The sequence below is a fragment of the Thiorhodococcus drewsii AZ1 genome, assembly GCF_000224065.1.
GTDB lineage: Bacteria > Pseudomonadota > Gammaproteobacteria > Chromatiales > Chromatiaceae > Imhoffiella > Imhoffiella drewsii.
Genome location: NZ_AFWT01000032.1, coordinates 1 through 52,506, shown reverse-complemented (window position 1 = coordinate 52,506; position 52,506 = coordinate 1). Strand labels below are relative to the sequence as shown.

Genomic DNA, 52,506 nt, shown 5'->3' with positions numbered 1-52,506 from the left:
GAACCAATGCCGGAAGGCCAAGAGTTCATCGACATCGACATGCAGGACACTGGCAAATTGGGCCAGGTCATCGAGTTCGGCCGAACGCTCAACTTCGACGCCGACACAGATCCAATCAGCCCCGACCAGTACGATTGATATTCCGCGTCCAGATCGACGCGCCATTGATTGAAACCCCGCTGAGAGCGCTTGCGATTCCACCACTTGACGAAGATAGGCCATCGCCTGACGGACTTCGGCCGCCGAGCCGAAGGCATAGTTGTAGGTCTTGTCGACGCGGCAGATCTTCCAGGCCGGAAGACCTGGAAAGGCCAGATCACGCAGACGCTCACGAGCGAAGCGGATATGCGCGCGTGCCCTTTCAGACTGCCCCGAGAGATCGCCTTGAGGCGTCTGTCCTCAACGAAGCCGTGAACGCCAGCGCCGGGATCACAGGAACCCCAGCGCGCCCACTGGAGATCGAGCGGAGGCACAGGCGACCAGGATGCAGGCGACCAGAAATCGGACCACGGCAGTCGATCAGCCATTCTTGCCGTCCAAGCGGTCATACAAGGCACGGCGAAGACCGCGCATGAAATCCGTGTGGATCGGGAGTTAATGTCAAATCTGGTGTATGGCCTCCATCAGGCGGCGATCCGATCTGACTGATCGTTCACTTGCTCTCCATCGCGGAACGGGACGTTATTGACGACCAGTTCCAGTTTTCTAAATCCCTTGATGCGCCTCCAGTTCTTCTGCGCCGACTGGAGCAGCTTGAAGACCATCGCCAACGTGGTCTCGCGTGCCCCGCAGTTGCGGGTGCGGTTGGTGCGCAGGCGCACGGTGGCGAAGGTCGATTCGATCGGGTTGGTGGTGCGAATGTGCACCCAATGCTCGGCCGGATAGTCGTAGAAGGCGAGCAAGGTCTCGCGATCCTTGGCCAGGCAGCCCATGGCCTTCGGATATTTGGTCTCGAAGCGCTTGAGGGTGCGCTCGAAGGCCTGATGGCCGACTGGCGGGTCTCGGCCATCCAGATCTCCTGCAGGTCGGTCTTGACCTTCGGCTGCACGGACTTGGGTAGCTTGGCGAGTACATTGGCCGTTTTGTGCACCCAGCAGCGCTGGTGGACCGTATCCGGATAGGCCTTGGTGAGCGCCTTCCAGAATCCCAGCGCCCCGTCGCCCACGGCGAGCTTGGGGCCGGCCGTCAGCCCACGCTCGCGCAGGCTGGTGAGCACTTCGCCCCAACTGGCCTCGGACTCCCGATAGCCATCCTCGACGGCGACCAGTTCCTTGTGGCCATGCTCGGTGACGCCGACGATCACCAGCAGGCACACCCGATCATCCTGGCGCACATTGCTGTAGACGCCGTCGGCCCACCAATAGACGTAGCGTCGATCGCTGAGGTCGCGCTGACTCCAGCGCCGATGCTCCTCGCTCCACTGCTGCTTGAGACGCACGACCGTGTTGGCCGACAGCCCCTTGGCCCGATCACCGAGCAACGCCCCGAGCGCCTCCTGATAGTCACCGGTCGAGATCCCCTTGAGATAGAGCCAGGGGATCAATTCCTCGACACTGCGCGAGCGTTTCAGATACGGCGGCAGCAGGCTCGAGTGGAAGACCGCCCCACCACCACGGCGGTCACGGACCTTCGGCACCTTCACCGTGACGTCTCCCAGGCCCGTCTGCACCGTCCGTTCGGGCAGGTAGCCGTTGCGCACCACCACCCGGCGCCCATCCTCCAGGCGCTGATCGGCATACCCGGCCAGAAAACTCGCCAGCTCCGCCTCGACGGCCTGAGCGATCAGCTCGCGTGCCCCCCTTCCTGAGCAACGCATGCAGTGGGTCGTGCTCCTCGATTTCTGGTTGTGAAAGACCTTCAAGCGTAGACTCGGTCATGGCGTATCCACCTCTGTCGTCTGTGATCTTGGTCGTGACCAGTCGACAGGATACGCCATCCCTCCTCGGGCTCCTGTACACCAGAAATCACAATAACTCCCGAGTGATCGGTCGGCTTCTCCTCACCGCCCAACTTCGACGCGGCCTCGGCGTAATACGCCCGAGGCATATTGACGTCATCGGCACAACGACCGGCGACATAGCCAGCCTCAAAAAATCGATCAGATAGAGGCAGGCTCTCGTCACGAAACCGACTGCTAGCCGCCGACACAGGATCCACAGGCGCTGGAGCATCCTGTCCGCGATCGTACTTCTCAACGTAGAGCGGTCCAGAGGCACGCGACGACGCAAAGGCGTGCGCGGCTTCCTCGGTCGCGAAGGTACGCGGCCTGCCCTTGGCATCACGCGCCCAGGCGTTCCCGGTCGGATCATCCGTTGCAGAAATCGACCAAGGCCGCGCGGTGCGGTCAGCATTGAACGTGAGCGCAACGGTATAGAAGTCCTCGCCCGTCAGCGCAGAAACGGCGCCCTTACCCCCAACGTGGTAGCGTACCGCCCTCGCCAACACCATTTCAGACGGACACTGACGATGGATCCAATCACCGCGCTTCTCGCAAGCTACCTCACAACAGCAGCACAATCGATCAGCAACGAAGCCTTCAGCCACATGGATCTGAATGGAACAACGACCGAGACGGCAGAGATCCAAGACATCACGGTTTCCTTCGACCATGTCGCCTGGAAGATTCAAGACCGATCTGTTTGCAAAACATACCGCAACGATGTCATGAAGATGTCGAAATGCACGCACGCGGCGAAAGATCTGTTCATCCAGACCTGTGACAGACTGACAGCGAAACGGCTCTACCACCCCGACTACCCCAGCCTGAAGAGAATGTATTGCACGGCCGCTAGGCAGTATCGCCCAACACAAGCCAGCGTCGAATGGGCAAGCCCAACGCCCACAAACACCGACGCGCAAATCCTCCAAGAATGCCGCCTAGCGAAAGCTGCATTACTCACGGAAAACACTCCTGAGAACCGCTACATCAAGAAACAGGCGTGCGATCTACTCAAAAAGCCAGAGTAGACGCCGAGCGCAGCCGACAAAGTAGAAATTGGGCTCGATGGCCCAAGACCGTCAGGCCCCTATCCTTTCAGACTGCCCCGAAAGGTCGCCTTTAAGCGTCTGTCCTCAACGAAGTCGTGAAGGCTAGTGTTGGGTGTCATTTTTGTATTTCGTTAAGGGTGATGAAGGAGTGAAATATGTTCGGTTGTCCTTTTGTATTTGTTTAGTATTCTAATTGTTGAACTGGTATAAAATACTCTTGATACAGAGACCCCGAATATCGTCACACAATGGGCGGATCCAGGGCTGTGTCGTCCAGGCACTCTTGCTGAAATGCCTCCACTTCGTCTGCTACCTCCTCGTGATCGTCGCGGAAACGCGCAATATGGTAGACAGCTTCGCCTTCGTGCACCGAGGGAATCTGGATACGGCCGATGACCACACCGCGGGTTTGGGCTGCGACTGGATGCTGCGCGCCAGTGGATGGATCGCTGATGAAACCAAGAATATCGCCGCGCTGCACCCTGGCGCCGAGTGGAACCAGCGTGCGCAGCAATCCGCTCTCGGACGCGCGGATCCAGGCGCTGGATCGCGCGACGAAGGGGGCGGTCTCCCGCTCTTGTCGACGCTGCTTACTAAGCATTCCGAGCTCGCGCATCACATTCAGCACGCCCGCCAGTCCGGCACGAATGCAAAACTCATCGAAGCGCAGCCCCTCTCCCGCCTCATAGAGCAGCATGCGAATCCCGAGCGCCGTCGCTGCCTCGCGTAACGAGCCGTCTCGTAGGGTGGAGTTGAGTAGCACCGGCACGCCGAAGGCGCGCGCCAGCCGGTCGGTTTCCGGGTCGTCGAGATCGGCACGGATCTGCGGCAGATTCGTGCGGTGAATCGCCCCGGTATGCAGATCGATCCCATGCGTGCAGCGCCGCACGATCTCCTCCATGAAGACATGGGCGACCCGTGCGGCCAGCGATCCGGCGGCAGAACCTGGAAAGCTGCGATTGAGATCGCGACGATCCGGGAGATAACGCGATTGATGGATCAGTCCATAGACGTTGACGACAGGAACCGCGATCAGGGTGCCGGACAAACGACGCAATGCCTTGGCTTCGAGTAGACGGCGGATGATATCCACACCATTGAGTTCATCCCCATGGATCGCGGCCGAAACGAAGAGACACGGCCCCTCCTTCTTGCCATGGATCACGTGCACGGGCATGGAGAGAAAGGTGTGCGAATTGAGCTTCGGGAGTGCCAGATCGACCAAGGCGCGCTGGCCAGGCGCGATGAGCTGATCCTGTATCTGGAAAGGCGCCCGCATCTCCTAGCCTTTGCCACGGGTACGCGTGTTACCGGATGCGGCGTTTTTCTCGATGAATTCGATGATGTTTCCAGCGATGTCCTTGCCGGTCGAACGCTCGATTCCCTCAAGCCCCGGAGAAGAGTTCACCTCCATCACCACAGGGCCGTGATTGGAGCGCAGCAGATCGACACCGGCGACATTCAAGCCCATCGTCTGTGCCGCTCGCAGCGCGGTCGAGCGCTCTTCCGGGGTAATCCGCACAACGGTTGCGGTCCCTCCTCGGTGAAGGTTTGAACGAAACTCGCCCTCTTTTCCCTGGCGTTTCATGGTCGCGACAACTTTGTCCCCGATGATAAAGCAGCGCAGATCGGCGCCCCCGGCTTCCTTGATGAACTCCTGAACAAGGATGTTGGTATGGAGGCCCATGAATGCCTCGATCACGCTCTCGGCCGCCTTGTGCGTCTCTGCCAGCACCACGCCGATCCCTTGCGTCCCTTCCAAGAGTTTGATCACCAACGGTGCCCCGCCAACCATCTTGATCAGATCCTGGATGTCGTCTGGCTTGTGCGCGAATCCAGTCACCGGCAGGCCAATCCCCTTGCGAGAGAGCAACTGCAGTGAACGCAACTTATCGCGTGAACGTGAAATGGCCACCGATTCGTTGAGCGGAAACACACCCATCATCTCGAACTGGCGCAGAACGGCGGTGCCATAGAAGGTGACCGAGGCTCCGATACGCGGGATAACCGCGTCGAACCCCTCGAGCCGCTCGCCCTTGTAGTGGATCTGCGGGCGCATGGAGGTGATATTCATGTAACAGCGGAGCACGTCGAAAACCCGGACCTCATGCCCGCGCGCGGTAGCGGCCTCCACCAGGCGATTCGTCGAGTAGAGCTTTGGATTTCTGGACAGAACGGCGATCTTCATAGGTATCTCGCAAGCCATTGAATGGAATGGGAGTGAATCCCTTGTAACGGATGGGTCAGGGCACCCTCGCGCTGACTGACTCCTACCCAGGGAGAAGGCCGCTGTGAAGCACAACCGAAACGCGGCCAGCGTCTGACATTAGGTTAGTCGGGCCGAATTCAGAGAATCACACCATAGACGCGGGTGCCCTCCTCGTCCACAGCGTTCATCGACTAAACGCCATGATCGAAACTGTTGCCATCGATTTTCTCGAATACCCCCTCCTTTCTGTTTGTTGGCCTGCGTTGGACTGTTACTCGCGCCAGCGACGCTCACCGCCACAGAAGTTCCCAATATGACGATTGCCTGTCTCGGGTCTGGACAGCCCCGGACCTCCAGCGGGTTGTGGTATAAACTCCGCGCGACGATCCGGATTACTGGATCCCTTGGTTCGAGTCTCTGCGGAGAACAATAGATGGATATCCAGATATCGCACGAACAGCAGGCATCGGTCGTGGCTGTTTCGGGCAAGTTGGACACCTTGACGGCGCCAGCGTACGAGAAGGCGGTCACCGAATTGATCGATTCCGGCACCACGCAGATGGTGATCGATTTCGCCGAACTCTCCTACATCAGTAGCGCCGGACTGCGCTCGCTGTTGGTGACGGCGAAGATGCTCAAGACCAAGGCTGGAAAGCTGGCCTTGGCGAACGTCACCGGCGGTGTTCGAGATGTATTCGAGATGGCCGGATTCGGTTCCATCTTCGCCATGTACGACTCCGTTCCAGCCGCGCTCGAAGGTCTCTGAAGGGCGACGCAATGGATGACGTCCTCCTCCAGGTACCGGCCGAGCTGGAGCAGCTGGAGCGCATTCAGTCCTTTGCGGCTGAACGGGCGGCTTCGGCGGGACTCGCGCCCTCCGCGCTGGGCAAACTGGCATTGGCGCTGGAAGAGGTGTTCGTCAACATCTGTCATTACGCCTATCCAGATCGATCGGGATCGGTCGATCTGCGTACCTGGACCGAAAACGGAGAGTTCGTTATCGAGATCGCGGATACGGGCATGCCGTTCGATGGTCTCGCCCTGCCCGACCCGGACACCTCCGCCGAGCTCGATGATCGTGAGATCGGTGGACTCGGCTGGTTTCTCATCCGACAGTTGGTGACAGCGGCCGATTATCGCCGTGAAGGTGATCGGAATCTGCTGCGCTTGCGCCTATCCATCGATCCAGAAGAGACGCCGAATGCCGCGAAGGATGCCTGAATGAAGGGTCGAACGATTGCGTTTCGTCTCATACTCGCGGTTTCGGTGTGTACCACAGCCATCCTGTTCGCCGTCCTCGGTTTCGACTATCTGCATTCGCGCGCCTCTCTGGAGCGCGAGATCGACCGCAATGCCCACAATCTGACCCGCGCTTCCGTCTTTCATGTCGAAACGGTGTTGATGTCAGTGCAGGCGGCCACCGAAACGCTGGCACGCGCCCTGGAAAGCGCCCACTTCGACTCTGGCGAGGTCCGCCATCTGCTCCGCAGCTCGCTGGAAGCCAATCCCGCGATATTCGGTGAAGCCATCGCCTTCGCGCCCGCGCTTGACGATGACGGCCGCGAGCGGCTCGAAGCACCCTACTTCCATCGTCGCGATGGGCATATCGAGTTCGTTCCCGTCGAGCAAGCCTACGCCTATCCCGACAAGGACTGGTTTCGCCGCCCACGCGAACTGAGGCGCCCTGTCTGGAGCGAGCCCTATTTCGACGAGGGCGGCGGCAATGTCCTGATGGTGACGCTATCCGTGCCCTTTTTCGAGCAGGAAGACAGTGGCGAGCAACGGTTTCGCGGGGTCGTGACAGCCGATCTCGCCTTGGACTGGCTGACGAAACTGGTCTCAGAGATCAAGGTGTTGGATACCGGATATGCCGTACTGCTCTCGCCAAGCGGCACCTTCATCACCTACCCGGACGCCGATTTCATCCTCAACGAAAGCCTCTTCACACTGCGCGAGGATCTCGGTTCGGGCGAACAGTTGTCGCGTTTGGGTCAACGATTGATCAGTGGCGTGGAGGGCTCGGTCAATCACACCGACCTCTTCGGTGAACCGGCTCGACTGCATTTCGCCCCCATCGAACCGGCCGGCTGGACCTTGGTTCTGGTCCTCCCCGAGGAAGAAATCTACGACGATGTGCGCAACCTCGCCCTGACCACCCTGAGCATCGGTGTCGCCGGAACGCTCATGATGTTGTTGGTCGTGGTGCTGATCTCGCGCTCAATCACGCGCCCACTGGGCGCGCTGGTGTTGGCGACGCGCGAAATCGCAGCGGGTCATTTCGATGCCCCGCTCCCCACCTGTATCACAGACGACGAGGTTGGGGAGCTGACTCAGGCCTTCGGCACCATGATGCGCGAACTGAGCGATCATGTGCGCCAGCTCACCCTGACCACGGCGGTGAAAGAACGCATCGAAAGCGAACTCAAGATCGCGCACGACATTCAGATGTCGATCCTGCCCAAGATGTTTCCGCCGCTGCCCGATCGCGACGAGATCGATCTCTACGCGCTGGTGGAACCGGCCAAGGAGGTTGGCGGCGATTTCTACGATTTCTTCCAGATCGACGAAGAGCATTTCTGCCTGGTCATCGCTGACGTCTCCGGCAAGGGTGTTCCCGCTTCGCTCTTCATGGCCGTCACCAAAACCCTGATCAAGGCAACGGCCAAATCCGGGCGCTCTTCGGCCGAGGTGATGACACGCGTGAATGCGGAACTGGCGCAGGACAACGAGCAAAGCATGTTCGTCACCGTTTTCTGCGCCATCCTCGATCTGAGCAGTGGCGAGGTCATCTACACCAATGCAGGCCACAATCCGCCGTTCCTGATTCGGGCGGACGGCGCCATCGAACTCCTGGTGAGCGGCAGCAGTCAGCTCGTGCTCGGTGTCATGGAGGATGTGGTCTATCGCACCGAGTCTCTGACCCTGTCTAAGGGAGAGCGGCTCTTCTTATACACCGACGGGGTCACAGAAGCGATGAACCCCGCCAATCAAGCCTTCGGCGAGGCGCGCGTCGTACAGGAATTGGAGCGTCTGCGTGAATTGAACCTACGTGAGACGACGCAGGCCATGGTCGCAAGCGTCCAAGATTTCGCTGGCAGCGAGCCCCAATCCGACGATATCACCATCATGCTCATCGAATACCAGGGTCTATCGGACTGAACCCTTCCCTGCTCTCGTCCAACTCGTCCAATCGGACCGTACCCCATCGGCGACACACTTCAAGCCGCCAACCGCGTCACAGATCCAGTGCGCTCACTCGACTAGCATCGGTTCCGTTTCCGCGAAAAAACGCTCAAACCGCTCAAGGAACGGCGTTTCGGCCCAACAACGACAATAAAATGCTGGGGCAACAATGACAGACTCCTCCACACAGTCTGCCGGGAACCATGACGGATTGGCCAACAAATGGCTGCTGCTCGTCATGGGCCAGATCGGCATCTTCATGTGTACCTTCGATAGCGGCGTGGTCAATCTGGCCCTGCCGGTCATCCGCGAAGAGTTCGGCACCTCGCTCGATACCATCAAATGGGTAGCGGTCGCCTACACCGCGACGGCCGCATTGGCGCTACCGACGGCCGCCTATCTGGGGCGGCGGTTCGGTGTCGTCCGCGTCTACATCATCGGTCAGCTGCTGTTCACCATCGGCTCCGTCGCCTGCGGGCTGGCCGAGAACCTGACGCTACTCATCCTCCTGCGCGTCATGGCAGCGCTCGGTGCCTCCATCATTCTCGCGCTGGACAAGGTAATCATGCTAGCGGCCTTTCCCCGGCGCCTGCATGGACGCGCACTGGGTCTGAGCGGGTCGACCTTCGCCGTGGGTATCCTGGTGGGACTCGCGGCGGGCGGTATCCTCATCCATCTGTGGGGCTGGCGCTCCATCTTCCTCATCAACCTGCCCTTCGGCATCATCATGATCGCGCTCGGGCTGCGTCATCTGCGGGCGAAGGATCTGGGGCTTCAGAAACTGGAGCAGATTTCTTTCGACTGGAAGGGTCTCGTCTGGGCGGGCGCTGCCTTGGGACTTCTGGTCTTCACCGTTTCGAATCTGCTCGAACAGGGCGATTTCGAGCTTTGGACCAATCTGGCACTGGTCGTCGCGACCGTTTTCGCCATCCGTCACTGGCTCACGCACGAGCTTGGATCGACCGAATCCTTCCTCAACCTGCACCTGCTCAAAACGGCACCGCTCGCCTATAACTTCTCCAACGCCTTCACCATCCGCGTGGTGATGGGGTCGGTGAACTTCATCATCCCCTTCTATCTGCAATACACCCTGGCTCTCTCGCCGTTCCAGGCCGGACTGGCGCTGAGCACGGGCGCTATCGCCATGGGTCTGCTGGGCCCCTTCGCCGGGGGCTGGTCCGATCGTTACGGGATGCAGCAAATCTCGCGCATCGGCATCACCGCGATGGCCGTGGCCATATGCGCCTATGCCTTCCTGCCTCCGGTCGTCACCGCCGAGAGCTTCGGCTTCGTTCTAGGCGCGCTCATCGTCGGACAGTTCATCAGCGGATCCGGCAGCGTGTTCTTCAGCGCCGCCAACACCAACAGCTGTTTGCACAGCGTTCAGCCGAATCGCTGGGGCACGGTCTCCAGTCTGCAATCGGTGACCCTCATGGCAGGCACCGCGCTCGGCTCGACCCTGGCCGCCGACCTGGTCGGCGTCTGGGGGCTGCAGGGACAGGATGCGTCGCAAGGTGCGCTCGGCGAAGGCTTCCCGCCGGATGCGCTGATGCTGTTGTTCGGTGTGGGCGGGCTCAGCCTGGTTCTACTCTCCGCGATCGGCTGGATGCGCAAGAACCTTTCTCCAGCAGTGTCCTGAAAGGAGCAAGGCAATGGATAGACCACCCCTCCATCTCGTCGGCGACCGTCTCTCGCGGCGCAAGCGCCTCTACTATTACATCACCACCGCCTTTCCGCTCTATGCGGTCCTGTTGGCGCTGGTGGTACTGCTCTTCACCGACATCCCGAACGATACCGATTCCTGGGTCATGGATCTTTTCGAGGTGGCCGGCATCCTGGTGCTGGTAGCCGTTACGCTACGGCTCGGGCTCCTCACCTATGGATTGTGGAAAATCAACAATCCGCAGCAGGGTTTCGGCTCGGTGCGAGACACCAATACCATTCTCGACTGCCAACCGATGAGCCATTCCTGTCAGCCGAAGAAGCCGCACGTGGTGATTCTGCTGCACGGATTCACCTCCTCGCCGATGATCTTCGATCACATCGCCAAGGAGCTGAAGGACAACGAAATCGATTTCCATGCCCCGCTAATCGTCGGCTTCGGACTCATCCGTCACGACCTGCTCTTCAGCCTGCGCGAAGAGGATTGGGTCCGTCAGTTGACCGAACTCTACGACCTGCTGAGCAGCCAGTACGAGGAGATCAGTGTCATTGGCCATTCGCTCGGCGGTCTGCTGGCGGTCTATCTGTCGCAGATACGCCCGGTGAAGCACCTGATCGTCGCCGCGCCCGCGATCTTCCCGGATCCAGCCCAACGGCTCTACCGCTTCCTCGGGCACTCGCAGGTCTCGGCACGGCTGATCGCCTGGATGGTGCCCTTTCTGCCCAAGCTGCGCCGCAAGGGGCGCTCCACCGCGAACGACGTCCTGCTCGACGACGCGGCAACGCGCTACTTCCAGTATCCGGTCGCACCGGTGCGCGGGGTCTTCAACATCATGAAGCTCCAGTCGCGTGTCGACTTCGCCCAGGCGCAATTCCAGACCTTCGACCTGCTCTTCGGCACCCAGGATCTGACCGTCGACAGCAACAAGATCCGTCAGCACATCGAAAGCCTGAACATCCCCCATCGCAGTCACCGCTTCGACGACACCGCGCACAATCCCTTCGTCGATTACGAATCCGAACTTGCCAGCTGGATCGTCATCTACATCCTCAACGGAGATCTCGAATGGCCGCCCAAGTCCTACGTGAACAAGCATCCGCAGACCAACGTCCTGGAGAAGACAGCGGCCTAGAAGTCCCGATCGCGAAGACGACCGGCGAGGTCATTGCGCTGGCGAAGCACTATGTCGAGTCTCAGTATCTCGGCACACCGGGATTCCGAGGCGCACACCTGGTCGGATCCATCATCCACTCGGATCGCGACGCACTCTTTCCGACCTACTGCGACGTCGATATTGCCATCGTGCTGGACCGAGTCGAGTACCAGGAGATCGAGGAGATCGAGCAAGAGGGGTATGTCCTGGAATGCATCCTCTCCTCAAGCGCGCGCTACGCCAGCGCCGACGCCATCCTGGCCCTGCCCGGCATGGCCTGCAATCTGGAGAAAAACAGCATTCTGGTGGACCCCGATGGCTATCTGAACGACATCCATCGGCGGGTCGCAGCCGAGTTTTCCGGGCGGCGCTGGGTCAAGATCCGCACCGAGGACGGCGTTCGCTGCGCGCGTTCGGCGTTGGACGCCATGCGTCAGGCGGCCAACCCCGCCGAGGCGGTTCACACGCTGGGCGAATTCATCATGCACTGCAGCGAAAGCATCACGGTTGCCCATCTGAATCCGCCCACGCACCGGCGCACCCTAGCTAACTTGAGGGCGTTGCTCTCGACGCCGGAGGAATTGGCGCTCTATGAAGAGATTCTCACCGCCTTCGGCGTGGAGCGGATCTCCGAACACGAGGCGCGGCGCTTTCTCGATCAATGTCTCCAGGCCTTCGATCGGGCGATCGAGGTCAAGCGCAGCCCGGTTCCATTCGAATGGAAGCTCGATCCATGCATCCGCGACTATCTGAAACGCGGCACGCTGGAGATGATCGAGGAAGGGGCGCATCGCGAGTCGCTGTTCTGGATCGCGCTCTTCTTCATGATCTCGACCCTGGCGATTCAGCAGGACGGAACGCCCGAGGAACGCCCCGTCTATGGCGCACGCCTGATGCATTTCCTCCAGGCTTTAGGGCTCGAATCGCCGACGGCGATCGGACAACGCATCGAGTTCTGCTCCGAACTACTCGAGAAAGTCGAAAGCTATGTGGACCGTTTCGTCGCAACCTCTAGCGCATTGAAGGACTGACCGCAAAACCTATCCGGCAGAATCAGGGGTCGCCCGGCCCCTGGGATCCACGCTTACGCCACTCTACGGCCCGTCCGAATCGGCGATGCAAACCGCCAACCGCCCTGTTTCGATACTCCACATGGTTAATCGGGTATTGGAACCCGAAGATCCATCCAGGATTCTCAATCTTCAGATATCCAGCGCAGTGCCAGATGCCTGATGGTCGTGATGCGACCTGATCGCCGCATGGGCACTCGGCTCGGCCCCGATGGTTTTTTGCAACGCGGCATCTCCTGGACGAAGGAGAACACAGGAGTCATGCGTGCCCTTGAGGCATTCGCGGGTTATCCTAGTCCGTCGGGAAAACACAAATAGGATCAGGGTGCCGGCTATCCTGGGAATCAGAAACACATGAATGACAGAACGCAGACCCTCTCTCTCGCTCTGGGCGCACTCAAGATCACATTCGGGGCAGTGCTCCTCGTGAATCTCAGCGGATGCGACGGGCTCGCCAAGATGATGGCCAAACCAGAACCCAAGCCCGACACCGCACAGTCTGGGCAACCGGAACCCTTGCCACCGCTTCCTCCCACCAAGGAGAAGCCCGAGCCCAAGCTCAAAAAGACCGAGCTCTATGAGTGGAACGGCGAAGGGCGTCAGGTGACACGCATCGTCGTCAATACAAACGAACAGAAGGCGACATTCTATTCTGGAAATGACGAAGTCGGCTGGAGCACCGTGGCGACCGGCGTCTCCAAGCACCCCACCCCGACCGGTAACTTCGAGGTCATCGAGAAGGTGGAGAACAAGCGCTCCAACCTCTACGGCAAGGTCTATGGATCGGGCGGTAAGGTGATCCGCTCCAACGTCAAGGTTGGACGCGACCCGATTCCTAGCGGTGCCCGCTTCGAGGGCGCCAAGATGCCCTATTTCATGCGTCTAACGAATGATGGCGTCGGTCTGCACGCCGGCCCCATTCCGCGTCCGGGTCGCGCGGCCTCGCACGGCTGTATTCGCATGCCGAGCAAGCTGGCACCGGTCCTGTTCGCACACGTCCCCAACGGCACCCCGGTCACGATCGAGGGCAAGGGGCCGAGCTACGGCGATTACATGGAGAAGCAGAGGGCGATCGCCGCCAAACAGCGCGCGGCCGAACAACGCCGACTGGCCGCCAAACAGGCCGCGCAGGAGCGCGAGGCCGCTGCTGCAGCCAAGGCGGCAACCGCCGAGGTCAAGGACGCCTCGGCGAGCCCTGGCACGCCGGCCTCGGAGCCGCGCGAGACCAAGATACGGACCGAACCGGCACCTGCTCCGGCGACCGAAACCATGACCGCGGACTCGGCGGAGACTCCGCGTGCGCCAGAAACGCCGAAGGTTACCGATACGCCGGTCGTGACGCAGCCGGCCACCGCAACCCCGCCGGCCCAACCCGTGACACCGCAGCTTCCCAAGCCGGAACAGGCGACGACCACTCCGCCCCCCGAGCCCGTGACCACCACGCCGGAGGTCGTCTCGCCGCCGCAGCAACAGCCCACGCCGAGCACGCCGCCCGAAGCGCCCTCCGAGCCGGCGCCCGCGAACGCGGCTACGAGCCCGACCCCACCTGAGGCACCTCAGCCAGAGCAACCCAAGCCCGAGGTCAAATCGGATCAACCGGCAGCCGAGCCGTCTGCGCCCGCGCCGACAGCGGCTCCGGCTCCGACTGAGCCACCGGCCGCCGCGCCTGAGCAGCCCCCAGCAGCGGAGCAACAAGAAGGATGAGCGAGGATTTCACGCTCGATCCCGAGCTCTGCCACCTCAATCACGCCGCCGTCGGGCCATGGCCTCGGCGGACGGCCGAGGTGGTCGCCCGATTCGCAGAAGAGAATGCACACGCGGGATCCCTCGCCTATCCACAATGGCTGGAGGTGGAGCAGCGATTGCGCGAGCGTCTGGCGAGGCTCATCGGCGCTGTGTCTCCGGCGGACATCGCGCTGGCGAAGAACACCTCGGAGGCCCTTTCGGTCATCGCCCATGGCATCGTCTGGCGCGACGGCCAGAACATCGTCGGAATCCAGCAGGAATTTCCGTCGAATCGGATCGTGTGGGAATCGCTCGCTACGCAGGGTGTCGAGTGGCGCGGGCTGGATCTGGATGCCTCCAGTGATCCCGAAGCGGATCTCATGGCGCTGTGCGACGACGAGACCCGTCTGCTCGCCGTCAGCTGGGTCCAGTATGCATCCGGGCGTCGACTCGACCTCGAACGGCTAGGGACCTATTGTCGCGCCAAGGGGATTCTCTTCTGTGTCGATGCCATTCAGGGATTGGGCGTCCTTCCCTGCGATGTCCAACGCTTTCAGACGGATTTTCTGGTTGCCGACGGACATAAATGGCTACTGGGTCCTGAGGGACTGGCACTTCTCTACGTCCGCCCCGAGCTGCGCGAAACCTTGACGCTACGTCAATTCGGCTGGCACATGGTCGAGCAGGTCGGCGATTTCGACCAGGTCGATTGGGTGCCCGCCGAGAGCGCCCGCCGGTTCGAATGCGGAAGTCCCAACCTACTCGGAATCCATGCATTGGAGGCGAGCCTTTCGCTGATCGAGGAACTCGGCCCGGAGACCATCTGGACCCGAGTTCAGGAATGCACCAACCATCTGATCGAGGCGATCGATCGGCGCGGATTCGAACTCCTGACCCCGTCGGATCCTGCTCTTCGGGCCGGAATCATCAGCTTCCGGGTCCCGGACCGCTCCGCAGAACCGCTTTATCGCGCGCTCATGCAACGCAAGGTGCTGTGCGCCTGTCGCGGTGGCGGGATCCGCTTCTCGCCGCATTTCCACACCCCGCTTTCCGTCATCGATCGGGCCATGGAGATCTTGGACGAGATCCTCGCGGCTCCGCCCGCCTCCTGACCCACCCTGATCTCGCCGTCGCCCCTCTTCTGGGAGGGGCGCACATGGCGAGTCGTTCGGCTTTCATACCCCCTAGAGGCGGCGCGCCTTGCGCCTGAGTCTGCGCGCGGAATTGTTACGATCATGCGTAAATAAGATTACAAAACGAAGACATTTTTATGACAATCGGCTAGTCTCTGGCGTACCGGGGTTTTCCCCATGCCACCTAACTCGCCAACGTGAAATCATCCATTCGATCGCCTCTCGCTCGTCGGCTTCTGCCTTGGGCAGGTGCTCTGCTGTTTGTTGTTCTCTGGTATGTCGCGGCCCAGATCGCCATGGCTCAGATCTTCGATATCGAGCTGAGAAACAGTTGGGTCTACGCCCGGGATCTGGGCACGCACCTATTGATCGGTGCCCTGCTGTTCGGCATGTCGCGCTCGTTGCAGCGCTTCATGGTGACCGCCACCGCGATCTTCACCACGCTGACCTTCGGCAATGCCATGAAGCTTGCCATCCTGGGCGCGCCCGTCGCGCCGGACGACTTCGTCGCCGCGCGGAATATGTTCCTGCTGCTCGACGGTTGGCAGTTGGCCACTGCCATCGCGCTGGTCACCGTTCCTCTGGCCCTCCTCGTCTGGTCCATCGACTGGCGGCGCGGTTGGTCCTGGGCCAATGTCGGCCTGCTCGGCGCAGGCGTCGCGGCGGTCATGCTGGCGCCGGCGCCCATCACCAGGGCCTTGGATGCGAACTTAGGCAACTCGGTCTGGAATCAGCCCGGAAACTTCGCGGCCCGTGGCCTACCTCTCCATCTGTTGCAGGAGACCGCGCGCAACCTCTCGCGTCGCGTGGCTCCACCCACACAGGTCGAGGTCACCGAAGCATTCGCAGTGGTGGAGGACGGGACCAAGTCTGACTTCGTCAAGGTGTCGTCCCAGAGCGATACCCGGCGACGCAACGTTCACATGATCGTTCTCGAGTCCTTCTGGGATCCGACCCTGCTGACCGCATCCAAGCTGTCGGCCGACCCCTTCGACCCGGCCTTCCGCGCGCTGTGGAGGGCTGGCGGCGAATCGCATCTGCTGTCCCCCGTCTTCGGCGGCTACACCGCCAATACCGAATTCGAGGTGCTGTGCGGATTCCCGGTGACCGAGGACAACGTCTTCTTCGAGACGGGTCTCAAACGCTCGGCGCCCTGTCTGCCGACCCATCTGGTCGAGGCGGGTTATCACACGCTGGCCTCCCATCCGAACGCCGCATCCTTCTGGAACCGCGTCAACGCCTATCAGCGTATCGGTATCCAAACCTATTGGTCGGATCGGGATTTCCTGCGCGACGACATGAATCGCAACTTCCTCAGCGATGCATCGCTCTACCGTCAGGTGCTGGAGAAGATCGGGCCAGAACTCCGGGACAATCGGCCACTGTTCGACTATGTGCTGACCTATTTCGGGCATTTGGACTATCCCTTGAACGAGCGTCGTCCCAAGGCCATCCACGCCGCCCCCGGACATGAAACGGTCGAGGCCTATGCCAACACGGTCTACTACAAATCCCGCGAACTCATGGCCTTCCTCAAGGAGTTGCGTCAACAGGATCCGGATGGCGTGATCGTCCTCTTCGGCGACCATTTGCCCGCGCTAGGTCCGAATTTCGGTGGCTACACCGAATCCGGGGTCCTCAAGTCGCAGCGGGGAGACTTCGACGACAGCATGATGCGCACCCTGGTGCGTACCCCTCTGGTCGTGATCGACGGCCAGCGCGGTCCGGTCAAGCTGGGCGACGTGCCTGCCTTTCAGATTCCCGCACTGCTCCTCGAGCTGCTCGGCGATCGACGCCCCTCCATCATGGATCTAGCGAATCGCGATCCCGAAAAGGCGCCCATTCGGCCCCTGCCCGGCCTAAACGTCACGCTCGCGGACACGGAAACCAAGGTCTGTCGGGACGGAGAATCCAAGGATCCCGCATGCGAGCGTTCCGCGCATTGGGTCGAGGCGATCAAGACGCTCCGAACCGACATCTTCAGCGGCGAACAGCACACGCTGAAGGATCTCGATCCGCCTGGAGGCCGATTCCGCGAGGCGTCGGTCGGGACCGCCGCCCAGCACTCAGATCAGTTGTGATCGGGCGCTTCGCCGAGTACTTGAGTCACCGCCGAGCATAGCTCGGCGAGCTCTGCATCGCTGACCACGTAGGGCGGCATCAGATAGACCAGCCGTCCAAACGGACGTACCCAGACGCCGTGCTCGACGAAGCGGCGCTGGATCTCGCGCATCGCGACCGGTTGTTCCATCTCGACCGCGCCGATTCCACCGAGAACGCGCACCTCGGCGACGCCGGGCAAGGAACGGCAGGATGACAGCCCCTGCTCCAATCCCCGTTCGATCCGAGCGATGTTGGCGGCCCAATCCGTCGAGAGCAGCAGGTCGATACTGGCATTGGCCACCGCGCAGGCAAGCGGATTGCCCATGAAGGTCGGGCCGTGCATGAAGACGCCCGGCTCCGCAGCGGAGATGGTGTGGGCAACGCGCTCGGTCGCGAGCGTCGCCGCCAGAGTCATATAGCCGCCGGTGAGCGCCTTGCCAACCGTCATGATGTCGGGCGAGATACCGGCATGCTCGCAGGCGAAGAGCCTTCCGGTGCGCCCGAATCCGGTGGCGATCTCGTCGGCGATCAGCAACACCTCGAAACGATCGCAGAGCTCTCGGACCTGTCTGAGATAGTCGGCGCTGTAAAAACGCATCCCGCCCGCCCCCTGGACGATGGGTTCCAGGATGACGGCGGCCAGCTCATGATGATGTCGCTCGATCAAGTCGGCGAAGGGCTCGATCCGATCCGGCGGACAGGTCTCACCAAAACGGCAGTCTGGGGCGGGCGCGAAGACCTGCCGTGGCAAAACCCGACTGAAGAGATGGTGCATTCCGGTCACCGGATCGCACACCGACATGGCGTTGAAGGTGTCCCCGTGGTAGCCGGAGCGGATGGTCATGAGGCGATGACGCTCGGACCGCCCCGAGGCGATCCAGAACTGGAGCGCCATCTTGATCGCAACCTCGACCGAAACCGAACCGGAATCGCACAAAAAGACGTGCTGAAGCGGTTCGGGGGTCAGGTCGACCAGCGAACGAACCAGACGCATCGCCGGCTCGTGGGTCAGTCCGCCGAACATCAGGTGCGACATTCGTTCGAGTTGATCGCGCGCGGCCTGGTTGAGAACCGGGTGGTTGTAGCCGTGAATGGCACACCACCAGGACGACATGCCGTCGATCAGGGTACGGCCGTCCATGAGCTCCAACCGGCAGCCGTGCGCCGCGCGCACCGGATAGACGGGGTCTCGGTCGATGGTCGAGGTGTAGGGATGCCAGGCGTGGGCCTGATCGATGGTGAGCAATTCGTCGATGTTCACTGAAGGAGGCGGTCGCTGAAAAACTATCGGGTGAGTCGAATATCACCGCGCCCCTCGCGACCCGAGGGGCGCGAGACGAGCGGCGATGACGGAGGCGACTGTCGTCAGAGATCGCTGCGACTGTCGATTTCGTCCAGGGAGACGCCGCGCAGGATTCCCATGATGATCTCTCGGCACTCGGCCTCCTGATCGGAGTCCTTGCCACGTCGAGCAGCAGCAAAGAAGCGCCCCAAGACACGCTGTTGCTGCGCGCTCAGCGCCTCCGTGAATCCCTGTTTGCGGACATCCTTATCGGGCACCCGATTCGGCGCCGCCTCTTCCGCAGCCTGACGTCCATGGGCCCAGTTCATCGCGCGCGCGCTGTAGAGCACGATACGGTCCAGCAAGACAAAGGGAAAACGCGGATTCGAGACGGGCCCGATGGTGAATGTGTGCGTTCCAGGCGCGCGCTCGATGTTGAGCTTGGCCAGCGCCTTGCCGCCGACCATACCCAGAACGCCGCCAGCCGCCGCGCCAAACAGCGCTCCGCTTCCAAGCGAATGACCGGCCGTTGCCAGGTCGACCGTCACCCCGGATGCCGCCCCGGCCGCCATGCCGACCAGTGCCAGCTGGCGACGCGAAAGCCCCAGTGCCTGACCGACCTCTTCCGACAGCAGGTCCTGTTCGAGAATGGAGTCAGGCGGCAGATGCCAGACGTTGTGGCGGAAATTGGTGCGAATATGCTCCTGCGCCTCGACCTCCAAACGCCGCAGATCATCCTCGAACTCGGCGGTCAGTTCGGCCTTGATGCGGTCGCGACCGCTCTGGAAGATGATCTTGCTGTCTTTGACCGTGCGAGAAACCTTGTAAGTCAGTGCCTGCTTGAGCAGGTCTAGGATGGTCGTGACGGCCTGATCCGTGCGGCGCTCCCAATCGTTGGTGAAGGCATCGACCGCCTCCTGGACCAGCGGCTCCCAACGTTGATCGATACTCTTGAGTGCGTTGAGCAGCTTGATACGTTCGGCATAGGTCGCGCGATGCGCGTTGAAGATGCGCACCGAGTTGAATGCCTTGCTGAGTGCATCCTGCCACTGATCCATGTAGCGCGTCTGACTGGTCAGGTTGTTCAGAACCGCCATGCGTGGCCGAGCCGTCAAACGCAGCAGCTCGATCTCGACGCGGTCCTTCTCCTTGATTCGCTTGGATCCATCGACCACCAGGATGATTCCGGCCCCGTTGGCAACGGGCTCCAGCAACGCGCAATCATGCGAATAGAGCTCATCGGCGCCGAATGCCTTGATGAAGGCTCGGGCGAGATCCTGATTCTCCTGCTCGTTGTTCTGGAACCACTCCAGGATGGCGTTGGGATTCTGAAACCCAGGTGTATCGATAAACTCGATCACGTTCCGACCGTCGATCACCACCGGATAGACATCGGAGCTGGTCGTGGTCCCCGCGCGTTTGTCGATCGCGATGCGGTCGTTCTCCGTCAGGGTCGCCACCACAGAGGATTTGCCTGCGTTCGGGTGACCCATGATCGCCAGTTGCGGAATTCTCTCGGCCATCAGACTTCTTCTCCATCCTCGCTGGACGGTGCCAGCATTTCCAAGCGCAGATAGGGATCCGCCATTTGATCGATCTTGCGTTGCCAGTCGGTGAAATCGAACGCGCGCAAGGGCGGCAGGCGGTCGTCGTCCTCGGGGTCTCCGACCAGCGCCAGGAGCATCTGGGCCTCGGTTCCGGCCACCGCGCGTAGCTCACGCAGGAAGAGCAGGTTCTCTGTGATCGGAGGCTGAGAGCCGTCCTGGATCACAACGACCCTTGGCGGAGGCGCCTGCCAGTCGCCCTCTTCGAGCAGGGCCAGCGCCTGCAAGGTCATCGCGCTTCCCGCACCGAAGGTCGCATAGGCGCCGACACGCCAACCACTCAGCGCAAGCAGCAGTTGCTCCATCCGGGGGCGATCCTCAGTCTCCAAGACATCGTCGACGTCGACATGGACCAGCAACAAACAGGCATCCGGGGCGAACCGGGGAGCCGTATCCGTCGAACCAGCGCCTGATCCTGGTTGCGGAACAGGCTCATCGAGCACGGAAGGTTCGGGTTCGGGTTCGGGTTCGGGTTCTGGCTCTGGCTCTGGCTCTGGCTCTGGCTCTGGCTCTGGCTCTGGCTCTGGCTCTGGCTCTGGCTCTGGCTCTGGCTCGTGGCTCTGGCTCTGGCTCTGGCTCTGGCTCTGGCTCTGGCTCTGGCTCTGGCTCTGGCTCTGGCTGGCTCGACGTTAGACGCTTGCGTCTCGGATGTCTCTTGGAGCGCGTCTGGTTCTGGTGTAGCGCTGGGGTCGGTTGACTCGGGTTCTGGAGGCGACTCCGACGTCTTTGCCTCGGTCGGCTCACCGATTTCGGAAGCGCGTGCCTCAACGGCGTTCATCTGCGTCTGCTCCGGAACCTCTGTTGATTCCGGCTTCGGCTGAACGATCTCAGCTTGATCGGACGTCCTATCCTCGGAACCCTCCTCCGTGGTCGGCTGAGGATCTCTCCAAGGACGTCGGCTGACCGCCGGTTTGGCCGTCGAGAGCGGCCCGACCAATGCGGGCCGGACTGCACGCGGGGAGAGTTCGCCGGGAATGGGCATCTCTGGTCCCTGACCGGATGCGTTGGATACCGTATCCAATCGCGGGGTCAGCATCCGCGCGTAAAGCGCCTGGATTCTGCCGTGTGTGAACGACAAACGGATGAGCGCAAGTCGTTGGCCGAGCAGCGAGGCACCGAGCAGGAGCAGCCGCGGTAGCAATCCATAGGTGATGACCGCGAGGACCAGGAACCAGCGCCAGGAGCGCAAATGCTCCGGGTCCGGATGGATGTTCTGCATGAAGGTCCATTGCTCAAGATAGACTCGAGAACCCTCAATCTGCTCCAACGTCGGATATCCGACCCCCTCGCCGAACAGCCAGCTCCAGGGCGATGCCATCACCCGCACCAGATCATAAATGGTCTGCGGGTGCGCAGCGAGCGAGGTGCCCCAGCCAAACGCCAGATCGGTGAACCATTCCAGAATGATCGTGGTCAAGACGACGCCGACATTGAAGGCGACGCCGAAGATCTGCGCCGAGAGCAGCAGCGGCCACTGTGCGAGGGATCCATAGACGGCGTATTGGGATTTCAGCAATCCATGGGTCGCAAGCGCACGGTCGCGAATCTCTTGCGTGGAATTAAGGAGATGCTGTTGCTGCAGCCAGGAGGCAACACGATTCAAGAGCGGCTGGATGACGCGGTTGAGGAGCAGCGAGTCCTGCTCGCCGGAACGGCGGCCGCGAAGACTTCTGCGCACCCAGGTCCAAACGGCGGCCGAAACGATCAAAAACTGGACGATGACCAGGATGAAGACGAACCAGGGAACGCTGATCGGCCGATTGCCGTCGAAGTGCAACAGGGTCGAGGCGACACCGATGCCGCAGACCAAACCCAGAACGGCGAGGATGATGCTCCCCAGACGCTGGGCCTGGGCGAATGCGGTGCCCGGCAGCAAGGCACGCATGTCCGCGCTCTCATCCTCCCGACGCGTCTTGAGCCAACGCAGGAGTGCGGTGCGTCTGTGCTGGGGGGTATGAGGCTCTGCGACGGGGAGATGACTCTCGACCCGTTCCAGATAGATGCCACGGTCGCGTTCGGCCAAGCGTTTCCGCGCCGTGGGATGCTCGCGCAGCTCACTCTCGTCCGCGTCCAGGTAATACTCGAAATCGATGAGGTCGGCGATCGTCCAGTCATTGGACTCGGGACGCGCAACCTCGGAGGGATTCACCTCGGAGGGGCTTGATGCGTTCGATTCGTGTCGAGGATCCATATCCAGTGCTTCGTTGTCGATGCATGGTTCGAGCCGGTCGACGGGACCGCCTCAAAAGGACGAATAATCCCACAGACAGCGATTGGATTCACTCGATGGATGCCTTCGCGGACGAGAAACGAGGAATGTTTGGATGGAATGCGCGCCCGAAACGGCCCACCTGCCTTGAACGTAGCATGTGGGTGGAGCATTCACATAGGATGCCGCTCCTAGGCCACGTCCTTTGTGGCCCGAATGGAGCGCGGTTGGAAGCGCCCCTACGTCACACCTTGAATTGAGCGAGATCGGCGTTCAGCGATTCGGCGAGGGCAGCGAGGGCGACACGCGCCTCGGCGGTTTGCTGATTGGACGAGACGGTATGCTCGGCAAGATTCTGGATCCGTAGCGTATTACTACTGACCTCTTCGGTCACGGCGGATTGCTCCTCGGCCGCACTGGCGATCTGGGCATTCAGATCGTTGATCCGAGAGACGGCCAAGGTAATCTCCTCCAGCGATTGACCGGCTTGGGAGGCCTTCTCCAAGGTCGAGTCGACCATCCCCCGCCCCGAATCCATCACGGTGACCACATTACGCGCACTGGATTGCAAGGCGGCAATCATGCTTTCGATCTCGCCTGTGGACTGCTGAGTGCGCGATGCCAAACTGCGAACCTCGGCGGCAACCACGGCAAATCCTCGACCGCTTTCCCCAGCGCGGGCGGCCTCGATCGCTGCGTTCAGTGCCAGAAGGCTGGTTTGCTCGGCGACACCCTTGATGACCTCCAGCACGGCACCGATGCGGTTCGTCTCGGACTCGAGCGTCGCGATCGCACTCGATGCATTGGACACCACGTCAGCCAGTTGCTCGATCGCCGTTGACGCCTCTCCCACCACCTGAGCCCCCGAGCGTACCCCGCTGTCCGCAGTCCGGGCACTCTCCGCAGCATGCGCCGTATTGGCTGCGACCTCGTTGACCGTAGCGGCCATCTCATGCATGGCGGTCGCGACCATCTGAATCTGGGACAACTGCTCCATCACGGCCTCGTCGCCTTCGGCGGCGACGATCGTTAACCGCTCGACGGCACTATCGACCTGCTTCGCCGACCCAGCGGTTTGAGAAACCAGCTGCTGCAGACGTTCGAGTAACCGGTTGAGTGCGGCGGCGATCTGGCCAACCTCGTCGCTGCCCTTTTGTTCCAAACGGATTCGGAGATCACCCTCACCCTCGGCGATATCCCGGATACGCTCAAGAACACGCGACATGGGTTTGGTAACGAGCGGCGGCAAGACGAACGCGATCGCTATCAGGATTCCGATCACGGCCGCCGCGAGCAGGAGCGTCTGAATACGGCTCTTGGATACCTCATTCTCTACGTGTTTAGAGGCGACATCCGCAGCCTCAATCACGATGTCTTCAAGCTCATCGAGGATGGATCGCATGGCGTCGAATGACTCGACACCATCCTTGAGCGTGAGATTGATCGCGGTCGAGCGCCCGATCCGGGTATCGGAGCGCCGCTCCTCGACGATGCGCTTGGTGATGGCCTCCCAGGTCTCGCGCCGCTGCTTGTAGGTCTCGATTTTGTTCGCAATATCGGAGTTGGAGGCCGTATGCTGATCGGCCAGTATGACGCTGGCGGCACGATCGAAACGCTCGCGAGCCTGCGCAATGTTTTCGTCGTGCTCCTTGATCGCCGCAGCGAACTCGGGGGAAGAGGCTGCGGTAAAGATCAGGGTCCGCTCGGCGGTGAGCACCTGATAGAGATCCCGGTCGGCCTGAAGGAGGTTTTTGACGACCGGAATATCCGAGCGGACCAACTCAGAAACCTGCTCGCCTAACCAACCGACCCGCAACAGGACCATCCACACAAAGAGGACGAACAGGAAAACGACGAGAGCAAGCGGAATCGTTAGTTTGTATCGTAAGGAAAGGTTATGAAACCATTGCATGTGTCTGCTCCTAATGGCGCATCAACCGTCCTTAACGAGATTCCTGTTCGAGCCGATCCAAGTCGATACCGATGGTGAGCGCACCGATCGCCTGTCCAGAATCCATGACCGGAACCGAGACCTGGACCAGATACGACTGGGCGCTGCTGTCGAATTTCACATCTCCGACATGGAGCGCACCCTTTCCACCGTCAAACGTCTTGGTGAACTTGGCCTCATCACCCTGCCAGAAATCGGATGTCTGATTGGTCATGGCGACATTGGCCCCCTGATCGTCCATAAGGAATAGCTCGACGAAATAGGGTTGGCTCTGTTCGAGTCTCTTGAGTTCTTTTGCTGTCGCGTTGCTCTGCATCTCGATCATGAAGGGTGTCGGCTCGCTCGCCTGGATCCATTCGGCATCGATTCGCTTGATCTCATCGAGTGTTCGGCCGAGTGCGTTCTGTGCCTGAACGGCCTCGACCAGAATGGGATCCGAGCCCCACTCCAGCAATAGAGGAGCGATTTTGGTGACGTTTTCCGGCACCTCCTCGGCCATGACGGCCGTATGGATCAGAAGCATACCAGTCAAGACGACACTGAAGCGGGTTTTGAAACAAGGCATAGAATCTCTCCAAAATCAAAAGACTGAGCGATCAAACCCAATATAAACTGGGAATCGAATCCTTGATCAAAAGCCCCCGATGCAGACAGATGAAGAATCTGCTAACGGCCTCACGAAATACTGGGCAGCGTGTTCCATAATCGTTGGAACTATACCAATGCCAGCTTCGAACACGAAAGGTTTTCATCAGAACACGGAAATCCCAGACAAAGGGAAGGCGTTCTTGGATCCAGGGCGGGCGCCGACACCGATTGCGCGACATCGACCGAATAGGCGAGAAAATAAGCTTGGAGCTGTCAAGGACAGCCGAGCACGCATGGCCAGCAGCGTCTCGGATTTTGCGATACCGAGGAAAGGCGGGGAGCCTTTCCTCGGGGAACTGAATCAGACGTCGAAGGGATGGCGTCTGACGAGCGTTTCGGCGCGATCTGGGCCGGTGGAGATGATATCGATCGGGAGACCGCTCAGCTGTTCGATCGTCTCCAGATAGGCGCGCGCGTTCGCCGGCAGTTCGTCGAGCGACGTGATCCCAGCAGTGGATTCCTGCCAGCCGGGGCATTCGATGTACTTGGGCTCGCAACGCTCGAAGGTGTCCGCGCCAACCGGAGGGGCCGTCACCTCCTGGCCATCCAGCATGTAGCTGGTGCAGATCTTCACGGTCTCCAGGCCATCCAGCACGTCGAGCTTGGTGATGCAGATGCCGGTCACGCTGTTGATCGCAAAGGAGCGATTCAAGGCGACCATGTCGAGCCAACCGCAACGACGCTTACGGCCGGTGGTGGCACCAAATTCGGCACCGCGCGTGCCCAGCCGGTCGCCGTCCGCGTCCATGAGTTCGGTCGGAAACGGCCCCGCACCGACTCGCGTCGTGTAGGCCTTGACGATACCGAGCACATAATCGAGATCACGCGGCCCGATACCGCTGCCACTGGCGGCACCGCCAGCGGTCGTGGTCGAGGAGGTGACGTAGGGATAGGTCCCGTGATCGATGTCGAGCAGCGAGCCCTGGGCACCTTCGAAGAGCATGTCTTTGCCCTGCTGACGCAGATCGTGCAGGAGTCCGGGCACATCGACGACGAGCGGACGCAAGGCCTCGGCATGGATCAACGCCTCGTCCAGGACGGCCGCGTAGTCGACCGGATCGGTTTTGTAATAATGCTCGAGCGCGAAGTTGTGGTATTCGAGCACCTCGCGCAATCGCTCGGCGAAATGCTCGGCATCCAGCAGCTCGCCGAGACGGATGCCACGCCGCGAGGTCTTGTCCTCGTAGGCTGGACCGATCCCGCGACCGGTGGTGCCGATCGCCTTGGATCCGCGGGCGCGCTCGCGCGCCAGATCGAGCGCGATGTGATAGGGCAGGATGAGCGGACAGGCGGCACTGATTCCGAGACGCTCGCGCGCCGGAACCCCGGCCTTTTCGAGCATGTCGAGCTCTTCAAAGAGCGCCTGGGGCGAGAGAACCACGCCATTGCCGATGAGACAGCGCACACCGTCGCGCAGGATACCTGAGGGGACGAGATGCAGGACGGTTTTGGCACCGTCGATGACGAGAGTGTGGCCAGCATTGTGACCACCCTGAAATCTCACCACGGCGGCGGCACGGTCGGTCAGAAGATCGACCACCTTACCTTTGCCCTCATCCCCCCATTGGGAGCCAATTACAACGACGTTGTTGCCCATCAGTCACGCTTCCTACTGGTTATCGATAGTGTCGATATCGTGTGGTTCCCACCGTCCATCACGGGATACCAGCTGCTGCTGGCAACCGAGTTGGCGTGGATCCTGTTCGAATCCTGGCAAGGCATTGATCACGATGCGTCCGGATGCGCGCAGCCGCTCGACCGCTTCGCGCAGTGCCGGATCGGATGACCAGGGCGCCAGAATTCGTCCGCTGTCTTGTACCCGCTCCTCCAGACGCTTGCCGTGTCGGAGCAGGCCCTTGAGGTCGGTACTGAATCCGACCGCCGGTCGGGCACGTCCGAAGACCTGCCCGATGTCGTCGTAGCGTCCGCCGCGGGCGATCTCCAATCCCCAGTCGGGAACGAAGGCGGCAAACACGACGCCGGTCTTGTATCTGTATCCGCGCAGCTCGGCGAGATCGTAGTGGACCCCGACCTCGGGCAGCCAGCGATGCAACTCTTCCGCCAACCCGCGTAGATAGTCGAGCGCCTCGCGGACCGGACGATCCGCTGCGCGCAATGCCTCTTCGGCTCGGACGAGTGCGTCCGCGCCATTGAGTTCGGCGAGGGAGGCCAGCATGTCCGCGATCGGCCCACTGAGACCGAAACGGCCGATCAAAGACTCGATCTCGGGGACCGCCTTGCGCTGCAGCGCGCCGAAAAGCGCGTGCTCCTGAGCGGCGTCGAGCCCAGCCTGACAGGCGAGCCCGCGATAGATTCCGACATGCCCCAGATCGAGATAGCTCTCGGTGATCCCTGCAGTGCGCAGCGTCAGCATGACCAACTGGAGGATTTCGGCGTCGCTCTCGATCCCTGCGTGACCGTAGATCTCGGCGCCGATCTGCAACGGGCTGCGGGTACTGGCAAAGCCGTCCGGACGCGTGTGCAACACGGTGCCCAGATAGCAGAGGCGGGTCGGCACGTCTCGACGCAAATGATGCGCGTCCATCCGAGCGACCTGCGGGGTCATGTCCGCGCGAACGCCGAGGAGCCGACCGGTCAGCTGATCGATTAGCTTGAAGGTCTGAAGGTCGAGATCCTGACCGGTTCCGGTCAGCAACGACTCCAGATAGTCGATGAAGGGCGGAATAACCAACTCATAGCCCCATCCCGCGTAGAGATCCAGCAGATCACGCCGCAGGGACTCTATGATCTGAGCCTCGGGCGGCAATACCTCTTCGATGCCGGCTGGTAACAGCCACCGTTCCTCGTTCATCGGTCGTTTTTTCAGTTCACCAGGTCGTTCGTTCACCGAGCCGCTCGCGCGGACCCAGTCGCCGTTTCCACGCGGCTGGAATGTCTCATCCACGTCCATCCTAATCGATTCGCCAAAAAACGAATCAGTTCACCCAGTACAGCAGCGCCAAGCCGACAAGCATGCTGACGAGCCCGGCGCTCCGCAATGGACGCTCGCCTTCCATCGCCATGAGCACAAGCGCACGCCGAAAGCTGCCTGGGCTCAAGAAGGGCCAGATGCCCTCGATCACGAGCACCAGCGACAGGGCTACCAGGATGTCATGCACGGTATGGGTGAATTCCGCGAGAGTGGATCGCCCGGCTCCGGGACGCGGGCCGAGATCGGCCAAAGGGCGTTATCTTTTCAGACAGACGGGTGTTTGTCCAACCTCGAAATCCCCCGAAGGGGATTTCGAGTGCCACAAGGATATCGAGGCGGTAGATACCGGACGATTCCCCGATCATCTCGATCAGGGTTGCCCGGACGCCTCGCGGAAGAAGCGGAAGAACTCGGAGTCGGGTTCGAGCAGCATGAGATTCCCGCCCTTGCCGAAGGTTTCGCGATAGGCGCTCAGGCTCCGATAGAAGGAATAGAATTCCGGATCGCGACTGTAAGCCTTGGCATAGATATCGGCTGCCTTGGCATCACCTTCGCCCCGCAATTCCTCGGACTGCTTGTAGGCCTCCGCGATGATGACGGTACGCTGACGATCCGCGTCGGCACGAATGCGCTCGGCCGCTTCACCGCCCTTGGCACGCAGGTCGCGCGCAACCCGCTCACGTTCGGCGCGCATCCGCTGATAGACCGACTCGCTGACCTCCGGGGGCAAATCGATCTTCTTCACCCGCACGTCGATCACCTCGACCCCCAGGTCGCCGGCATTGGCGTTCACCTCACGGGTCAGCAGTTCCATCAAGGCCAGACGGTCGTCCGAAACCACCTCCTGGATCGTGCGCTTACCGAACTCGTCGCGCAGACTGGTATTGATCCGCTCGGACAGCAGACGGCTCGTCCGCGCGCTGATGCCAGCCGTCGATCGCAGGAACTGAGCGGCACTCTTGATACGCCATTTGGCGTAGGAGTCCACGATCACGTCCTTCTTCTCGACCGTCAGGAAGCGCTCAGGCTGAGAATCCAGCGTCTGAATGCGGCGATCGAATTTACGGATCTGATTCAGCACCGGGATCTTGAAGTGGATTCCAGGCGGATAGTCGTCGGAAACGATCTCACCCAGGCGCAGCTTGAGCGCGATCTCGTATTCCTTGACGACGAAGGTGAAGGTCGAGAAAAAGAGCACCAACACACCCAGACCCAGCGGAACGAGCGTCTTGAGAAGCTTTGTCTGGTTCATCAACGGGCCCTCCGGTCACGATCCACCACCCGTTGCGGCGGCGTGGGGGTCTTCTCGGGGACCGTCGCGGCGGTCGACGGCTCCTGATTGCCATTACCCGATTGTGTCTTGGTCTGAGGCTGCTGCTTCATCAGTTGATCGATCGGTAGGTAGATCAGGCTGTTGCCTCCGTCCTGAACATCCAGCAACACCTTGCCGTTACTGCTCATCACCTGCTCCATGGTTTCGAGATAGAGACGCTCCCTGGTAACGGCCGGGGCCTTGGCATATTCGGTCAGAATCGCCTCGAAACGGGCGCTCTCACCCTCGGCCTCGGCGATGCTCTTGTCGCGATACGCCTTGGCGTCGGCCAGGATGCGTGCCGCTTTTCCTCGGGCATGCGGAAGGACCTCGTTGGAATAGGCCTCGGCCTGGTTCTCCAGACGTTCCTTATCCTCACGTGCCTTGATGGCATCATCGAAGGCCGCCTTAACCTGCTCCGGCGGCTTGGCCGGCTGCATATTCACGCTGGTGACGATAAGCCCTGTCTTGTACCGGTCCAGAAGCTTCTGAATACGTTGCTTGATGGTGACCGCAACGGCGCTACGGCCCTCGGTCATGACGTAATCCAGCTTGCTCTGACCGATGGTGACACGCACGACGGTGACGGTTGCGTCGTTGAGGGTGCGTTCGGGATCCTGATCCTGGAACAGATAGTCGGCCGCATCTTGGATACGGGACTGGACGGTCAGCTCGACCTCGACGATGTTCTCGTCCTGGGTCAGCATCGCGGCCCGATGGGTGATCGTCGAGATCTCATCGACATTCACCTTGATCACGGTCTCCAGCGGGAGAGGCATATGCCAATGGGGTCCGGGACCCGTGGTATCGACGTACTTGCCGAAACGCATCACGACGCCCCGCTCTGCGGGCTCGACGATATAGATGCCCGAGGCGAGCCACACGAGCAAAAGGATCAGAAGAACGACACCGATCGCTTTGGAGCTGAACTGCCCTCCCCCATTCGATGGACCGTCGCCCGAAGGCTTGCCGCCCCCGAACAATCCGCCTAGACGCTCCTGGAGCTTACGCACGACCTCATCGAGATCGGGTGGTCCCTGATCGCCACCTGGTCTTCCGCTCCAAGGGTCTTTGTTGCCGCCACCTGGCTCATTCCAGGCCATAGCTTCTCCGTCTGTTTATGTTGGGGTTTGGGAAGTCGTCCGGGGATGACCAAGTCGAGTATGACGCCGCCCATTCGCGATGAATGGCGCGGCGATCAGACCGCAGCGCCGGATGCATTTCGACGCAAACAGTGCCGACGCCGGTTGTCGATATCAAGCTCGGACAGGATAAATATGGGCAATGGGAGCCTGATGAGCGATTGATTGTAAGTGACCGATCGACTCTCGGCAAACCGGCCTCCGAATCAGGAGGCCGCGCCGAGGCGCTGCCCCAGTTCGCGATCATGCGCGCACAGACGATCGAGATCGATCCGTCCGATCATCAGCTCGAGATCCCAGCCGCCCGTGTCGGCCGCCTGATCGGAAAGGATCTGGGCGTGCCGATAGAGCCAGGCCCGCCGCTTTCCCTCGCTTGGATCCAGATGAATGCGACTGCGCACGCGCTCGCCCCCGGTCAGCTCGGCGAGTGCCTGAAGCAACAGATCGATGCCCAGACCGCTTTGAGCCGACAGCCAGACGCGAATCGGGCGCCCCTCGGAGTCCCGCTCCAGCCGAGGCGCTTCTTCCCCCAGCAGATCGATCTTATTGAAGACCTCCAGGCGCGGAATCTCGTGGCTACCGATCTCGGCCAGGACATCCTCGACATCCTCGATCAGCCGCGCACGATGCGGCGCAGCCGTATCGATCACGTGCAGCAGCAGCGCGGCGTTGCGCGTCTCCTCCAGGGTCGAGCGAAAGGCAGCGACCAACTCGTGGGGCAACTGGCTGACGAAGCCCACCGTGTCCGCCACCACCACCCGATCGCCCGTGGGCAACTCCAGGCGACGCAGGGTCGGATCGAGCGTGGCGAAGAGCTGATCGGCCTGGAACACACCAGCCTGAGTCAAACGATTGAAGAGCGTCGACTTGCCCGCGTTCGTATAGCCCACGAGCGAAACCACCGGTAGCTCGGCCTTGGCGCGTGCCTTGCGTCCCTGGGCGCGCTGTCCCTCGATCCGTGACAGGCGCCGTTCGAGCATCGCCACGCGCGTGCCGAGCAGGCGTCGGTCCGTTTCGAGCTGGGTTTCGCCCGGACCGCGCAGACCGATACCGCCCTTCTGGCGCTCCAGATGGGTCCAGCCGCGCACGAGCCGAGTCGAGAGATGCCGAAGCTGCGCCAACTCGACCTGCAGCTTGCCTTCGAACGAGCGCGCACGCTGGGCGAAGATATCCAGAATGAGCCCAGATCGGTCCAGAACCCGGCACTGGAGCAGACGTTCGAGATTACGCTCCTGGGCCGGCGATAGAGTATGATTGAAGATGACGAGATCGGCCTCATTGGCCTCGACGAACATCTTCAGTTCATCGGCCTTGCCGCTACCGATGAAGAGTCGCGAATCCGGAGCCGAACGGCTGCCGCCAAGCGTGCCGAGAACCTCGGCGCCCGCTGCGGACGCAAGCAGGCGGAACTCTTCCCGCTCGTCTGGTGCGGCAGCACCCCCACCCATGTCCAAATGGACCAGCACGGCCCGTTCGCCAACCTTCGGACGCTCGAAGACGAGGGTCGCATCGCGACCGGGTGTGGTGGCTGTTGAATTGGTGCCAGGTTGCTCGTTCAACTATTGCCAGGCTCGGGCATGTCATTATCGGCGGCCGGCAACTTGACGTTGCGCGCGGGCACCACGGTCGAAATGGCATGTTTATAGATCATTTGACTCACGTTGTTCTTAAGCAACACAACGAACTGGTCGAATGATTCGATCTGGCCCTGCAACTTGATCCCGTTCACCAAAAAGATGGAGACAGGAACGCGCTCTTTACGCAGAGCATTGAGAAAGGGGTCTTGTAAGCTTTGTCCCTTAGACATGGGATTGGCTCCTTGTTGTTGTTGTCAAGCATGTATGCCCGGCTAGAAACCTTCGTGGATTCCCTGTGGAAAACACGCCGGGTTTGGATGGGTCGCAGCCGGGACGGACAAACCCACCGAAAGAGACACCATTAGTTTCGTTGAAAGTAACCTCTGACACCATAGTCATTTGCAATCCGCCCGATTTGCGGCAAGCAGGCGCGACGATCCTCGACCCTCGACGAAGATACTCCAGAGATGCATCGACCGCTCCAATGGATCCTCACCTTCATCCAGCCAGTGACTGTCGCGCTCCGCCCGCAGCCAGGTCAGCTGCCGCTTCGCCAGTTGTCTCGACGCGACGATGCCGCGGTGCAGCATTTCATCCCAGTTGTACTCACCCGACAGATATTTCAAGACCTGTCGATAGCCGACACAACGCATCGAAGGCAGGTCCTCGTGAAGATCGCCGCGACGCCAGAGCGTCTCGACCTCCTCGACCAAGCCCTCATCGACCATTGAACGGAAGCGCCGTTCGATCCGAAGGTGCAAAGTGGAGCGTTCACTCGGGCAGCGCACCAATTTCAGCACCCGATACGGAAAAGGCTCGGACTCGGCCGCCTCCCGAATCAGGTCGCTCATCGCTCGCCCCGTCAGCCGATGGACCTCCAGCGCACGCTGAATGCGTTGAGGATCATTGGGATGAATCTGGCTTGCGCTCACCGGATCCACCGCCCGCAGCCGTTCGTGCATGACCGACCAGCCAAGATGCGCGGCTTCGTCCATCAATCGCTGTCGCGTTTCGGGATCCGCACTCGGCAGCGTCGCCAGCCCTTGCTGCAAGGCGCGGAAATAGAGCATGGTGCCTCCCACGAGGAGCGGGATGTGACCGGCGGCGCTGATCTCCTCCATCGCCCGCAAGGCATCCTCGCGAAAGGCCGCAGTCGAATAGGACTCGGACGGATCCAGTATATCGATCAGACGATGCGGCGCGCGATCGAGCGTCGCTCGATCCGGCTTGGCCGTGCCGATGTCCATACCGCGATAGATCATGGCCGAATCCACGCTCACGATCTCGCATGGCAACTGCTCCACCAATCCGACGGCCAGATCGGTCTTGCCGGAGGCAGTCGGCCCCATAATCAGGATCGCCAGAGGGCGCGGGTCGCGAGTTTCTTGCATCTGTCTCATTGATCCTGCGCGTCGCGCCTATGGCGCGGAGGTTGGTCAGCGGAGACCGGGGCGAGTTCCCGGGTCATGGTCAAAAGCAGTGATCGCCGGAACAGCAAAGGAACTCAACGGCCACGCAGAAAGAGCCGATCCAACTCCTCATGGGTCAACTTGACCCAGGTCGGACGGCCATGATTACACTGGTCGATCCGTTCGACCCGCTCCATCTCGCGCAGTAGGCCGTTCATCTCGTCGAGCGTGAGACGCCGATTGGCGCGTACCGAGGTATGACAGGCCAGAGTCGCCAGCACGGCGTCGATCGCCTCTTCCAGACGCGTGCTGCGTCCGTGCTCTGACAGATCGGCGATCAGGTCGCGCAGCATCCGCTCCATGTCCGCCTGACGCAGCAGCGCAGGCACCTCGCGCACCACCAGCGAACCGGCATCGATCCGGTCCACCACCAGCCCCAGGCGCGCGATGGATTCAGCATGAGCCTCGAACAGCTCGGCCTCTCTCGGTGCAACCTGCACCGAGACGGGAACCAGCAACGGCTGACGGACGACATCGTCCGTCTTCCAGGCGCGTTTGAGTCGCTCGTAACCGATGCGTTCATGCGCGGCATGAATGTCCACCAGGATGAGCCCATCGACGGCCTGAGCGAGCAAATAGACCCCATTGAGCTGGCCCAGTGCGAAGCCGAGCGGCGGCATCGACTGGCGCGGCGCTGCTTCCGACTCAGGCTCTGGCTCCGCACCCACCTCCCCGCGTGGTTCGGTGGCAGACGCCAGGATGCGTTCGTTCGGGGGCGGGCGCTGAAAGGCCAGATCGGACTGATAGTTCTGGCGCGAATCCCGAACCCTGTCGTTCGGTGCGAATGCCCCGGATCGTGCCCCCGTTCGGGGACGTGGTGTCGTGACGGCGGACGCACCGCCGGAGGTTGGCTCGAACAGCGGCTCGCCTGGCGTTTCCGAGTGTTCCACGCGCGGGGACGCATCTGCCGGCTCCTCCTCTGAGCCCAACGTGCCCTGCGACAGGCGCCGATGCAGCGCCCGATAGATGAAGTCGTGCACCTGCCGCGATTCGCGGAAACGGACCTCGTGCTTGGCCGGGTGCACGTTGACGTCGACCAGACGTGATGGCGTCTGCAGAAACAGCACATAGGCCGGATGTCGTGCATGATGCAGGACATCGCTGAAGGCCTGGCGCACCGCATGGGTCACCAGCTTGTCCCGGACCATGCGACCGTTGACGTAAAAAAACTGCTGGTCTGGCTGACTGCGCGAAAAGGCCGGACGCATCACCCAGCCGTAGAGGCGCAGATCCACGGCCGACTCGTCCACCGCCAGGGACTGCTCGCCGAAGCCCTTGCCGAGCAGACGGTCGAGCCGCTCCAGAACCCTGGCCTCATCACCGCCGGACGCGCCGAGACTCAGAACGCCCTTGCCGTTGTGACGCAACTGGATCCCGATCTCGGGACGCGCGAGCGCGACCCGCCGCACCACCTGCTCGATATGATCGAACTCGGTCTTCTCCGTGCGCAGGAATTTTCGCCGTGCCGGTGTATTGAAGAAGAGATCCCGAACATCGACGCTGGTGCCCCGAGGATGTGCCGCCGGACGTGGCGAAATCAGGCGACCATCTGCGCCGACGCTCACCTCCCAGGCGTTCTCGGCGTCCTCCTCGGCACGCGAGGTTAAAGTCAGCCGACTCACCGAGGCAATGCTTGGCAGCGCCTCGCCGCGAAACCCCAAGGTCGCGACCGCTTCGAGATCGGCCAGCTCGGCCACCTTGCTGGTCGCGTGCCGCGAGAGCGCCAGCTCGAGCTGTTCCCGAGGGATGCCACATCCGTCGTCGCGGACGCGCAGTCGCTTGACGCCCCCCTGCTCGATGTCGATCTCGATCTGGCCGCAGCCGGCGTCCAGGCTATTTTCGATCAATTCCTTGATGACAGCGGCCGGGCGCTCGACCACCTCCCCCGCAGCAATCTGATTGACGAGGTGATCGGCGAGAATACGGATTGGATTGGACATGATGTCGGGCATGGAATCAGAAGCGCCCGCCCAGGGCAAGTCTGCCACTGGGCGGGCGCCAGTCGAACCGAGTAGAGCGTCGAGCGGGGATCAGGAACCGGCCGGAATGGCGAGCACCTCTCCTGCCCGAATGAAATCACCGTCCTTCAGGCCATTCTCGGCGCGCAGCGAGCGGAGGCTCACGCGATATCGCTTGGCGATACCCGAAAGGGTGTCGCCCCGGCTGATGACATACTCGCGCCCCCCGGAGGACGCGACGCTCGCGGTATAGCTCGGAGCGGAGCGAGTCTTCACCGAACGCGAGACCGAGGCGGTGACAAGACGCTGCGGAGGATATTTACGAAAATAGGATTTGACTCCGGCGAGGATGGCCTTGGCGAGACGCTGCTGGTGCGCACTGCTTTTGAGCCGCCGCTCTTCCTCCTGGTTGGAAATGAAGGCCGTCTCGACGAGCATCGAGGGAATATCCGGCGATTTGAGAACCACGAAACCGGCGTGCTGGACATAGCCCTTGTGGACAGCCCCGATTCTGCGCAGATAGGACAACACGGCATTGGCGGCCTCAGCGCTGTGTTCGAAGGTGGCGTTCTGGGTCATGTCCAAAAGCACGCTCGCCAGCATCTCGTCGCTCGATGACAGATCGATGCCGCCGACCAGGTCCGCGCTATTCTCTCGATTGGCGAGCCAGTTGGCCGCCTCGCTGCTCGCGGCGCCCTGGGACAGGGTGTAGACGGAAGACCCATGCGCGTTCGGGTTGTTGTAGGCGTCCGCATGGATAGAGATGAAGATGTCCGCGTTATTCTCGCGCGCCTTGAGGATGCGCTTGCGCAATCCGATGTACTCGTCTTTATTGCGGATCATCACCGCCCGCATCCCCGGCTCGCGCTCGACGAGCCGCTGCAGTTTGCGCGCAATGGCGAGCGTCACGTCCTTCTCCTTGGTCCCGGTAGCGCCGATCGCGCCCGGATCATCACCGCCGTGACCGGCATCGATCGCCACGATAGCCGCTCGTGAGTGCGGGATCCTCGATACCGAGAGCGCCCTCGGGGAATCAGAGGCGCTTGCCCCATGCACCGGCGCGCCGCTCAAACGCTCCGAGAGGAGATCCACGATCAACTCCTGACCGCGTCCGTTGGCGGCCGAAGCAATGAAACTCTTCACCCGAACCGGATGCTTGAGATCCACGACGATACGCAGGTCATCGTCGTTGCGGACCCCGCTCCGCAGCCCGACCAAAGTCGGGTCTGTGGTCGCGGCCTTCGGAAGCGAGCCCGAGAGTCGCGCCCTCTCGATATCGATGACGACCCGGTCTGGCGAGTCTAGCGTGAAGATCTGGTGCGATATCGAGCCGGATACCGCCAGCGTGAGCCGCGTCCTGCCTCCATCCGTCGAGGCATGCTTACACTCGACCGCCACCTGAGCCGCAGAGGCGGGCAAGGAAATCAGTAGCAGAAGGAGTACAAACAATCTGTTCACGCGCGCTCCCCGGTGCCGGTTTTCGTTCTAGTCGTTGCATCAAAGATAGCAGTTTAAAACGGATTTTTCCAAGCCAAAACCTAGTATTAGCCTCCGTTTCTCGCCCTCCGCATCAAGCCGTGTCGCAACTGAGCCACGGGGCATGGTTTTATTTCCAATCGTCAATTGGGGCAATCCCTCGTATCCCGACGCGCAGGGAGATGATGCGCGCTCAGACGGGCCAAGAGCGATTCTCCGATATGACTTTCAGCCCGCAGCGCGAGCCGGCGGCCCTCGGGATGATGGTCGATGAGGATCCGAAGATCGGCGGGCGGCAGCATACCCACGCCACGATCCGGCCATTCGACGACCCAGACCGCATCCGCTTCCATGAGATCGCGCAATCCCAGATATTCGAGTTCCTCCGGGTCGCCCAGGCGGTAGAGATCCAGATGATAGAGCCGCATGGCCGGAAGTGCGTAGGGCTCGATCAGCGTATAGGTCGGACTGCGCACCGCACCCTCATGACCAAGCCCGCGCAGACATCCGCGTGTCAGGGTCGTCTTGCCGGTCCCCAGATCACCTTCGAGATACAGCACGAAGGGGGGCGACAGACAGGCCGCAAGACCTGCCCCGAACGCCATCTGCGACTCTGGATCGGCAAGAAGGATTTCCATCAATTGACCTCGATTCGATTGGCAACGGCACGTAGTGCCGCGACGATATCACCCGCGACCATACCCCGCTCGCCCTCCCGAGCGGCCCTATCGCCCGCCGCCGCGTGCAAACAGACACCAGCCAGGGCTGCGGACTCAAGATCGAGCCCCTGCCCGATCAGCGCCGCCAAAACGCCGGTGAGAACATCGCCGGATCCCGCCGTAGCCATCCCTGGGTTACCGTCGCTGCAGACGGCTGGCGGACGCGATGGATCGCCCTGAATGAGGGTCCCAGCCCCCTTGAGCACGGCGATCCCGCCATAGCGCGACTGGAGAGCCTGGACGGCGGCCAGCCGATCGGCCTGGATCTCCACCGTACCCATACCGAGCAGGCGACCGGCCTCTCCGGGATGCGGGGTCAGTATCCAGTCCTCCCGCGCCAGCGGCTCGGACGCCAAGGCATTGAGGGCGTCTGCGTCGACCACCAATGGTCGTGCAACCTCTTTGATCGCGCGCCATAAATCCAGCCCCCAGCCGGAGCGCCCCAGTCCGGGGCCAAGCGCAACGACATCGGCGCGCTCGATTAGAGGTACCAGATCCGCTGGACTCTCGACGCCCGCGACCATCAGCTCCGGCCGGGTCAGATTCAGCCAGCGAGCATGCTCGAGATGGGTCGCGACAGTGACCAGACCCGCCCCACTCCGCAAGGCCGCCTCGCCCGCCAGCCGAGCGGCACCGGACATACCAGGCGCCCCTCCGACGACGAGGATATGTCCGCAATCGCCCTTGTGCGTCGTCTGTGAACGCGGCGCAATCATGGTGCACTGCTGAGGCCAATCGATACGCCGCATCGAGAGTCGCTCACGGGCATAGATCAGTGCCGGGATCTCCAATCCACTAAAGACGCAGTCACCGCGATACTGGGGACCCTCCCCAATGAACAACCCTTGCTTCAAGCCGATGAAGCTGAGTGTTGCCGTCGCCCGCACCGCGACACCCATGACCTGACCGGTATCGGAATGCAGCCCGGAAGGGATATCGACCGCGACGACAGGCGCGTGCTGCTCATTGATAGCCGCAATGGCTGTAGCCCACACCCCTTCGACGGGGCGTTCCAGCCCGGTTCCAAGCAAGGCGTCGATCACCAGATCCGCCCTCAGCGGCGCGCCACAAAAGGGCTCGACCAGACCACCCGCACTGCAATAATCAGCGTGCGCCGAGGCAGCATCTCCAGTCAGCCGATCCGGGTCGCCCAGTTGCAGGACCCGAACCAAGAGCCCATCCTCCAGCGCAAGCCTGGCGACCACATAACCGTCGCCGCCATTATTGCCGACACCGGAGAGAACGACCGGCCGACGCGCCTGGGACCAGCGCGCTCGCATCAACCGATACAGCGCGCGGCCGGCACGCTCCATCAGTTCGCGGCCGGGAATGCCCTGCTCATCGATCGCAAGTCGGTCGAGCGCGCGAACCTGCTCGGCACGATAGAGCGCATGTGGAAGTCTGTCCCGATCGGGAATATTAGCGATCATCATGTCTCCATGTCTCCGCAAAGCCATCCAATAGCCGCCATCTGGGCGGAGCGGGATTCCTAGATTATGAACCCCCATCAAAAAAATTCCCCATACGGTGCAATGGATACCCACCCGAACCAATGGCTCTCCGAGCGCATCAAGGCATGGGGACATGAACTGGGATTCCAGCAGGTCGGCATCACCGACACAGATTTGACCACGGCCGAGGGCCGCCTGATGGAATGGATCGCCTCGGGACGCCATGGAGACATGGAATACATGGCCCGGCATGGCACCAAACGCTCACGCCCAGCCGAGCTGGTGCCTGGAACATTGCGGGTGATCTCGGTGCGGATGGACTATCTTCCGGAGACGCCTGAAACGACCCGACAGATTCTCGCCGATTCCGCGACCGCCTTCATCTCTCGTTACGCGCTCGGGCGGGACTATCACAAGCTCATCCGTCGACGTCTGCAACATTTGGCCGAGCGGATCCAAGACGCCATCGCTCCGACGGCCTGCCGGGTCTTCGTCGATTCGGCGCCTGTGCTGGAGAAACCGCTGGCCGAGAAAGCCGGGCTCGGCTGGATGGGCAAGCACACCAATCTCATCAACTCACAAGCCGGATCCTGGTTCTTTCTGGGCGAGATCTACACCGACCTCGCGCTCCCCATCGACCACTCCCAAGGGAGCCATTGCGGCCGTTGCCAGGCCTGCATCGACATCTGCCCGACCCAGGCGATCATCGCACCCTATCAACTCGACGCCCGACGCTGCGTCTCCTATCTCACCATCGAGCACCAGGGTGGTATCCCCGAGGCGCTGCGCCCTCTCATCGGCAACCGCATCTATGGCTGCGACGACTGCCAATTGGTCTGCCCCTGGAATCGCTTCGCCCAACCCACACGCGAAACCGATTTCCTGCCCCGCGCCGGACTGGACACGGTAACGCTGATCGAGCTCTTCGGCTGGGACGAGGCGACCTTCCTCAAACGCACCGAAGGCTCGGCGATCCGCCGTATCGGACATCTGCGCTGGCTGCGAAACATCGCCGTCGCGCTCGGCAACGCCGGTTCCGCCCCGGAGGTTTCTGCGACCCTTCGGGTCCATGCCTCGCATCCCAGCGCGCTCGTCCGTGAGCATGTCGCCTGGGCGCTGGATCGTCAGGGACTGACCTGACGATCCAGTCAGCACGCACTCAGTCGGCGCCGCTTGGGGTAACGTCGGACGAAAGCTCGGACGGTTCGATAATCGGACGCTTCTCGAACGCCGCCTCGAATGCCGCAAGGCGTTTGTGGATGGATTGAAGCTCGACGATGGTCGTCCAGGAATTCACCAGGTACTGGAAGGACGAGGACACCTGGCCGAAGGCGGTCAGGATCTGCTGCAGGATACCGAAGGTCACCTTGCCCGCCGCGATGGTGGGCACCAAGATCAGATAGACGAAGATGTTGTCCGCCTGCAGATAGGTGTAGCGGGCGATGTTGAAATAGAAGTAATGGAAATAGAGTCGGAAATAGTTTTTGCGAACGTTGGTGAAGAGCATCGCCAGCGTCGGCGGCTGGGCCCGGCTCGCATCATCCTCGCCGTAGACCAATTCCTTTCGATAGGCCGCCTCGACCCGCTGATTGCGGAAATAGAGCCCCGGCAGCTTGATTCCCGCCAGTGCGAGCACCCCAGTACCGAAGATCGACCACAACAGGGCTGCGGTGAAGAGCGGGGCCGGAATCTCGCCCACAATGGGCAATTCGCTGACATAGGCCGAAAGCGCAAAGAGCACCGGCAGGAAGGCGAAGAGGGTCATCACCGAATCGACGATCTTGACCCCGAGCGTCTCGACGATGTCGGCGAAGCGCATGGTGTCCTCCTGGATACGCTGAGCGGCACCCTCGATCGTGCGCACCTCCTCCCAGCGGGCGACATAGTAATCGTTCATCGCCGTGCGCCAGCGGAAGACGTAGTGGCTGACGAAAAAGCTGGTCGCCACCACGACCAGGATAGCGACGAAGGCAATCTCACCGAAGTCGACCAGCAGCGAGAACAGCTCGGCGGATGTGACCTCGCTCGAGCCCGAGAGCGCATTCTGCACCGCATCGAAGAAGGGACGCCGCCACTCGTTGATCGCGACCGAGACCTGGACCGAGAAATAGGTCGAGAAGAGGATCAGCGAGGAACCAAGGATCGACCACCAGCGCCAGGGATGCGGATCGAAGCGAAACCAGAACAGCGCGAACAGCACCGTCGCCAGCGCGTAATAGACGTAAAACCAGATGAACTGGGGCGTGACGAAATAGCCGATACCGATAACCGGCGGCGCGTCTTCCGCCGAGGGCGGAAACCCCAGCAACGCACCCAGGGCTTCACCGAACAGATACCAGACCAGAATGCACAGGGTTGCCCAGCCGAGGGCACTCCAAAAGAAGAGCCCGGGCCGCGGAAAGAAGGAACGAAACAAGGGGAGATCTCCCGAGGTGACAAGAAGCGCGCCAGAGTGGCGCGAACCTAGTCGGATCGCAAGAGCCACCACGACACCGGCAAACGCGGAATGGAGGGCCTGGGCGAATTCGACGTCTTTGCTTCGACGCCGGTGCAGGGTGCCGGTTCCCCGTTCGGGAGGGGCTCGACAGAGCCCGACGCAATGATTGATCGGCGATATGGACGCATTTATAATTGATAATAATTATCAATCCGAACGAAATACCGGCATCGCATTGCCACACCATCGTTCCCTCATGCACTCCAACCGGAAGAGGTGACCCATGAAGAAAATCGGACTGTTCTTCGCCACAGACACAGGCAACACGCGCAAGATCGCCAAGAAAATCCAGCGCAAGCACTTCGAGGAAGGCGTCGTCGACATCTGCAATTTCGAGAAGGCGACCGCCGAACTCATCGATGGCTACGAGGCGCTCATCTTCGGCACCCCAACCCTCGGGGTCGGCGAATATCCTCAATCGGTTGAGGACTTTCTGCCCGAGCTGGACAAGGTGGATTTTTCCAACAAAGTCGTTGCGTTCTATGGTCTTGGAGACCAGGAAGGCTATTCGAGCGAATTCGTCGACGCGCTCGGCATGTTCCATGACGAGATCGAGTCGCGCGGCGCCCAAATCGTCGGGGCTTGGCCAACCGATGGCTACGAATATGAGCTATCGCGCGCCGATCTCGGCGACGGCAATTTCTGCGGCTTGGTCCTCGACCTCGACAACCAGGCCGACCTCACCGATGAGCGCCTAACGTCCTGGGTATCGGAGATCGCCCCCGCCCTTCTTGAAGCGGCCGCCGAGCCCGTGACATCCTGATTCGAGAACCGTTTCTTTCAGCCAGCAAGACCCTCCCCCAGCCAGTTCGTATCAGCCACGACAGCCAGGGACCCCCTCGATCGCCCCCCGCGTTTCGTTTCAACGCAACACGCCCCCGCATCAGCAGTCAACTTCGCGGACAAGCTGCAGACATCGCTGCTCCCCCGACGCGCCTCGACGCAAACAACGTCCATGGCGCACGTCAGATCTCCTCGCGGAGTGGAACTCGAACAGCGACTTGAGTATCGTGCCCCGTCGCGCAACCAAGCGTGCAATCGAAGAGACCGAACGCGAGCACCTTCGGCGAGCCAGGACATACCGCGACGGCATGCGGAGCGGCCGGCCTCGACAGAATTCAACCAAACCAATGGCGCTCAATCCCGACTGTGGGCGCCAGGCTGCAGGCAAGACGAGCACTTGAGTGCTCATGGGAGACACTGATGATGAAATTCCAGAATCCATCGACCGGGGCGATCCAAGAGGTCTCATCGATGGCGTGGCTGTGGGTGTTTTTGTTTGGATTCGTCTACTTCGCCGTCAAGGGCGTCTGGTGGCATGTACTGGGCTGGATCCTGTTCGCCATCGTGACCTTGGGCCTGTCCCTGTTGATCTACCCTATTTTCGCCAACGACATCATGCGCAAGCATTATCTGTCCAAGGGATGGATCGAATTGCCGGTCGAAGACGCAACAACGAATCAGCAGCCCGAATAGGCGACCGACCCACAACGCTGCGGCCAAGCCGATCGCTTAGAGCGATCGACTGGACCGCACTCAGGATTGCACTCATAGGCGTATCAGCCGCCGCACGTTTCAGCGGCGCGCCACCTTCACCCGACCCGCCATCTCGGCCGGCAGATCCTGCAATTGCGCACGCAGCTTCGGCAGCACGCGCTGTCGCAGCAACTCATCCAGCGTCAGATCGGGATAGCCGAGCGCGCTCAGATAGTCCGCGATAAATGGTCGCGGCGGGGCCTCTGCATCGGCATGAAGTTCCTGGTAGCAACAGCGTGCCAGGTAGAGCGCAGCCACATTGGCACGCACCTCGACCGGGACCCTGTGTGGAGGCGTAAATTCAGGATAGAGGCTGTAGGCGATACTCTTACAGAGGATGTCGGGCAAGTTCCAGCTACGCATCAGTTCGGAACCCATCGCGGCCGAATCCAGTGTGTCGAACAGTTCGCTGAGCCCCGCGTTGTAGGTCTTGAGCAACTCGATAACGACTAACCCAATGTCGTACAGGACGCCCAAGGTCGCCACCTCGGCCGGCCTGGCGACCTTTAGCGATTCTGACAGCACGAATGCGATCCGTGAGACCTCGATCGCGCGTCGATGGAGCTCATCGAAGAACGGCGTGTCGGGAAGGCTCTGACGCATGCTCTCGGACATGATGACCTGATAGACCGTGTTGTGGCCCATCAGGACGATGGCATGACTGACGTTGGTGATCTTGTGGCTGAAGCCGAACAGCGGGCTGTTCACCACCCGCAGCAAGGTACTGGTCAGAGAGGGGTCCATGGTGACCAGCTCAACGATTTCGTTCTTGGTCGTCCGCTCGTCGAGCATCTTGTTGAGCAGCGTGATACTGGAGACCGGCAGCGCCTTCACCTTGCTGAACAGCTGTTTGACGGCCGGCGACTGAGCGAAACCACCGCTGGACCGAGTGCGGGCGTCGAAGAGCAGATCGATGAAGGATTCCTGCCGGGAGGCAAAGGCGTCGACCGCGTGCCGCAAACGCGTCAGACGTTCGCGATTGGATTGCTCCATGAGACGGTGCAGATACCCCGTCAGCTCATCACCGACCGCCGTTAGCACCTGGGCGTCGAGAATCAGCAGCAAGGTCGAGGCACGGGCGATGGCCGTCGCCTCGTGGCGCGTCGGTTTTGCCAAATCCTGGTTGCAGATCCAGTCGCCTGGACCGAATTCCTCGACAAAGGTCGCCGACACCTGTTTGACCTGCACGCAGCCAGTGAGCAGCAGATAGACCTGCTTCGCCCGGTCGCCACTTTCGAACAAACGCTGCCCGGAGGAAAGCTTCGTCAATTCGGCGAGCTTGAACAGTCGCGTCAGATCCTGATTCGACAGTCCGGGAAAAGCGCCGATCTCCCCAGCCACTTTCATCGCCTTGAGCGCATCGATCTCCTGACCGCCCGACTCGATTTCAACGCTCGACCGCTCTCGTCGCCAAAACATCGACCGCCCCCACTAAACTGAAACATGAACCACGTCCGTGGAGAACCATGCCCGTCCACACAATGGCCCCACCCCCATAGGTCCTTTAAAACACCCTGATCTTAACGCGTCTCGACAACTATCGAGCAGGCAGCGAACCCACTGGACGCACTCGGCAGAGATCACTCATCATCTTGTCCCAAACATCGACATTGCGACTTCCATTCGATGCTATGAACCATTGGCTCTTCAAATCGGAACCCGAAACCTTCGGTATCGACGATCTGGCTGCGCGCCCGGATCGGACCGAGCCCTGGGACGGCGTCCGAAATTATCAGGCGCGCAACATGCTGCGCGACGACATGCGTCCAGGCGATCGCATCTTCTTCTATCACTCCAACTGCAAAGCGCCAGGTGTGGTCGGCCTCGCCGAGGTCGCGAGCCCGCCCCGCCCGGATCCCACCGCATTCGATCCAGAGGCCACGTATTTCGATCCCAAGAGCGACCCGGATCGCCCGCGCTGGTATCTGGTCGACGTGCGCTATATACGCCATCTCAAACGTACTATCACGCTTACCGAGCTCAAGCAGTACGCCGATGGTCCGCTGGAGGATCTGCCACTGGTCCGCAAAGGCAATCGGCTCTCGATCATGCCGCTCACCCAAGCGCAGTGGAACTTCATCCTCGCACTGGAATGATCTGCGGCTACATAAGCCGCGTCACTTGCGCCTCATCCAGGCCCAACATCTGGACTCCGACCTTAAGTCCCTGATCGGCAAAACTGTCGATATCACCCCAGCCATCGCTGGTGTCCAGCAGATCCGACATCAGCTCGCCGATCACGCGCAGCCTATAGGCTCCGTCGGCGCGCTCGGCGGGCGGCGTCTGCTCGGCGCAGACATAGAGCACAGGCTCGGTCTGCCCTTGCGGAACGAAGGCCAGGATATAGCGATAGAAGATTGGCGTATCGGTCTCGATATCGCCGAGCAGCACGGCCGTATGCTTCCCGATGCCATAGCGGCGCTTTGGAATGGCGGTCTTTATCTCTGGACGCTCTTGCATGGTGGCCTCCTGTTTTTAGAGGTGTTTTAAAGTTTTGTTTAACGTGTGTGATTTGTTATTGGGTTGATGTCTGGATATGCTGAACTGGCATAATATGCATTTAGATGGAGTAACAGATGACACATCAATCGCCGCCGGCCCCGTAGTCGCAGGTGATCTCCTCGTCCCGAACGATGGCGCGCCGGGCATAGAGGTCGAAGCCATCGAATTCGGCATTGGGATCGTCGCTGTGATTGACCCAGCGCAGCAGATTGGTCCCGATGCGTCCAATGACATCGCCACTCTCGGCGTCACACACCCAGAGCACATGGGGGCCGTCCTCATCCACTAGCGGCCCGATAAAGGTGCCGATCAGCTCGCCCAACTCGAAGCCTATGCGCGCAAAGCAGCCTCGACCGTGGATCGGTGAGGCTGCGACATAGAGCCGAGCGGACAGAGGATCGGGTACCCTTCCCTGGTGCCTCACCACCTGCGCCCGTTCCATGGTCAGCGTCGCTTGGCCTTGGAGAAGGCGTCGGCCATGGCGCCTCCAGCGGGCGCCGGAGCCGTCGTCGGCTTGCCCCGATCACGGCCGGGCCGATTCTGGGATGGCGGCTTCCCGGAGCGCCCCTGAGGACGCTCGGATCGCTCACTGCTAGGCGCGCCGCGCGGTGCGGACTCGCCCAGACGCATGCTGAGCGCGATACGCTTGCGCTCCAGGTCGACCTCCAACACCTTGACCTTGACCAAATCGCCCGATTTGACGACCTCGTGCGGATCCTTGACGAAACGGTCCACCAACACCGAGATGTGCACCAACCCGTCCTGATGGACGCCGATATCGACGAAGGCGCCGAAATTGGTGACGTTGGTGACCGTGCCCTCCAAAATCATGTCCGGTTTGAGATCCTTCAGCGTTTCGACACCCTCCTTGAACTGGGCGGTCTTGAACTCGGGGCGCGGATCCCGGCCCGGCTTCTCCAGCTCTGAGAGGATGTCCTTGACCGTCGGCAGACCGAAGCGCTCGTCGGTGAACTGCTGCGGATCGAGCCGGCGCAGCGTGGCCGAGTCGCCGATCAGACTGCGGATATCCTTGCCGGTGAACTCGGCGATGCGACGCACCACCGGATAGGCCTCGGGATGCACCGCCGAGCCGTCGAGCGGCTCGTCCCCGTCCGGCACGCGCAGGAATCCGGCGCTCAGCTGGAAGGCCTTCTCGCCGAAGCGAGACACCCCCATCAGCTTCTTGCGGTTGGCAAAGGCGCCGTTGGTCTCGCGGAACTGGACGATGTTCTCGGCCAGGGTGCGGTTGAGCCCGGAGACCTGGGTCAGCAGGGGCACCGAGGCGGTGTTCAGATCCACACCCACGGCGTTCACGCAGTCCTCGACCACGGCATCGAGGGTACGGGCCAGTCGAGTCTGGTTGACGTCGTGCTGGTACTGGCCGACGCCGATCGCCTTGGGCTCGATCTTGACCAGCTCGGCGAGCGGGTCCTGCAGCCGGCGGGCGATGGAGACGGCGCCGCGCAGCGAGACGTCCATCCCGGGAAGCTCCTTGGAGGCGAACTCCGAGGCCGAGTAGACCGAGGCGCCCGCCTCGCTCACCACCAGGGAGCGCAGACCCAGTTCGGGATGGCGCTGGATCAGCTCGCGGGCGAGCTTGTCCGTCTCGCGCGAGGCGGTGCCGTTGCCGATGCTGATCAGCTTGACCGCGTGCGTCTTGGCCAAGACGGCAAGCCGGGCGATCGATGCGTCCCACTGATTCTTGGGTACGTGCGGATAGATGGTGTCGGTCGCGGCCACCTTGCCCGTGGCATCGACCACAGCGACCTTGACCCCGGTGCGCAGACCCGGATCCAACCCAAGTGTCGGCAGACGCCCGGCGGGCGCGGCGAGCAACAGGGCCTTGAGATTGAGGCCGAAGACGCGGATCGCCTCCTCCTCGGCCGCCTCCATCAGACGGTTCTTCAGCTCCAGATCGAGCCGGGTCATGAGCTTGATGCGCCAGGTCTTGCGCACCGTCTCGGCCAGCCAGTCGTCGGCCGGACGGCCGTCATGCCGGATCTCGAAGCGGGAGGCGACCATGCCCCGGCAGACCGCGTCCGGATCCTCGCCCTCGCCCGCCAGCAGCTCCAGGCTCAGCACGCCCTGGTTGCGTCCGCGGAACAGCGCCAGCGCGCGATGCGAGGGGATCTTGGCGATGGCCTCGCGATAGTCGAAATAGTCCGAGAACTTGTTGCCCTCCTGCTCCTTGCCGTCCATCACCTTGGAGATCAGGATGCCCTGCTCCCACAGATGGTCGCGCAGCCGGCCGGTCAGCTCCGGGTCCTCGGCGAAGCGCTCCATCAGGATCTGGCGCGCGCCCTCCAGTGCCGCAGCCGTATCGGCCACGCCCTTGGCCGCATCCACGAACTCGGCGGCGGCCGAGTCGGGCGTCTGGGTGGGATCGGCCAGCAGCGCATCGGCCAGGGGCTCCAGCCCCGCCTCGCGGGCGATCTGGGCCTTGGTGCGGCGTTTCGGCTTATAGGGGAGATAGAGATCCTCTAGACGCTGCTTGGTGTCGGCGGATGCGATCTCGGCCTGGAGCTCGGGTGTCAGCTTGCCCTGCTCCTCGATGCTCTTGAGCACCGCCACGCGGCGCTCGCCCAGTTCACGCAGATAGCCGAGCCGTTCTTCGAGATGACGCAACTGGATGTCGTCGAGACCGCCGGTGACCTCCTTGCGGTAGCGGGCGATGAAGGGCACGGTGGCGCCTTCGTCGAGCAGCCGGACGGCCGCCTCGACTTGGGCCGGACGGGCCGAGAGTTCCTGACTGATCGTCTCGATGAGATTGGGCATGGGGCTACTGATATCCGAATGAATGGGTGCCTTGGAACGCGGTGCTCAGGTTCAAGGGCAGCGAAGTGGGGATGATCGGGGATCGCGGGCGGTTCCCGCACGGGTCGGCGAATCCTGACGCGCGGCGAAGGGTTTGGTCAATCGAGACGGCAGCTTTCGCCGTAGACGGCCATGATGTCCTTCAGTTCGCGCAGCAGTGCCTGTCGCTCCGATGGGTCGAGTCCAAGCGTCTCGGGGAGATCGGCTCCGGATTCCAGCACGGCGATATCGCGTCGTACCTGAAGGCAGCCCTTCTGGCAGATCACCTCGACAAGCGCCTCGACAGAGGAATGGTCCAGCACCGTCACGAGCGACTCGACTCAAGATTGCGGGGGATCAGATTATAAGAATATGACGATTGGGGTCAAAGCTCAGACGCGGAAACGTCCCACCATGGAATCGAGGCTGGTGGCCAAGGCGGACAGGTCATTGCTGGTCTCCCTGGCCTGTTGCGCAGTCATGGTCGTCCGCTCCCGGAGACCTTCGATTTCGGTGATCTGTCGGCTCACCTGTTCGGCGACCTTGGCCTGTCCCTCTACCGCCGAGGCGATCTCGTCGCTCATGGCGTTGATGGTCCCCACGGCCGCGAGAATGGCCTCGAGCGCCGCGTTCGCCTGCTCGGACTGAGACACGCTGGTTTCGGCCTGGGTCAGGCTGCGCCCCATGGCCGAAGCGGCATCCTGACTGCCCTGAGTCAGCTGCTCGACGATCTGGCGCACCTCCTCGGTCGACTGTTGGGTACGGCCGGCCAGGGCGCGCACCTCGCCCGCGACCACGGCGAATCCACGTCCGTGCTCGCCCGCGCGCGCCGCCTCGATCGCGGCGTTGAGGGCGAGCAGATTGGTTCGGGCCGAGATGTTGTTGATGGCGTCCAGCACCGAGCCGATGCGCCCGCTCAAGTCCTCCAGACGTCCGATGACCTCGGACGATGAGGACACCTCGGCAGACAGCACCCGGATGCCCTGGGTGGTACTCGACACGATCGACTGACCGTCCCTGGCCTTGTCCTCCCCGGACCTGGCGGCTTCGGCGGCCTTGCTGCTATTGAGCGCGACCTGCCGGATGGTCTCCACCATCTGTTCCACCCCGTCCGTCACCTGCTGGGTGTGGGAGCGCTCGGTCTCCATGTCTCTTACCAGGGTCGCAGCCGTGTCGTTCAGGGTGCCGGAGACGAGCGTCAACTCCTGCATCTGATGGACGATGGTACGCACCATGTCCTGGAGGCGTTCCATGAAGTGGTTCATGGCCTGGCGCAGCCGGTCGATCTCGCTGTCGCCGCTCACCGGAAGCCGCTGGCTGAGATCACCCTCGCCATGGGCGAGACGCTCGATCAGGGTCGTGGTGTCCTTGATCGGGCGGATCACCTGGCGCAGGAACATATAGCCGAACAGCAGTCCCAGCAGGGTCACCAGTCCGATCGAGACGAGCGCGAGGGTCGTCAGGAACTGGGTCTGGCTGGTCTTGCTGAGTCGATTGGCGCCCTCGATAGCCTCCGCGATCCGTGCGTTCGCGATCCGCTTCGCGGCGACCATGCGGCTCGGATCCAGCCCGATCAGCACATAGCCGAGCAGATCCCCGTCCGCCTCGACCGGGTAGCGGCTTTCGATCGCGTCCTTGGGTCGGTCCTGGGTCTCGGTCATGGTCTCGCCATCGGCGTCCAGATAGAGCGCATAGGCGATATCCGGATCGGACGCGGCCTCGCGCTGGTAGCGCCCGATCAGGTCGAGATCGAAGGTGAGCAGCACATCGGGGGCGGTTCGGGCCATGAAGCGTCCCAGAAGCTCGGCCTTGGTTTCGAGCGCTCGGCTCAGGAGCCGCTCGGATTCCTGCCGCTCCACGCCCAGGGCGTCCCGCGCGATCTCGGTTTGCCGCTCGCTCGATTGCCGCGCCTGGACCTGGAGCAGGCTCATGGCCAGCAGCAGCACCAGGACCGTGATCCCCAGGATCGAGGCCAGAAACCGGAACGCGAGACTCCCAAGGCGTAGATTCTTCACGATGCATCCACCCTCTTCACGTCACAGCTCGGGCGCGCCGAGCCTGTCGTCCACGCGCTTCATGATCGCGCGCAGGTTGTCGTAGTTGGCGTCCTCGGTCGCGACGAAACCGCTGCAGTTGGGCTTGACCTTGTCGAGGATGGCGGGGTCCTTCAGATCCAGCGTCGCCGTCTTGATACGCTCGAACAGATCCTCAGGCATGTCCTTGTGGGCCAGGATCAAAAAGTCCCAGACCGGCTGGGATTTCTCGACGATCCGGATCCTGTCCTCGAACTTCTTGTAGACGCCCTCCTTGATGCCGCCCGCGTCGAAGCGCCCGAGGGCGACGGCATTGGCGACCGCGTCGTGCTTGCCGATGAAATCGTAGCTGGCGAGCTTGTCCAACACGCCGGCCTGGATCAGCATGTCGGCCGGCAGATAGCAGGACAGGGTCGACAGACGCGAGCCGAAGGCGAACGTCTTGCCTTCGAGATCCTGGAGGGATTGAATGTCGGTATCGTCGATCGCAGCGATCACGACCGCGTTGTAATAGGGCTTGCCACCCGTTTCGAGCGTGCCGATCAGCTTGAAGTTGTCCTTGCCGAGCGAGCTCGTCTCGGTCGCCATCACATAGGGCGAGGGACCGAGCAGTCCGAAATCGTAGTGACCGGACTGAAACTTCTGGATCGCGTCCTGGTAGTCCTTGCCGATCTCGAATCGGACCGGCTGACCCAGCACCTCCTCGTAATACTGCACCAATCCCTTGTAACGTTGCAGCAGCTTGGTCGGCTTGGTGATGGGAAGCGTGCCGAAAACGAGGGTGTCATCGGCGAGGAGCGGCGTCGAGACGCCGGCAAACAAGACGGCGACCATGGTGAGCACCGAGAGGATCCTGACCCGCAGAGACCGGGTTGCTGTGGACTTCATATACACCCCCATGCTGTGACCTTGAATGGGAACGCGATCATTGGAATGGATGCGTGACGAGGCGTTCCTCTCTCGAGAAGCGCCGAGGCAGCACAGATGAGAGTAGTCGATATATACGATACGAAAAGCAATGAACGAATCGATACGCTGGATGACGACCGACACACCCCCTGCCCTCGCGGCCAACGCGATCCATCTGTGGCGCATCCGCGCCGACGAGACCGGCATGGATTTGAACACCTGTCTGCGCCTGCTCGGCGAGCGTCAGCGTGCGCGCGCCGAACGGATGCGGCACCAGCCCTATCGCGAGCGCTACATCCGTGCTCAGGCCGGACTGCGGCTGATCCTCGGCCGCTATCTCGACACGGACCCTGGCTCCATCCGTTTCGGCCACGGCCCGGCCGGCAAGCCGTTCGTCGACTCGTCGGGGCATCCCATCGCCTTCAACCTGACGACGACGGGTGATTTGGCACTGGTGGCGGTTGGCGCAGGAAATGGGCCCGACTCCGAAATCGGCGTGGACTGCGAATGGATCCACCCGCGGAACGACATCCAGGCGATCGCCCGGCGCATGTTCAGCCCCGAGGTCGCGGAGTCGCTCGCCCAGCTTCCCGAGGCCGAACGGCTGGAGCGCTTCTATCGCAACTGGACCGCGCTGGAGGCGGATGCCAAGTGCGACGGACGCGGACTCTTCCGCCCGCGTGCGCCGGATGCCGTCGCGCCTCAGGTCCTGAACTGCATCCCCGAGCCCGGCTATGTGGCAGCGGTCGCGCGGGCCCGGCTGCCAGCGGTAGAGCAGTGGTTGGCCTTCGATCTCATCAGGTACTAGTACCACAGATCTGAAATTATCAGGATAAACGAAGACGGCGTCGGTCAATGGCGCCGACGTTGGCTCGACGCCCATGACCGCTTGGCCGCCGCAACGGATCAGCCCAAGCGCCTGCGCGCGGTGATCGAAGCGGTGCTGGCCGATCGTCCGCGCTCCGGGGCTCCAGGCGATTTCACGCCCGAGCAGATCTGCCAGATCATCGCCCTGGCCTGCGAAACACCACCCCCTCCCTTGACCCACTGGACGCGCAAGGATCTGGTGCGCGAGACGATCCAGCGCGGCATTGCGCCAACCATTTCGGCCACGACAATCGGCCGTATTTTAAAATCAGGCCGACCTCAAGCCGCATCGGACCCGCTACTGGCTCAATCTCAAGATTCCTGACGAGGCGGCCTTTCGCGAGGAGGTCCGCACGCTGTGCAAGCTCTATCATCAAGCACAGGAACTCCATGAGCAGGGCGTGCATGTCAT

At 61.6% G+C, this 52,506-nt stretch carries 42 protein-coding genes and 3 pseudogenes; 16 read left to right on the top strand and 29 right to left on the bottom strand.

Annotation, left to right across the window (positions count from 1 at the left end; all coding sequences use genetic code 11):
- Positions 1-623: 623 nt before the first annotated feature.
- Positions 624-1,877: pseudogene (locus tag THIDRDRAFT_RS17860) on the bottom strand (IS256 family transposase).
- 589 nt (positions 1,878-2,466) lie between these two features.
- Here THIDRDRAFT_RS17860 and THIDRDRAFT_RS24000 point away from each other — a divergent pair.
- Complete coding sequence (locus THIDRDRAFT_RS24000) at positions 2,467-2,967, top strand: hypothetical protein (RefSeq protein ID WP_007042300.1); 501 nt, start codon at positions 2,467-2,469, stop codon at positions 2,965-2,967.
- Positions 2,968-3,229: 262 nt separating this feature from the next.
- Here the strand turns inward: THIDRDRAFT_RS24000 and THIDRDRAFT_RS17845 are convergent, their stop codons facing one another.
- Entirely contained in the window at positions 3,230-4,267 is a 1,038-nt protein-coding gene (locus THIDRDRAFT_RS17845; RefSeq protein ID WP_007042299.1) for a succinylglutamate desuccinylase/aspartoacylase family protein, read from the bottom strand.
- Positions 4,268-4,270: 3 nt separating this feature from the next.
- Positions 4,271-5,176 carry a 30S ribosomal protein S6--L-glutamate ligase gene (gene rimK, locus THIDRDRAFT_RS17840; protein WP_007042298.1) on the bottom strand — a complete coding sequence of 302 codons (906 nt, stop codon included), beginning with the start codon at positions 5,174-5,176 and terminating at the stop codon, positions 4,271-4,273.
- 454 nt (positions 5,177-5,630) lie between these two features.
- Here rimK and THIDRDRAFT_RS17835 point away from each other — a divergent pair, with 454 nt between their 5' ends.
- The 9 genes from THIDRDRAFT_RS17835 to THIDRDRAFT_RS17795 all read left to right on the top strand — a co-directional run bounded on the left by THIDRDRAFT_RS17835 (position 5,631) and on the right by THIDRDRAFT_RS17795 (position 17,205).
- Complete coding sequence (locus tag THIDRDRAFT_RS17835; RefSeq protein ID WP_007042297.1) at positions 5,631-5,963, top strand: STAS domain-containing protein; 333 nt, start codon at positions 5,631-5,633, stop codon at positions 5,961-5,963.
- Between the two features lie 11 nt (positions 5,964-5,974).
- Positions 5,975-6,418: an ATP-binding protein gene (locus THIDRDRAFT_RS17830; protein WP_007042296.1), complete on the top strand. Its 444-nt coding sequence runs from the start codon at positions 5,975-5,977 to the stop codon at positions 6,416-6,418.
- Positions 6,419-8,356, top strand: a complete 1,938-nt coding sequence (locus THIDRDRAFT_RS17825) for a SpoIIE family protein phosphatase (RefSeq protein ID WP_007042295.1) — start codon at positions 6,419-6,421, stop codon at positions 8,354-8,356.
- 193 nt (positions 8,357-8,549) lie between these two features.
- Positions 8,550-10,019, top strand: a complete 1,470-nt coding sequence (locus THIDRDRAFT_RS17820) for an MFS transporter (protein ID WP_007042294.1) — start codon at positions 8,550-8,552, stop codon at positions 10,017-10,019.
- A gap of 13 nt (positions 10,020-10,032) precedes the next feature.
- Positions 10,033-11,175 carry an alpha/beta hydrolase gene (locus THIDRDRAFT_RS17815; RefSeq protein ID WP_007042293.1) on the top strand — a complete coding sequence of 381 codons (1,143 nt, stop codon included), beginning with the start codon at positions 10,033-10,035 and terminating at the stop codon, positions 11,173-11,175.
- A complete protein-coding gene (locus tag THIDRDRAFT_RS17810) occupies positions 11,109-12,227 on the top strand; it encodes a hypothetical protein (RefSeq protein WP_040845269.1) in 1,119 nt (372 codons plus the stop codon). Before THIDRDRAFT_RS17815 ends, THIDRDRAFT_RS17810 begins: the two co-directional genes overlap by 67 nt.
- Before the next feature lie 393 nt (positions 12,228-12,620).
- On the top strand, positions 12,621-13,970 hold the full coding sequence (locus THIDRDRAFT_RS23995; protein WP_007042291.1) for a L,D-transpeptidase: 1,350 nt from the start codon (positions 12,621-12,623) through the stop codon (positions 13,968-13,970).
- Positions 13,967-15,103 carry an aminotransferase class V-fold PLP-dependent enzyme gene (locus tag THIDRDRAFT_RS17800; RefSeq protein WP_007042290.1) on the top strand — a complete coding sequence of 379 codons (1,137 nt, stop codon included), beginning with the start codon at positions 13,967-13,969 and terminating at the stop codon, positions 15,101-15,103. The genes THIDRDRAFT_RS23995 and THIDRDRAFT_RS17800 overlap by 4 nt, the downstream gene beginning before the upstream one ends.
- A 317-nt stretch (positions 15,104-15,420) precedes the next feature.
- The gene (locus THIDRDRAFT_RS17795; protein ID WP_007042289.1) at positions 15,421-17,205 is read left to right on the top strand and encodes an LTA synthase family protein; all 1,785 of its coding nucleotides are present in this window, start codon (positions 15,421-15,423) and stop codon (positions 17,203-17,205) included.
- Here THIDRDRAFT_RS17795 and bioA read toward each other — a convergent pair.
- The 18 genes and pseudogenes from bioA to THIDRDRAFT_RS17705 form a co-directional block, all read right to left on the bottom strand.
- Positions 17,196-18,488: an adenosylmethionine--8-amino-7-oxononanoate transaminase gene (gene bioA, locus THIDRDRAFT_RS17790; RefSeq protein WP_007042288.1), complete on the bottom strand. Its 1,293-nt coding sequence runs from the start codon at positions 18,486-18,488 to the stop codon at positions 17,196-17,198. The two genes, THIDRDRAFT_RS17795 and bioA, sit on opposite strands and share 10 nt — an antisense overlap.
- Positions 18,489-18,592: 104 nt before the next feature.
- Positions 18,593-20,032, bottom strand: a complete 1,440-nt coding sequence (locus THIDRDRAFT_RS17785; RefSeq protein ID WP_007042287.1) for a GTPase/DUF3482 domain-containing protein — start codon at positions 20,030-20,032, stop codon at positions 18,593-18,595.
- Positions 20,032-20,586, bottom strand: a pseudogene (locus THIDRDRAFT_RS26850) (DUF2868 domain-containing protein); the annotation flags it as partial. The gene THIDRDRAFT_RS17785 and the pseudogene THIDRDRAFT_RS26850, both read right to left, overlap by 1 nt.
- Before the next feature lie 296 nt (positions 20,587-20,882).
- Positions 20,883-21,998, bottom strand: a pseudogene (locus THIDRDRAFT_RS26845) (DUF2868 domain-containing protein); the annotation flags it as partial.
- A 568-nt stretch (positions 21,999-22,566) separates the two neighbouring features.
- A complete protein-coding gene (locus THIDRDRAFT_RS17770) occupies positions 22,567-24,147 on the bottom strand; it encodes a methyl-accepting chemotaxis protein (RefSeq protein ID WP_245535881.1) in 1,581 nt (526 codons plus the stop codon).
- Between the two features lie 118 nt (positions 24,148-24,265).
- Positions 24,266-24,838 (bottom strand): cache domain-containing protein, encoded by a 573-nt coding sequence (locus THIDRDRAFT_RS17765; protein ID WP_007042283.1) that lies wholly within the window; start codon positions 24,836-24,838, stop codon positions 24,266-24,268.
- Positions 24,839-25,222: 384 nt separating this feature from the next.
- Positions 25,223-26,518, bottom strand: a complete 1,296-nt coding sequence (locus tag THIDRDRAFT_RS17760) for an adenylosuccinate synthase (RefSeq protein ID WP_007042282.1) — start codon at positions 26,516-26,518, stop codon at positions 25,223-25,225.
- A 12-nt stretch (positions 26,519-26,530) separates the two neighbouring features.
- The gene (locus tag THIDRDRAFT_RS17755; protein ID WP_040845289.1) at positions 26,531-27,733 is read right to left on the bottom strand and encodes an ATP phosphoribosyltransferase regulatory subunit; all 1,203 of its coding nucleotides are present in this window, start codon (positions 27,731-27,733) and stop codon (positions 26,531-26,533) included.
- Between the two features lie 124 nt (positions 27,734-27,857).
- Complete coding sequence (locus THIDRDRAFT_RS17750) at positions 27,858-28,103, bottom strand: DUF2065 domain-containing protein (RefSeq protein WP_007042280.1); 246 nt, start codon at positions 28,101-28,103, stop codon at positions 27,858-27,860.
- Positions 28,104-28,223: 120 nt separating this feature from the next.
- Positions 28,224-29,105 carry a protease modulator HflC gene (gene hflC, locus THIDRDRAFT_RS17745; RefSeq protein ID WP_007042279.1) on the bottom strand — a complete coding sequence of 294 codons (882 nt, stop codon included), beginning with the start codon at positions 29,103-29,105 and terminating at the stop codon, positions 28,224-28,226.
- Complete coding sequence (gene hflK / locus THIDRDRAFT_RS17740; protein ID WP_007042278.1) at positions 29,105-30,268, bottom strand: FtsH protease activity modulator HflK; 1,164 nt, start codon at positions 30,266-30,268, stop codon at positions 29,105-29,107. Before hflK ends, hflC begins: the two co-directional genes overlap by 1 nt.
- Positions 30,269-30,513: 245 nt before the next feature.
- Entirely contained in the window at positions 30,514-31,866 is a 1,353-nt protein-coding gene (gene hflX, locus THIDRDRAFT_RS17735) for a ribosome rescue GTPase HflX (protein ID WP_007042277.1), read from the bottom strand.
- Positions 31,863-32,114 carry an RNA chaperone Hfq gene (gene hfq, locus THIDRDRAFT_RS17730; protein ID WP_007042276.1) on the bottom strand — a complete coding sequence of 84 codons (252 nt, stop codon included), beginning with the start codon at positions 32,112-32,114 and terminating at the stop codon, positions 31,863-31,865. The genes hflX and hfq overlap by 4 nt, the downstream gene beginning before the upstream one ends.
- 165 nt (positions 32,115-32,279) lie before the next feature.
- A complete protein-coding gene (miaA, locus tag THIDRDRAFT_RS17725; RefSeq protein WP_007042275.1) occupies positions 32,280-33,275 on the bottom strand; it encodes a tRNA (adenosine(37)-N6)-dimethylallyltransferase MiaA in 996 nt (331 codons plus the stop codon).
- 113 nt (positions 33,276-33,388) lie between these two features.
- Positions 33,389-35,293, bottom strand: coding sequence for a DNA mismatch repair endonuclease MutL (gene mutL / locus THIDRDRAFT_RS17720; protein ID WP_139058792.1), 1,905 nt, complete (start codon positions 35,291-35,293; stop codon positions 33,389-33,391).
- Between the two features lie 90 nt (positions 35,294-35,383).
- On the bottom strand, positions 35,384-36,769 hold the full coding sequence (locus tag THIDRDRAFT_RS17715; protein ID WP_007042273.1) for an N-acetylmuramoyl-L-alanine amidase family protein: 1,386 nt from the start codon (positions 36,767-36,769) through the stop codon (positions 35,384-35,386).
- A 161-nt stretch (positions 36,770-36,930) separates the two neighbouring features.
- Positions 36,931-37,425, bottom strand: a complete 495-nt coding sequence (gene tsaE, locus THIDRDRAFT_RS17710) for a tRNA (adenosine(37)-N6)-threonylcarbamoyltransferase complex ATPase subunit type 1 TsaE (protein WP_007042272.1) — start codon at positions 37,423-37,425, stop codon at positions 36,931-36,933.
- Positions 37,425-38,939 (bottom strand): bifunctional ADP-dependent NAD(P)H-hydrate dehydratase/NAD(P)H-hydrate epimerase, encoded by a 1,515-nt coding sequence (locus THIDRDRAFT_RS17705; RefSeq protein WP_007042271.1) that lies wholly within the window; start codon positions 38,937-38,939, stop codon positions 37,425-37,427. Before THIDRDRAFT_RS17705 ends, tsaE begins: the two co-directional genes overlap by 1 nt.
- A 99-nt stretch (positions 38,940-39,038) precedes the next feature.
- Between THIDRDRAFT_RS17705 and queG the strand changes: the two genes are divergently transcribed.
- Positions 39,039-40,097 (top strand): tRNA epoxyqueuosine(34) reductase QueG, encoded by a 1,059-nt coding sequence (gene queG / locus THIDRDRAFT_RS17700; RefSeq protein WP_007042270.1) that lies wholly within the window; start codon positions 39,039-39,041, stop codon positions 40,095-40,097.
- Between the two features lie 19 nt (positions 40,098-40,116).
- Here queG and sbmA read toward each other — a convergent pair whose 3' ends face one another.
- Entirely contained in the window at positions 40,117-41,373 is a 1,257-nt protein-coding gene (gene sbmA, locus THIDRDRAFT_RS17695) for a peptide antibiotic transporter SbmA (protein WP_007042269.1), read from the bottom strand.
- A gap of 304 nt (positions 41,374-41,677) precedes the next feature.
- Between sbmA and THIDRDRAFT_RS17690 the strand changes: the two genes are divergently transcribed.
- Positions 41,678-42,217, top strand: a complete 540-nt coding sequence (locus THIDRDRAFT_RS17690; RefSeq protein WP_007042268.1) for a flavodoxin — start codon at positions 41,678-41,680, stop codon at positions 42,215-42,217.
- Positions 42,218-42,657: 440 nt separating this feature from the next.
- Positions 42,658-42,930: a hypothetical protein gene (locus THIDRDRAFT_RS17685; protein WP_040845268.1), complete on the top strand. Its 273-nt coding sequence runs from the start codon at positions 42,658-42,660 to the stop codon at positions 42,928-42,930.
- Positions 42,931-43,029: 99 nt separating this feature from the next.
- On the opposite strand, the gene THIDRDRAFT_RS17680 is transcribed toward THIDRDRAFT_RS17685, so the two are convergent.
- Complete coding sequence (locus tag THIDRDRAFT_RS17680; RefSeq protein ID WP_007042266.1) at positions 43,030-44,409, bottom strand: HDOD domain-containing protein; 1,380 nt, start codon at positions 44,407-44,409, stop codon at positions 43,030-43,032.
- A gap of 212 nt (positions 44,410-44,621) precedes the next feature.
- Here THIDRDRAFT_RS17680 and THIDRDRAFT_RS17675 point away from each other — a divergent pair, with 212 nt between their 5' ends.
- Positions 44,622-45,086 (top strand): EVE domain-containing protein, encoded by a 465-nt coding sequence (locus THIDRDRAFT_RS17675; RefSeq protein ID WP_007042265.1) that lies wholly within the window; start codon positions 44,622-44,624, stop codon positions 45,084-45,086.
- 7 nt (positions 45,087-45,093) lie between these two features.
- Here the strand turns inward: THIDRDRAFT_RS17675 and THIDRDRAFT_RS17670 are convergent, their stop codons facing one another.
- The 6 genes from THIDRDRAFT_RS17670 to phnD all read right to left on the bottom strand — a co-directional run bounded on the left by THIDRDRAFT_RS17670 (position 45,094) and on the right by phnD (position 51,206).
- Positions 45,094-45,450, bottom strand: a complete 357-nt coding sequence (locus THIDRDRAFT_RS17670) for a hypothetical protein (protein ID WP_007042264.1) — start codon at positions 45,448-45,450, stop codon at positions 45,094-45,096.
- Positions 45,451-45,574: 124 nt separating this feature from the next.
- The gene (locus THIDRDRAFT_RS17665) at positions 45,575-45,934 is read right to left on the bottom strand and encodes an SET domain-containing protein (RefSeq protein ID WP_007042263.1); all 360 of its coding nucleotides are present in this window, start codon (positions 45,932-45,934) and stop codon (positions 45,575-45,577) included.
- 2 nt (positions 45,935-45,936) lie between these two features.
- A complete protein-coding gene (locus THIDRDRAFT_RS17660; protein WP_007042262.1) occupies positions 45,937-48,267 on the bottom strand; it encodes a Tex family protein in 2,331 nt (776 codons plus the stop codon).
- A 137-nt stretch (positions 48,268-48,404) separates the two neighbouring features.
- On the bottom strand, positions 48,405-48,614 hold the full coding sequence (locus THIDRDRAFT_RS17655; RefSeq protein ID WP_007042261.1) for a hypothetical protein: 210 nt from the start codon (positions 48,612-48,614) through the stop codon (positions 48,405-48,407).
- 63 nt (positions 48,615-48,677) lie between these two features.
- Positions 48,678-50,300 carry a methyl-accepting chemotaxis protein gene (locus THIDRDRAFT_RS17650; RefSeq protein ID WP_007042260.1) on the bottom strand — a complete coding sequence of 541 codons (1,623 nt, stop codon included), beginning with the start codon at positions 50,298-50,300 and terminating at the stop codon, positions 48,678-48,680.
- A 21-nt stretch (positions 50,301-50,321) separates the two neighbouring features.
- Positions 50,322-51,206 carry a phosphate/phosphite/phosphonate ABC transporter substrate-binding protein gene (phnD, locus tag THIDRDRAFT_RS17645; RefSeq protein WP_159105427.1) on the bottom strand — a complete coding sequence of 295 codons (885 nt, stop codon included), beginning with the start codon at positions 51,204-51,206 and terminating at the stop codon, positions 50,322-50,324.
- Positions 51,207-51,336: 130 nt separating this feature from the next.
- Between phnD and THIDRDRAFT_RS17640 the strand changes: the two genes are divergently transcribed.
- Both THIDRDRAFT_RS17640 and THIDRDRAFT_RS17635 read left to right on the top strand, forming a co-directional pair.
- Positions 51,337-52,035, top strand: a complete 699-nt coding sequence (locus tag THIDRDRAFT_RS17640; RefSeq protein WP_007042258.1) for a 4'-phosphopantetheinyl transferase family protein — start codon at positions 51,337-51,339, stop codon at positions 52,033-52,035.
- 81 nt (positions 52,036-52,116) lie between these two features.
- Entirely contained in the window at positions 52,117-52,419 is a 303-nt protein-coding gene (locus THIDRDRAFT_RS17635) for a helix-turn-helix domain-containing protein (protein ID WP_245535880.1), read from the top strand.
- Positions 52,420-52,506: the final 87 nt, after the last annotated feature.

What these genes read in the sequence shown, in the direction of transcription:
- THIDRDRAFT_RS17760 (WP_007042282.1), bottom strand. Translation starts at nt 26,518, where the DNA reads ATGGGCAACAACGTCGTTGTAATTGGCTCCCAATGGGGGGATGAGGGC.
- THIDRDRAFT_RS17705 (WP_007042271.1), bottom strand. Translation starts at nt 38,939, where the DNA reads ATGATGATCGCTAATATTCCCGATCGGGACAGACTTCCACATGCGCTC.
- THIDRDRAFT_RS17845 (WP_007042299.1), bottom strand. Translation starts at nt 4,267, where the DNA reads ATGCGGGCGCCTTTCCAGATACAGGATCAGCTCATCGCGCCTGGCCAG.
- THIDRDRAFT_RS17690 (WP_007042268.1), top strand. Translation starts at nt 41,678, where the DNA reads ATGAAGAAAATCGGACTGTTCTTCGCCACAGACACAGGCAACACGCGC.
- tsaE (WP_007042272.1), bottom strand. Translation starts at nt 37,425, where the DNA reads ATGGAAATCCTTCTTGCCGATCCAGAGTCGCAGATGGCGTTCGGGGCA.
- THIDRDRAFT_RS17770 (WP_245535881.1), bottom strand. Translation starts at nt 24,147, where the DNA reads ATGGTCCTGTTGCGGGTCGGTTGGTTAGGCGAGCAGGTTTCTGAGTTG.
- THIDRDRAFT_RS23995 (WP_007042291.1), top strand. Translation starts at nt 12,621, where the DNA reads ATGAATGACAGAACGCAGACCCTCTCTCTCGCTCTGGGCGCACTCAAG.
- THIDRDRAFT_RS17785 (WP_007042287.1), bottom strand. Translation starts at nt 20,032, where the DNA reads ATGGCCGAGAGAATTCCGCAACTGGCGATCATGGGTCACCCGAACGCA.
- THIDRDRAFT_RS17765 (WP_007042283.1), bottom strand. Translation starts at nt 24,838, where the DNA reads ATGCCTTGTTTCAAAACCCGCTTCAGTGTCGTCTTGACTGGTATGCTT.
- THIDRDRAFT_RS17685 (WP_040845268.1), top strand. Translation starts at nt 42,658, where the DNA reads ATGATGAAATTCCAGAATCCATCGACCGGGGCGATCCAAGAGGTCTCA.
- THIDRDRAFT_RS17675 (WP_007042265.1), top strand. Translation starts at nt 44,622, where the DNA reads ATGAACCATTGGCTCTTCAAATCGGAACCCGAAACCTTCGGTATCGAC.
- THIDRDRAFT_RS17640 (WP_007042258.1), top strand. Translation starts at nt 51,337, where the DNA reads ATGAACGAATCGATACGCTGGATGACGACCGACACACCCCCTGCCCTC.
- THIDRDRAFT_RS17800 (WP_007042290.1), top strand. Translation starts at nt 13,967, where the DNA reads ATGAGCGAGGATTTCACGCTCGATCCCGAGCTCTGCCACCTCAATCAC.
- miaA (WP_007042275.1), bottom strand. Translation starts at nt 33,275, where the DNA reads ATGCAAGAAACTCGCGACCCGCGCCCTCTGGCGATCCTGATTATGGGG.
- phnD (WP_159105427.1), bottom strand. Translation starts at nt 51,206, where the DNA reads ATGAAGTCCACAGCAACCCGGTCTCTGCGGGTCAGGATCCTCTCGGTG.
- queG (WP_007042270.1), top strand. Translation starts at nt 39,039, where the DNA reads ATGGATACCCACCCGAACCAATGGCTCTCCGAGCGCATCAAGGCATGG.
- hflK (WP_007042278.1), bottom strand. Translation starts at nt 30,268, where the DNA reads ATGGCCTGGAATGAGCCAGGTGGCGGCAACAAAGACCCTTGGAGCGGA.
- THIDRDRAFT_RS17680 (WP_007042266.1), bottom strand. Translation starts at nt 44,409, where the DNA reads ATGTTTTGGCGACGAGAGCGGTCGAGCGTTGAAATCGAGTCGGGCGGT.
- THIDRDRAFT_RS17755 (WP_040845289.1), bottom strand. Translation starts at nt 27,733, where the DNA reads ATGAACGAGGAACGGTGGCTGTTACCAGCCGGCATCGAAGAGGTATTG.
- THIDRDRAFT_RS17835 (WP_007042297.1), top strand. Translation starts at nt 5,631, where the DNA reads ATGGATATCCAGATATCGCACGAACAGCAGGCATCGGTCGTGGCTGTT.
- hfq (WP_007042276.1), bottom strand. Translation starts at nt 32,114, where the DNA reads ATGTCTAAGGGACAAAGCTTACAAGACCCCTTTCTCAATGCTCTGCGT.
- THIDRDRAFT_RS17815 (WP_007042293.1), top strand. Translation starts at nt 10,033, where the DNA reads ATGGATAGACCACCCCTCCATCTCGTCGGCGACCGTCTCTCGCGGCGC.
- THIDRDRAFT_RS17665 (WP_007042263.1), bottom strand. Translation starts at nt 45,934, where the DNA reads ATGGAACGGGCGCAGGTGGTGAGGCACCAGGGAAGGGTACCCGATCCT.
- THIDRDRAFT_RS24000 (WP_007042300.1), top strand. Translation starts at nt 2,467, where the DNA reads ATGGATCCAATCACCGCGCTTCTCGCAAGCTACCTCACAACAGCAGCA.
- THIDRDRAFT_RS17660 (WP_007042262.1), bottom strand. Translation starts at nt 48,267, where the DNA reads ATGCCCAATCTCATCGAGACGATCAGTCAGGAACTCTCGGCCCGTCCG.
- hflC (WP_007042279.1), bottom strand. Translation starts at nt 29,105, where the DNA reads ATGAACCAGACAAAGCTTCTCAAGACGCTCGTTCCGCTGGGTCTGGGT.
- THIDRDRAFT_RS17825 (WP_007042295.1), top strand. Translation starts at nt 6,419, where the DNA reads ATGAAGGGTCGAACGATTGCGTTTCGTCTCATACTCGCGGTTTCGGTG.
- THIDRDRAFT_RS17670 (WP_007042264.1), bottom strand. Translation starts at nt 45,450, where the DNA reads ATGCAAGAGCGTCCAGAGATAAAGACCGCCATTCCAAAGCGCCGCTAT.
- THIDRDRAFT_RS17810 (WP_040845269.1), top strand. Translation starts at nt 11,109, where the DNA reads ATGGCCGCCCAAGTCCTACGTGAACAAGCATCCGCAGACCAACGTCCT.
- THIDRDRAFT_RS17820 (WP_007042294.1), top strand. Translation starts at nt 8,550, where the DNA reads ATGACAGACTCCTCCACACAGTCTGCCGGGAACCATGACGGATTGGCC.
- mutL (WP_139058792.1), bottom strand. Translation starts at nt 35,293, where the DNA reads ATGTCCAATCCAATCCGTATTCTCGCCGATCACCTCGTCAATCAGATT.
- THIDRDRAFT_RS17795 (WP_007042289.1), top strand. Translation starts at nt 15,421, where the DNA reads ATGGCTCAGATCTTCGATATCGAGCTGAGAAACAGTTGGGTCTACGCC.
- THIDRDRAFT_RS17830 (WP_007042296.1), top strand. Translation starts at nt 5,975, where the DNA reads ATGGATGACGTCCTCCTCCAGGTACCGGCCGAGCTGGAGCAGCTGGAG.
- rimK (WP_007042298.1), bottom strand. Translation starts at nt 5,176, where the DNA reads ATGAAGATCGCCGTTCTGTCCAGAAATCCAAAGCTCTACTCGACGAAT.